This window comes from Sungkyunkwania multivorans, assembly GCF_042675645.1.
GTDB classification, from domain to species: domain Bacteria; phylum Bacteroidota; class Bacteroidia; order Flavobacteriales; family Flavobacteriaceae; genus Sungkyunkwania; species Sungkyunkwania multivorans.
Genome location: NZ_JBHTJH010000001.1, coordinates 228,377 through 274,542, shown reverse-complemented (window position 1 = coordinate 274,542; position 46,166 = coordinate 228,377). Strand labels below are relative to the sequence as shown.

Sequence of the window (46,166 nt, the reverse complement as noted above, 5' to 3'; positions counted from 1 at the left end):
TCTTTCCTTGGTTATTACTAAGGTTCTATACTTAGCTTTTTTTTTAGTTCTGCCACGGATCTGTAGCCCAAATCTTGAGCAGCTACTTCTAGGTAGGATTCCAGTACCATGGCATCCAGATCTTTTTTCAGCAAGAGTTTTTTAAGCTGTTCAATCTCTTTTTGAAGTTGTTTAATGCGTGTTATCTCGTCTTTGGTCTTCACGGTCACTCTGGTGTTCATAAGGTCCTTACGGTTGTACTTCTTGATCCATTCATTGATGGTGGTTGGATTGATACCGTAGGCCTTACCTAATTGGTACTTGTTTAGTTTTCCGGTGGTAAGTTCGTCTAAAATTTTCAGTTTGAAAGGTTCTGAATACCGTCTGATCACTTTGTCGTTTTTATACATAATGTTTGAAATTATGTAGCCTTTATTCAGGACGGGTCAGTATTGCACACAACGTGTTCGTGTATGGTTTGTGCCAGCTATTGGGACAGTTTTGTTACACGAAAATTTATTAAATTAAAAGTAAGAAATTTTTGTGTATGAGTGCTGGCATTAATTATACACGTTGTTGTACGTAGTTTTTTAATTTTCTTTCGTTACAATGGAAAAATCGTAATAGTCATAATCGAATTTACCAATCCAACAACTTAAAATTCCACTTTTGAATTTCAATCCACCTTTCTTTAGTATTTCCATTTGCATTTTAGTTTCATTGTCAATTTCATAACCATCTTTTTTTGCTCTCTCCAATGCAGAATAAGCGTAAATCCTTGTTACAGGATTAACACCAAAAATCAACTTTTTGATAACATCATATTCTTTGTTTTCTAAAAGCTTTTTGAAAAAAGTATTAGCAAAATGAATAAAGTCGTCATCAACGTGATAAGTGTTCAAATTCCACTCAACTTGGTTAAGATTGTAGTAGGCATTTAAAGCATCAATGCTGAATTTGTTATCGTCAATTTCTAAAGTAAAATTCGGATATTTTTTTTGATATTCAGATAGATTTTCGTTGAATAATTTATAGTATTCCATATTTGCTCCGCTACAAGTTAATGGAATTGTAATCTCTTTAAGATAAATATTTTCAAAAACATTATCTTCAACTTCGGTGTACAGTCTTGAATAGATTATTAGGTCATTATAAGTTAGTATTTTTAGGTTAAAACTTGTATAGCCACCGTAAAAATCGTGTGAAATTAATTTTAGCTCATCTAATAATTCTATTGTTTTACTCGACGTATTTCCTTTACCTGATAAAAGTGAAGGATATATAGTTAGATAATCAGTTACAGTAGGTTTCAAGTTGGTAATTGGATTTACCATTTCTCTGTAACGAGTTAAGTCAGTTTCTACCCAATCAAGGTTTGGATTTGGGTTTTTATCTTTCGGTTTACAAGTATGACAATGTTCTAATTCCTCCTTATTTATTTCGTAAACAGTTTGTCCGTAAGACGAATAAAAAAGAAAAAATAATAATGCCGGAACTAAAACTTTCATTGTTTGGTTAAATTACGTACAACGGTCTAGTATAACCGTCAGTTATTAATTGCGGTTATACATTGTTGTACGCAGTTTTTTTAATTCCAAAAGTTCCATTTTGATTTAGTTGCAACTTTTAAAATCAGTTTTCGAGCCTCTTTAGATTCAATCACAGACTTTTTATCATATCCAACAACTTGGGATTTAAAAATTACACTTTCGTCATCAGCATCAACAATCAGTTCACGAAAGATTCGCGTCATTTTTTGTAATTCATCCGAAATATGTTCAATTTCGAGTGGTAAATCCGTAAAGTTATTCCATTCCGATTTCACATTTTTGATTGCGTCGTCTAATTCAGTTCGAGTCTTTTGTAAAATCAATAGTGAATATCTTAAGTCATTATTTTTCTCTAATTCTGCCGATATTTTTTTGCTATCCTCAATACAATAAACAACATCAAAATCTTTTCCGTTTTCGTCTTTCGGAATACTGTTGGTTTTACCTAAATATAAATTATAGTATATGTGTTTCAAGGTCTGGTTAAATTGCGTACAACTTGTATATAAACGCAATGGCGTTTATTTCCTATGTATAAACATACCCCTAAAATACAATTTTTTAAAAGTGCTATCCGTTTTTAACCGTTAAAAACGGATAACGAAGAAGCCCCGTATATACAGCAGTTTCAAACATGATTCATCCGATATTGGCCGATTGATGCCAGAAGTAGATGTGAGATAACCCGTTCCATCTATCCATATCAATCATGTCCATACTTTTTAGTAACTTCCATCACCCAAAACAACATTCCTATGTTTCGCTCTTCTTTCGTCTTACTTCTTGTTGCAACCCTGTTGTCGCTGGCTTGCAAAGACGCCAAAATAGAAAAACCCGCAGAAGTCCCTTTAGAAAAGGTCGTCGATAGCCTTCCCACCACCGATACCTTACAGGTGACGACAGACACTACCCTAAAGAAGATCTCAGTCGTGAAGCCAGTTCCTAAAACCACCATCAAAAAACGACCTAAGGAAAAGCCTGCGGCCTTTCCGAAGATCGTCTATAAGGACCTCGTGGTCGATGATGCAACAGGCAATAAGGCGTTCTTTGTAGAGATCAACGACAAAAAACACCTGATGCGTATCGGGGATGTTATCGGAGAATTGGAGCTCACCGCCGGGGATACCAATCGAATCGCCGTGGTCTTTAAGACCCAACGAAAGATGATCGAACGGCAGCAATAGTTTTTAGCGAAAACAAAGGGTGATTTTCTTTTTCTTTCGTAGCTTCGAAGTACCTAAACCAGTAAATACCTTAGTAGTTGAAACTTGAAGAATTCACTTCCAAGAAAGTAGGCATCGTCCTTTCTGGAGGCGGCATCAAAGGGATGGCGCATATTGGTGTTTTGGAGGCACTCTCCGAACGGGGCATTCTTCCACAGATCGTCTCCGGTGCCAGTGCCGGTGCTTTGATAGGAGCCTTGTACGCCAAGGATATTGCCCCAGAAGAGATGTTGCGCTTCTTTAAGAACACCCCGCTGTTTCGATATAATTTTTTCACCCTGTACAAGCCTGGACTCATAGATACCGAGCGCTATCGCGGCTTTTTTGAAGATTATTTTCCAGAGGACAATTTTTCGGAGCTGCATCGTCAACTCTTTGTGGTCGCTACCAACCTAGAAAAAGGGGAATCGGTGATCTTCGAAGAAGGACCACTGATCAAAGCGCTTTTGGCCTCCGCCGCGTTGCCGCCAGTGTTTAGTCCTGTCGAGATCGACAACCTGCATTACACCGATGGTGGCGTAATGAACAATTTTCCTGTTGAGCCATTGGTGGGCAAGTGCGATCTGATCATTGGCAGCTATGTGACGGCCATGCGCGAGGTGGATAGATCTGGCTTCAGTTCGTCCTTACAACTTACCAATAGGGCCAATTTGTTGTTGATGCATGCCAATTGCCTGCCAAAATTGGATATTCCAGACCTACTGTTCATTCCTGAACACCTGGATAGAATCGGTATTTTGGACAAGAAAGGTATCGAGCAGGCATATATCATGGGCTATGATCATGCGAGCCGCCTATTGGATAAGGAATTGGTTGTATAGAAGATGAATACACCGCCATAACCTTGGGTTTCAACCCTAGGAAACAAAAATTATTGAATAACGGATTGAGTGTTGAATAATATAAACCAACTTTTTCTGAATCTAGGGTTTCAACCCTAGGAGACTCAACTACAGAATACACAAAGTTAAACATTACTTCTTATGCACACTTTTGGCACCTTCGATCACCTTTTGCTTCAGTCCCTCTTTGTAGACAAGGACCTTATCGAGCACACATTTGTCAGAAGTTCCGATGATCTGCGCAGCTAGGATTCCAGCATTCTTGGCGCCATCCAAGGCTACGGTTGCTACGGGAACACCACCTGGCATTTGCAAGATCGAAAGTATAGAATCCCAGCCGTCGATGGAGTTTCTGCTTTTTACAGGGACACCGATAACGGGTAAGGGCGATAGCGAGGCGACCATCCCAGGAAGATGCGCGGCACCTCCGGCTCCAGCAATGATCACGGCAATGCCACGGGTATGCGCATGCTTTCCATAGTCGAAAAGTTTGTCGGGGGTGCGATGCGCCGAAACGATATCCACTTCGACCTCTATGTCAAAGCCCTTCAAAATGTCGATGGCTTCTTGCATAACGGGAAGGTCGCTGGTACTTCCCATGATGATTCCTACTTTCATTGATTCTATCGTTTATTTGTCATTAATTCTATTTACTGATCACTCTTATCGTTCTCTTTACCTTTTCGGCGATCTTTCGTGCTTCATTCACATCTTCATTGACGATGGTCACATGCCCCATCTTTCTAAATGGACGTGTTTGTCGTTTACCATAGATATGCGGGGTCACCCCTGCTAGCTGCATGATCTTTTCGATATCTTCATAGACAACTTCTCCTGTGTGGTCTTCAGCCCCCACAAGATTGACCATAATACCTGCCACTTTACTTTTTGTATCACCCAAGGGCAGTCCCAAGATTGCGCGCAAATGTTGCTCAAATTGCGAGGTGTATGCGGCTTCAATGCTGTAATGACCACTGTTATGAGGCCTTGGTGCGACCTCATTCACCAGAATCTCATCCTCTTGCGTCTGAAACATTTCTACTGCCAACAAACCCACATGTCCGTAGGCCTGTGAGACCTTAAGCGCAACAAACTCAGCTTGTTTCGCAACTTCTTTGGAGATTCTCGCCGGACAGATCACATACTCCACCTGATTGGCTTCGGGATGGAACTCCATTTCTACCACAGGATACGTTCTCATTTCGCCAGATACGCTTCTCGCGACAATCACTGCCAATTCGTTCTTGAACGGGATCATCTCTTCGGCAATACACTCCACATTGGGAAGTGTTTCCAGGTCTGCATAAGTACGCACAATTTTTACACCTTGTCCGTCATATCCAAATTGGGTACTTTTCCAAACGAATGGAAAAGAGATCGTTTCGTGTTTGAGGGCCGTCTCAATTTCATGGGTATAGGCAAATCTCGAAAAAGGCGCTGTTGGAATGTTATGGTCGATATAAAAAAGTTTTTGCTTTGCCTTGTTTTGAATGGTATAAAGATTTTTGGCTGAAGGATAGACATTGACACCTTCCTCCTCCAACTTTTCCAATGCCTCTACATTAACGTTCTCTATTTCGATGGTGAGCAGGTCTACTTTCTTGCCAAAGTTATAGACTGTTTCAAAGTCCATGAGGTCACCTTGCTCAAAATCATTGCAGGCAATTTTGCAGGGAGCATCCTCATTTGGGTCCAGTACGCGTGTTTTGATATCAAACTTTCGGGTCTCTGAAAGTAGCATTTTGCCGAGCTGCCCTCCGCCTAAGATACCGAGGGTGAAGTTCGAGGAAAAATAATTTGTCATGTGTGGCAAAGCTGTGTTGTCGTTCGTTGTTACAAGACAAAAATACGTTTAAATCGTAAAATACAAATCAAATCCGACCGGCTAAAATTTGCTCAGAATGCTTGTTGGTCGTTTAGATACTTTGGGATTCTTATTTTTTTGACATATTTCGGGCAATTACAAAAATTAAAACCCATGAAAATGGTATCTTTGCAGTTTTCTTAGGGATATTTTTGTTTGGAGTACTTTACATCAAAGGTATTTCGATCTATACGAAAAAAGCTCTAAGAACATCCAGTAATTAGTTTCGAAAGTGATAAAACTACACGACAAATACTTTTCACCATTTATTTCTGAGACCGAGATACAGACGGCCGTTCAAAGGATGGCTCATGAGATATCGGAAGATTTCAAAGATTCCGTACCGGTATTTGTCGGCGTATTGAATGGGGCCTTTATGTTCGCATCAGATCTGATCAGGGCATACCCTTACGAATGCGAGGTGAGCTTCGTGAAATTGAGCTCATACCACGGTTTGTCGTCTACAGGGATCGTAGAGACCTTGCTCGACGTCTCCATCGATCTCGAAGGGCGAAGTGTCGTTATTCTTGAGGATATCGCCGATACTGGAAAGACGATAGAAACCTTGGTGGGGATGTTCTCGGAGATGAATGTGAAGCAATTTAAAATTGCGGCCATGTTCTACAAGAAAGAGGCCTATGAGGGAGAATATAATATCGATTATGTGGGAATGGAAATCCCTGATAAGTTTATCATAGGGTACGGATTGGATTATAATGAATTAGGTAGGAATCTACCAAAAGTATATCAACTTAAAGAGAACAACATGACAAATTTGGTGTTATTTGGCCCTCCAGGTGCAGGAAAAGGAACACAGGCAGAATTTTTAAAGGATCGATACCATTTGGTTCATATTTCTACCGGTGTTGTCTTTAGAGAAAACATTAAGAATGCGACCGACCTTGGAAAACTTGCCAAAACCTATATAGACAATGGTGACTTGGTGCCAGACGAGGTAACTATCAACATGTTGAAGGCCGAAGTTGAAAAGAATAGTGATGCCAAAGGATTTATATTTGATGGCTTTCCACGTACCGAAGCACAGGCCGAGGCGTTGGACACTTTTCTTAGCGAAATGAATGAAGGCATCAATGCCTGTATCGCACTTGAGGTGGATACCGACCTATTGGTACAACGCTTGCTAGAGCGAGGCAAAACAAGCGGTAGAAGCGATGACCAGGATGAAGAAAAGATCCGCAATCGTTTTGATGAATACAATGAAAAGACGGCCATCCTTAAGGATTACTATGCCAAGCAAGGGAAGTTCTATGCCGTAGATGGCGTTGGAGATATCACAGAGATCACAGAGCGTTTAAGCAAGGTGATCGACGAATTGTCGACCACGGTTGGCGGATAGCATATAATTTTATAACAAGCCCAGCTGATCTTCTTACATCTGGGATGACCTAGAAAGATGACCGAAGGAAATTTTGTCGATTACGTAAAGCTATATGTCAGCTCTGGAAACGGTGGTGCTGGTTCGGTGCATCTGCATCGCGAGAAGTATATTACCAAAGGCGGTCCGGATGGCGGTGATGGCGGTAGAGGAGGGCATGTGATCATCAGGGGAAACAAGAACCTTTGGACACTTTACACCTACAAATTCAAAAGACATTTTAGAGCCACGCATGGCGGCCATGGTAGCAAGCAGCGAAGCACTGGTGCCGATGGTGAGGACGTATATATGGACGTTCCCTTAGGAACCGTGGTGAGAGATAAAGAAACGAATGAGATCCTCTTTGAGATCACCAAAGATGGGGAAGAGCGTATCATTGCCGAAGGAGGCATGGGAGGACGCGGTAATTGGCATTTTAAATCCTCAACCAATCAAACGCCAAGATATGCCCAACCTGGTATCGAGGGTGTAGAGAAGGAGATCATTCTTGAGTTAAAGGTACTGGCAGATGTGGGTCTTGTTGGATTCCCAAATGCTGGAAAATCAACCCTACTTTCGGTAATTACAGCTGCCAAACCCAAGATCGCGGATTACGAATTCACAACGTTAAAGCCCAATCTTGGGATAGTAAAGTATAGGGACTACCAAACCTTTGTCGTAGCCGATATCCCTGGAATTATCGAAGGTGCCTCGGAAGGAAAAGGTCTAGGACATTACTTTTTACGTCATATAGAACGGAACGCTACATTGCTCTTTTTGATTCCAGCAGACAGTCCGGATATTTCCAAGGAGTATGATGTTTTGCTCAATGAGTTGCGTAAGTATAATCCAGAGATGTTGGATAAAGACCGCTTGATCGCTATCTCTAAATCAGATATGCTGGACGAGGAATTGAAAGCAGAAATGCGAATAGAGCTTGACAAAGACCTCGACGTTCCTTATTTATTTATCTCTTCGGTTGCCCAGCAAGGTTTGCAAGAATTGAAAGATCGACTCTGGAAGATGTTAAACACCTAGACCTCGCATCGTGCTTTTCATGGTTTTATTGTACATTTAATAAAAACAATGATCATGAAACGTAAGCACACCCCATACATATTCCTGTTCCTACTTATGGTTTCCTGTGCGGGAATAAAAGTAAATTACGACTACGACCGCGAGGCGGATTTCTCTCAATACAAGACCTATAACTATTTTGACGATATGGATACGGGCATGAGCCCCTTGGACACGAAGCGGCTCATCGATGTATTGAACACGGCTATGCAATCTAAAGGTTTTGTCTTATCAGAAGAGCCTGACTTCTTGATCGACATTCAAAGTGGCATGGAGGAATCGGCGAACAACAGTTCGGTTGGGGTAGGTATGGGAGGCACTGGAAGGAGCGTTGGAGGAGGTGTTTCGGTCGGAATTCCATTAGGATCTCGTCTAGTACGTGAGATACAGTTCGACTTCGTTGATGCTTCAAGTAAGTCACTATTCTGGCAAGCTGTAAGCAGCAATTCGTATAACGAAAATGCCTCTCCCGAGAAGAGAGAAGCGAATTTTAAGAACTTAGTTGTAAAGGTATTGGAACGTTATCCTCCAAGTCGTTGATCTTTACGATGGACGTTTAACACCGTTATTTTCTAAAAACTATAATTGATTCCCAGTACGATGTATCTATCGAACAAATTGTTGGAAAATACACTAGTGGAGAACTCCGTGGTAGATATTTGCTTGAAAGACCTCTTGTTGAGAAGATTTCTTGCGAGCACGAAATATTCGACCTTCTTTTCAAAACGATTGAATGAAAGATCTACAAACAGCTGATTGCTGTTAATGGAACTTCCTTTTGGCAAAAGCAGTTCGTTATCGATTTTACAAAGCATCTTTTCAGAGAATTTAAAGATAGTCTCAAGCCCCGCAGTGATAGTATTATTGGTAATAGCAGGGATATTGTCTTGCTTGTTCTCTACATAGGTGATGCCAAAGCTACTCTTGTAATTGAAGAATCCCTTGAATGCGCTGTTGAGGTCTATGTTAAAATTATAGATGGAAGAGAATACCTCGGTCGTTGCGCCATTGTTGATCGAATTGAAAAATCGATTAAAATTTGCATTGGCGTTCAGGCTCACTTTGTTATTGATGAAATCCATGAAAAAAGCACTTGAGGCCGAAATATTGATGTCTTTTTTTGTCAAGGGATTTTGAAAGTAGGTGATGATACTTACATCCTCGTTGATATCTTGTCTTGCTAAAAAAGCATTGCGCTCCTCTGAATAGGTGGCTAGCAAGGAGAAATTTGATTGCTTGAGGAGGTCATAGGTAGCGAAACTGGCAGAGCCTCTCCATGATCTCCGGAAATCCAGTGAGGGCTCACTCTTAATTATCGTTCGGCTGTCTATCAACAGGGGATTTGAAAGCAAGTAATAGTTACTGCTCGTCTCGTTCTTGTTGCCAAGGCTCAATGACATTACGCTTTGATCACTCACTTTCAACTTGAGTTTCACACTAGAATTGATAAATAGGTCGTTTTGTTCTTGAAGTGCTCCGTATTGGGTATTTCCCAGAGAGCGGTCCGAATGTCCGACTTCCAATCTACCCGAGATCCGAACCTTTTTCCGTTTTCGGTAGTTGAGCTCACCAATGGCACTCGAGGAGATATTGGTATAGTAAAGATCATTAAATTCGTTGCCAGCGAATACATCAAAATCCTCCTTGTCGCGTCGATGATGCAACCCAAGTTGAAAATCAAAACTTCCAATCTTTCTTAAATAAGAAATATTACCACCTGCGATAGATCTTTGGGTTTTAATGGCTTCTTCATCGAACAGCTGTCCGTTGGAGATAATTGGCTCTTGACCGACCAAGGAAAGTTCTTGTTTATGCTCATCATTGGAATGATAGGCGGTAAACTCCAATAAAGATTTGGAAGAGAGTTTGTTGGTGTATCTCAAAAACTGTTGATAGTAGAGCTTTGAGCGCCCGATCTCCGTTTGAAATGACATTGATCCATTTTGAATGTTCTCTTGGGTGAAAGAATTTGTATTACGGACAATGCGACCGGTGTATTGAATTTGAGAAGAATTTGATAGTTCGTATTCGATACTGTTAGATATGGCCAAATTGAAAGGCTTTGATCTGTTACTTGTTTCGTTCGACGTGCGAATACGTTCTCCATTGGCATTAAAGTCATTTGCCGAGACGAAAGAGAATCTTTGACTGTCGCCAAAGAGAGCGATATTATTTTTCAAGAGTAACTTATCCGATATTCTAAAGAGATTGTTGTAGGTCCCAAATTTTAGGTTGTTGACATAGCTCCTTTCGAAGACATTACCTTGTGTCACACTACTTTCTCTGAACATATCTGTGCTATAATTCTCAATCTCTTCCTGGTTTTCGTTGCGATATGTTTCTTGGTTGAAAGAGGTTTGATTCATCGAAATATTATTGGCATTGAATACGCCAAATCCTTTGATATTGCTAGAGAGGTTGATACTGTTAACATTCACTAGATGGTTGTCCCTCCCAAAACCGGCGCTACCTTCTCCCGATAGTTTAAACTTGTTCTTTTTGAATTTTAGGTTGAGCACCACGTTGTCAGATCTTGTAAGTCCTTTTTTAAGTTTGTTTTCCTGATAGTCCTCGATCGCTTCGACCTTTTCCACCATATCAGATGAGATGTTGCGCGCCCCAACAGAATATCCTTTTCCAAATAGGTCGTCTCCATCTAGCAGTATGGTCTCAATAGGTTTACCTTTAAATTGGATCAACCCTGTACGTTCATCGACGTTGATTCCTGGCATGTTCTTAAGCACATTGATTATTTTTCGGTCATCTGCCCTTTTGAACTTTGACACATCATAGATGATCGTATCATTTTTTATATTAATGGCGATACGTTCAGAAATAACCACCACTTCGTCGAGATGTTGTTCCTTAATGGCAAGTACGAAGTCGTTCTTATAAACAGAAATATCACTACTAAGGGAGATCGATTTCGAAGCTGTATCATAGCCAAGTCCTTGACATTTAAGTTTCAGGTCTTGGCTATTGAGGCCACCTACATTCATTAGGTACTCGCCCTTTGCGTTAGGCATTGTATATTCAATGACTTCATTGGTGTTGGCATTGAGCAGCAATACATAGCAATCATTAACGATCTTATGACTAGAATCTGTAATGGTACCGCTAAATTGTTGAGCAAGCAATGCCTTTGAAAACAGAAGGAGGCAAACTCCAAGGAAATAGCGATTTAATAGCGAGTTGTAATTGGAAACCATAGCTGCATTATAGACCAATGTCCTCGACAAGATTCAAAGTGATGTTGTATTCGACATCGGGATCGGTATCGGCCATCATGTTTTTCTGAATACGGTCGATCACTTTTCGGTAATTCTGGCAATAGTCTTCCCACGCCATAAGTGCATCTTCCTTGTATTTGAATATCGGTGTGGTCACATGAGACGTCTTCTCTATCTTCACTGCCTCGATGTTGAGCACGCCGTCGCTGGAGACAACTTCGAGAATCAATCCAGGGAGGCCATCAAATTTCCAGGGTCCATTGATGATTGGAATATCTTCGGTGAACCAAGCAGTGTATGCCCTACCTCTAAATGACGTGGTCGCTTTTCTGCAATTGAAATCCTTTATTTTCTTTGACTCGTTGGTGATTTTCCATTTTTGCATAGGAAGCTGGTCCTCAATAAATACGATCTTGTTTACAATTGGCTGATTGTAGACAACCCTTTTTTTCGAATAGTCCTTTTCTACAAAGGGAATAACACCTTCATTGGCAACCATAACATCATTTCCAAGACTTTCGATGAATTCGCTCTTTAATTGGAAATAGGTACTTTTTTGATTGGCATATGCCAACTTGTAAATGGCTTCCGTAGTGTGCGCATCAAAGGTGGTAATGTGATTATATTCGATCTCGTACTGCTGAGAAAATCCACAGTAGGTAAATAGCCCTAAAAGAAGTATGCTGATACTATTTTTCATGATTAAATGCTTTTTGAGAGACTAGGTGCGAAGAATAAGTTCACACCTAGTTCTCATTACTAAAAAGGTAAATTAGGAATGTTATTGAGCGTCCATTAAAATGGCCATTGCATTTTCCGCAGCTCGTCTACAAGCGCGTTCTCTGGCGGTTTCGCAGCTGGTAAGGAAGTTTCCGGCAGTTCCAGAAACACCAATAGACCCACCAAAACCATCAGGTACGTTTATCGTACAGGTTACTCTGCAAACAGGCTCCTCTTTTGTTTCGCTGCTACCAACGCCTGTACTTACGGTAGCTAGTGAGAAAAATGATAAAATAAGTGCTTTGAACATCTTGTTTGATTTAGTCGTTAATGATTAATTTACTGGATTCCCATTGCTTCATCTACCTTCTTGCACGCTCTTGTCATAGCGTTTGCGTCGTTAGATAAGAAAGAACCTGCGCATGCGGTGATAGACACGGAACTACCATCAGATAAATAGGTGGTCTTTGTACAACATTGTCTACCAAAGTCCTCTTCCGTATTCTTCTCAACAGAAGTGGCTGAGGTCAAAGTGATTGATAGCCCTAGGGCCAGTCCATAAAACAAAACTTTTTTCATTTTTTTGAGTTTTATTAGTGATGCTTACTTTCAGATTTTGAGTCGCTGTTTCAGCTTTTCCGACCTTGAGAATTATGGCCATCCGTATCGAAAGAAGACAATCGTCGGTATATTGCTTTATAGATGATCGGTCTTCATGTCAACTAGCGTTTGGCCAATGCTCATTACTTCTCGTAGGTCAACCTGGATAGTCGATTGCTAAAATGCTGGAAAATTATCCGCTAAGATGACCTCGTTGAAATAAAGATGCCACTGCGGGCACTTTAACTTCTTGGTGCTATTGAATTGTCGTATTACCAGGTAATTGTGGCATGTTTGGGTGGTCTGTACATGACTTCCATCCGATGATGTTTCCATTTTCATCGTAGATGGGCTCGGGATTTACTCCTCCCATAATTGCTTCTTCATTCTTCAAGGCGGTCGATCTAAAATTTTCAATTTTTTTTACACTCATGATATTATTCTTTGACTTGTAATACCTACTCTATTGGAGCCTTTTCGGTTTCCGGCTATTTGTCGGCCAACAAAATTTTTTCTGAAATCTCTCAGAGGCTGATTGACTATTTTGTAATACCTCGGCAGTTCAGCGTAGCGCTATGATTTGATTGATTTCTGAAGACAAAGAAAGATGGAAAAACAGACCGTAACAAGTAGTTATGACGGCCATTCATGAATGACGACCTATGATTCATGAATGGCGACTTAAAAAAACAGAAGTCGTTCATGAATAATGGTCGCTTATTTAAAGAGGTATGTCGTGCTTATTTCACACTGATGCGTATGCCTTCACTGTGGCTGGTAAACTCTGGCGCGTACATACTTTGTATGGTGGTGATGCCGTTGCTAAAGTTACCGGCATTATTCACGCGTAGATCATATTCAAAGACGTACACTCCCTTCGGCAAGTAATCAAAGAAAAAGTTGGTCGCCGCATCTTTGGTGCTTTGGTAATAGCCAAGACCATCTTGCCATTTATACAGGCTGATCACATCGATGGGCTCTAGGCCAGCAGCACGCATATCCTTCATGTGCACAAACTCCATATCGCGGTCGCTACGCAATTCGATACGAACCCTAATGAGGTCGCCAACGTTAAGCATAGTTTTCTCATCGATGGCCGTGATCTGCTCACCTTTGTCCGTATTCTTTTTCAAGAACAATTGCTTCTTCAATTTTAACGGAGTCTCGGCAAAGCTGATCTTGTCCAGGTCTTCAAAATATTGCCAATACAAAGCACCCCAAGCGATTCCTTTTCCCTTTTTTCTCAAGCTTACTTGGGCCATTTCTGGTTGGATCTCACCTTTGCTCCAAGAGGTTTTATAGTATCCGGTACCAGCCTCGATCTTTACATTGTCCAATTTTGAAGGTGAAATTTCTTGATTTCCCATCAACACTTCCACCTCATCGATTACAGAAAGCCAGTCGCTACCTTGAAGGAGCAGCGCATAGACCGCTTCGGTGGTGGCCTTGGTCGTCTTCCATTGATTGGTCTGCTTATTCTTTAGCAACCAAACTTTTAGATTGTCAATGGTTTGGGTGTCATTTTCTATTTCGCCAAAGACCTCGATCATCAGTGCCTGTGTTTCAATAGGTGCTTGATACCAATACCAGCTACTAGTGTTGCTTTTCCAGTACATGCCTAATTCTTCATTGGTGATACTGGTTTCTTTAAGAGACTTTAAAATTTTCTTGGAAGTTTCTCCTTCTTCCATACGATACAGGACCAAGGCGATCATTCCTTTGCTATACAAGTTTCGATCTAACCAATACTTCTTGGCCTGTCCTTTGTAATAGGTCATCACCTCTTTGGTCTTCTTTGAAGCGTTCACATCGGGAAAGAAACTGCGCATATACAAATAATGCAATTGGGTATAGCTGAGGTGATCTTTATCAAGGTCTTTCGCATAGCGTTTCATTCGTTCGTATTCTTCCACAAACTCCCTGTCTAGATAGGGTATGGCCTTTTCGATCGTGCGTAGCATTTCAGCGTCTTTGGATACGCCAAGTTTTTCGAGGTGTCCATAGCCTGTTGCTATATGTTGCGTGATCCATCGGTTGGGTCTTCCTCCTTTGAACCATGACCATGCCCCGTTGTCCATCTGTACTTGCTTTAGTTTTCGCAAAGAAGATTGCAGTTCGTTATTCATCGTATTAAGGTCAAACAGCAATGCAATGCGCTTCTTCTGTTGGGTTTCTGACTGTGCATCTCGTAACCAAGGTGTTTCTTGTATCAGCATGGATTTTAACTCCTCATTCTTTTCAAGATTGCTGATCAACGCATCGGCATCTTGCCATTGGTCAAATACCGCTCTAATTCGTGGGTTGCTATTCGCAATATGGCTGGCCAAAGCATTGGCATAATAACGTGCAAAAGTTTGCTCTGCACACTCATAGGGATACTCCATCAGATAGGGGAGTGCCTGTACGGCGTACCAAGCTGGATTGGAGGTCATCTCCAAGGTCAGTTGATGATTGACGAGGGTCGATGAGCTGTTGTTCTTTAGTTTATCTAAAGTAAAGGTCTTCGTCTGTTCACTTCGTACCCACATGGGCAATGTCTCGGTGACCAACATGCGATTGGTAAGTACTGGTAGCATGTTTTGCTCGCCATCGCTAAAATCGCCAGCTTTTGCAATAACCTTGTATTGCACGGCCTGTAACCCTTTCGGAATGGTCAAGGTCCAGGATACACTGGTATTACCTTTAGGACCGATGCTAAATTGAAGTAGGCTCTCGTCCCCTCCGTCCATCGATTGATGGACACCACCCCTTGACATAGGAGGATTTTTGCTGCTCCCCAAAAGCTGGGATGTTATATCGTCTCCAGTAGCGGCATCTGTCAATTCTAAAACAGCTTCGCCTGAAAGCGCTTTGTCAGAAATATTGGCGATCTTACTGCTGAACACAATGACGTCTCCTTCTCGGAAGAATCGTGGTGGATTAGGCAGTACCATCAGCTCTTTTTGTGTTACGGTGGTGAGTGTTTGTGTGGTGGAATTTAGCGCTTTCGTATGGGCCAAAAGTTGCAATTTCCATCTTGTCAATGCCTCAGGTGTGGTAAAATTAAAGGAGACATTGCCATCTTTGTCTGTTTGCAGCTGAGGAAAGAAGAAAGCAGTCTCTTGCAGGTTTTTGCGAATGGCCACTTCTTCAAAAGACACCTCCTTTTCGCTTTTAGGGCTTTGCTCACCATCAGTGATCTGCACACCAGCTGTTTTACCTTCGAGACCTCCCAACTGATCTGCCACAGGTGCAGCGGCTGCAAATGCTTGTTTTCTCCTAGATCTTTTGTTGCCAGTTACGATAACAACTTCATCAAGTTCAGCCTCTGTATCGTATAAAACATCACTATAATAACCAAAGCTAAATCCGAACCAATTCAGTTGATCATAATGTTGTATAGGATAAGATATGGTCCTATCACCATAATAGAGTTGTTGAAAGCTGACGGTGCCAAAACTACGATCGGCATTTCTCCCTTGTCCTGAGTAGTAATAAGGGCGCTGATTTGGGTTGAAGTACCAATAATGTCCTCTAAATTGATCCAAGGAAGCATCGTACATACTTGCTAAGAGTTCAGCCGCCACCGCATCTCCTTTTGGACCTTTAATATTGAATTTCCAAGTTTCCTCTTGCCCAGGCTGCAGCTTGTCTCTAAAGGTCAATGTCTCGATTTGAAGCTGTGTTTCTGGATAGGGAACCACGATATCTACTTTCCCTTGGGCATGACCATTGAAGGCCGCATAGCTATAAAAAATACTGAAACCGCCGAGGTCCTCTTTAGCAATGGGAAGTGTAAGGTCTTTTTTCTCATTATTTAAATGAATAATATAGGTCTTTAGGGTCTTTTGATTCTTTCTGAGGTCGAGTGTGACCCAAAGGTCTTTTGCTGCCGTAGCAACGGTTACCACGGCCTTTTCACCCACGCTGTAGGAATTTTTGTCCGTTGTGATGGCGAACAGTTGGTTGTCGGCCAATTCATTGTCTTTTGAACTAAAAATAGTGATCTGTTGAACGTCCTTCACATCTTGCCCATAACGGTCTTTGCTGTGCAGTTCTACCAAATATTGCCCCGACTCCCATTTTTTTATTCGTCCTAGATCGATCTGGGTCTCTTTATTGGTATTGAAATTTTCTTCGAACACTTTTTCGCCTTTCTCCCAGTTTTTAGGGTCATCCTCATTTTTGTAGGCCTCATGCGGAAATTTGTCCTTAAAGGTAGCCTTTGGAATATCCTGATAATCAGGAGCTGGCCATGGACGATTGCGAAGGACATTTTCGGGTGCCTTCAATTTATAGATCTCAATCACACCTTTAGCTCCTACAAATTGGCCGTTCAAATTTTGGGTGTTCACTGCAACCGTATTGTCTTTACTTTCTTTGTTTAATGAGGAGGGAGCGGCTATAGTTGCGATCAAGCTATGATAGCCAACCCTTACAATAGTGGTAGCACTGCGTGTCTCACCATTGATATCAGTAATTTCAGCGGTCACCTCATATTCAAAGATGGGTCGATTTTCCTTTTTTATCGAAGTATCTGGTTGTGCCTTAAAAGTGATCTTAAAAGCTCCTTCACTATTGGTGGTGGTTTCACCATTGGTGATCTCTTGTGGTTCGCTAGAAAACCATGGGCGATACCAATAATACCATCGTGGATATTGTACTTTACGCTTTACGCGGTACACCACTTTCGCATCGGTAATATTGCTTCCGGCATAGGCAAGTGCGTTGCCCGTGACTTCGACACTGTCGTTGATCTTATAGCTTTTTGTGATTGGTTCAAACTTGGACTCAAATTTTGGGCGCTTGTATTCTTCTACCGAAAAAGACACTTGATTCCACTGAATTCTACCCGTCAGTTTACTATAAAATTTACTCGCTTTTCCTTGATTTGCACTGATAGAGAAATTTCCTGTGAGGGTATTCTTTGGAAGGATAAACTTGCCCGAGAACGAGCCAAATTCGTTAGTTATCACGGAGAGTTTCCCAATCTCTTCGCGATTCACATTCTTTAATGTTACCTCCACTGATTCATCGGCAACCACCGTAGATGTCTCCTTATCTCTTTGGATCAAAATTCCTTTGAAATAAACAGCTTGTCCAGGGCGATAGATACTTCTGTCTGTAAATAGAAAGGTCTTTGCAGTTAGTTGGTCATCATTATTTCTATAGCTTCCGCCGTAGTGATAGTAGTCACCAAAAAATGCCTTTTCTTTTCCTTTGGTAGCCTCTACGACAATGTTCTGGTGATAATCTTTTCCTTCAAATATGAACTCGCCTTCATTGTCCGTATTCGCACGTTTTGTCCTGATCTTGTCACGGTAGTCCTTAGTATATTCGATTACGATTGCGGCGTCTTCAACCGGTTTCCCATTATTTCTGTCGATCAATTGAAAGACCGTCTTCTCATTGGATGTCTTTTGCGTCAATGCCATATCGGTCACTTGAACTAAAGCATGGGACAGATAATTTTTTCCATTTTTGGCGACCACTATATAGCTGTCATTAGGCAATGCAGGGAATATCACCTCGGTAGTATGCGACTGCAGATCCCCTTCATTTCTAAGGGCAATGTCGAATTGCTTGTACACTTTGAGCGTTGAGATAAATTTCTCTTTTGCTTCCCTTTGATAGAGTCTATTGAACTTCTTTATCTTGTTGCGATCAATGGAGTGAATGACCAATGTTGCTTTTTCATAATTGCGATAATTTATGAGCAATCTAGAAGGTTGGCCAACCGGGATATAGTTTTCGGCTAGGATACTCATCGATCTTTGATCGAGATGACTCAAAAGTGCCTTAGCTTTTTTTGCTGCCAAGCTTTGAGGGAATTTTTCAACGATCATTTGGCATAGCTCTTTGGCCTCTTTTCGTTCCCATCGGTGTTCTTCGCCTCTAGCAGCATTGTATTTGTTGGCAAATTCATCCAGAATTTTGGCACGTTCAAAGTCATATAATGCGCCAATTTTCTTATCTGATACCGAATTGCGTTCAGCTATCAACGTTTTAAGCACGAGGTAGGGATCGATAGCAGCAGTGGCCTTGCTTCTCACATAATGGAGCCTGTTGATGTTGACATCTGCAAAAGCGGTTTGGTCTTTATCATTTTGATGAAAGCGGATCAGTTTCTGATATATTAAAAGTGCTTTTAGTTGGAGCGAGCTTTTATCCTTGGAGGAGATCTCTATCGTAGAAAAAGCACTTCCCTTGCTGAGATATTTGGGATTGTCGACCTCAAATTTGTATGCGGGTTTGGTAATACTGGTCTCGTCCCTTGTGTAAAACTCTAAGGCATTGTGTGCAAGGAAATCGAAGAGTGTTGGTCGATAGCGCTTAGAATCCTCATGCGTATATAATATATCGTTATAGGTCGCAAGATCTTCAAGTTGAAGCTGAAGCCCATTGTCTAACGAATGTTGAAAATGTAGGTCGATCTCATCAAATAGGGTTTGCAGGTCCCAGGTTCTAAAATCCTCCTCGTCTACCTTCTGTTCAGTATTGGTTCGATCATAAAATCGCCAGCGATTTTGATTGAAATATTGCCAATAGGTATTGGCTAAGATACTTTCTAAAATATTCTTTGTCGGGAAAGCTCGTTCTTTGATCTCATGCTTTAATTGCGATACGACCTTTAACTGTGCATCTTCTTCGAGGACCATCATGTATTTCGACTTGTATAACAAGCTTTTGATCAACTGCGGACTGTTCTTTTCCTTTTGTGCTTTTGTATAGATAGTTTCAACCGTAGCTAAAGCCGATTTTGGCAAGCCTTCAGCCTCGTGTTTTTCCACGTCTTTCCAGAGTGAAGGATAGTCTTTTTGTTGCGCTTGACTAAAAGTGGCAAAGAAGATGGTCATAGTGATGGCGATCGTTTTCATGTTGATGGTATTTTCCCCTAAGAAAGATACAATCAAAATCTTAGCCAAACTAGAATGAGGGAAGGGTATTTTTGGGTTAGGCAAGTGCCACAATTCACAGATTTCAAAAATATGACGATTCTAACCTAAAACTCGAAGTAATCAGCTACCTTGACGAGCTGTTGTAATGGGACAACCCTATTAAAGAGAAAAGATATAATTATCAATAAATGCAATATTTGGATGGTGCTGCAGTTTACAAATGAGGATTTTGTTATTTTTGATGACTTAAAAATTGGTATGAAAAATCTCATATATCTTCTTTTTTGCTTTTCTACTTTCGGCTTTTCTCAAATTGCGGGTAATGAGCAGATCCAAGGTTTGATCGATAACAAGAAACTTTCAGAGGCCGAATCATTGGCCAAGACTCGTGTTGCTTCTAGTGGCAATGATTACGACGCCATTGAAAAGCTTGGAGATATCGCAGGACACCGAAAGCAATGGGATGAAGCGATAAAATACTATAAGCAGCTTGTAGATGAGGTGCCCCAGAACGCAAATTATCATTATAAATATGGAGGTGCGTTGGGAATGAAGGCCTTAACATCTAGTAAGTTGAAAGCGCTTGGTCTGGTGGGTGACATCAAGAAATCGTTCCTCAGCGCAGCATCTTTAGATGCAAACCATATCGATGCACGATGGGCCTTGGTAGAACTTTATATGCAACTGCCAGGAATTATCGGGGGAAGCAAGAAAAAGTCGCTCAAATATGCCGATGAGTTAGAAAACCTTTCCAAAGTGGATGGGTATCTGGCCAAAGGTTATATCTATGAGTATGATAAAGAGCCTGAACTTGCTGAGAAATACTACAAACTAGCCGTCGCTGAGGGAAAATCGGTCAATTGCTATACAAAATTGTCAGAATTGTATACGAATATCACCAAAGAACCGATAAAGGCAATCGAAACGATCGAGGAGGCGCAAAAGCTACATCAACGCAATACCTTGCACTATCAAATCGGCAAGGTGTGTGCTATCTATAACATCGAGTTAGATAAAGGAGAACGCTGTTTACAAACGTTCATAGAAAACCACACCGTCAAGGATGGGGTGCCTATCGAATGGGCCTATTATCGCTTGGCACAGATATACCGATATAAAGGTGATAAAGACAATGCTTCCGATTGGATCGAGAAGGCATTGGCCAAGCGTTCTAACTTTAAGCAAGCCCTAGAGGAGAAAGCGTTGATCAGGGCATTGTGATCTTTCATACAAATTGAATTCGCAATTCTCGGCACACTGCTTATCTTTACGATTTCAATTTAAGGACATGCGAATACATTTCATAGCCATTGGTGGGAGTGCCATGCACAATCTTGCCTTAGCACTTCATCATAAAGGATACACCATCTCTGGAAGCGACGATACCATCTTTGAACCTTCTAGATCCAGATTGGAAAAAGCGGGGCTCTTGCCTCAAAGTTTTGGCTGGTTCCCGGAGCGAATTACAGAAGATCTGGATGCCATCATTTTGGGGATGCATGCCAAGCCAGACAATCCCGAATTGTTGAGAGCGCAAGCGTTGGGGCTTGTCATTTATTCTTACCCTGAATTTCTTTACGAACAGTCAAAAGACAAAACGCGAGTGGTCATTGGTGGTAGCCATGGGAAGACCACGATCACTTCGATGATCCTTCATGTGCTGAACTATCATGGAAAAGAAGTAGATTATATGGTAGGCGCCCAATTGGAAGGTTTTGAAACGATGGTACATTTGACCGAAGAGAATGATTTTATCGTGTTGGAAGGGGATGAATATCTGTCATCTCCGATCGATAGAAGACCTAAATTTCATTTGTATAGACCAAATATCGCCTTGCTGAGCGGAATTTCTTGGGATCATATCAATGTGTTTCCGACCTATGAAAACTATGTGGAGCAGTTCGAGATTTTTGTAGATAGTATCACCACCGGTGGAAGCATTACTTACAACATAGAAGATCCCGAGGTAAAGCGGGTGGTGGAGGCTTCAGAGAACCCCATACGAAAACTTCCCTATGAAACACCGGCCTATGAGGTTGTCGATGGTGAAACGATGCTAGAAACTCCCGATGGTCCTATGCCGATCGAAGTATTTGGAAAACATAATTTGAACAATCTCGCGGGTGCCAAATGGATCTGCCAGCACATGGGGATTGACGAGGATGATTTCTATGAGGCGATCGCTACCTTTAAAGGCGCTTCCAAGCGTTTGGAAAAGATCGCTGAGGGAAGTACGGGCGTAGCTTATAAGGATTTTGCACACTCCCCTAGCAAGGTGGCGGCGACGACCCAAGCGGTTAAGGAACAATATGAAGATCGCAGATTGCTCGCTTGTTTAGAGTTACATACGTATAGCAGTTTGAATGCCGAATTCTTAAAGGAGTACAAAGGGACCTTGGATGCAGCCGATACGGCGGTGGTCTTCTTTTCGCCACATGCAGTAAAGATCAAACAGCTAGATGAGGTCTCCGAACAGCAGATCGCTGAGGCCTTTCAACGAGAAGATCTTGTCATTTACACCGACCCGGCCAAATTCAAAGAATATCTTTTTGGTCAAGATCTAGACAACACTGCATTGTTGTTGATGAGTTCTGGGAATTACGGTGGACTGGACTTTGAAGAGGTGGTTACCTTGATCAATTAGGATTGCTTTCCGCCTAACAGAGGAATTAACGATATCTTATTTCTCAAACTTGATGAAGACAAGCCCTAAATCATTTCTTCACCAGATGATGCTTCATGATCTCATCTACAAAATCCTTGATACTTTGTTGGTTGTTTTTGATCAGCGCCATCTTGGCCAGTTGTTGGTCGCGCTTCAGTTTGTCTTGCGAAAACTTGAACTTCCCTTCCCAGGCGGTGATGGCTATTTCAAAACCGATGATATAGTCCAGTGCGGCTTCCATTCGAGGATTGTCGGGCGTTAGTACATATTTTGGGTCATCCCCCTCCAAAAAGGCGGTCATGCGTATGATGGTGTCTCGTACATCATTCCTATCCTCGATGCGAGTCACTTTTCCTTTGATGTGCACATTGATATAGTTCCATGTGGGTAATTGGGTGGTGCTATACACACTAGGGGAAATATAGGTGTCGGGGCCATAGAAAATGGCCGTACAGCCGATCCCATCCTTCAATAGTTCAACCTGCGGGTTATATTTATCGATATGGGCGACCAATTTGCCGTAGGTACTGCCATCATCCTCGTAGATCAAAGGGATGTGCGTCGCAAATATTTCACTGTCCTTGGCAGAGATGAGCGTACCAAAAGGATAGGCTTTCATAACCCTAATGGCATTAGGGTAGTTTTGCTCTTGGTGATGTTTTGGAGGGTAGTTCAATGGTTGATGAAGTGTTGAAAGTTGAAAGTTGAAAGTTGAAAGTTGAAAGTTGAAAAAGCGATGTTGTGAAATTACAAAATTCGGAGCAAGGTCCAATTACAAATTTTGTCGAATGACCGGCCCTTCAACGGGATTGGGCTCCTCTGTCGATATCAAACACCAAACTGTCGCAAATGATGGTCTAGGTGCCGATAAAATATTTCGTAACGGCCATTGCTGTAAAATCCGTGCCGCAAGCTACGGATTTTCAGAAATGACCACCCCTTCAACGGGATTGGGCTCCTCTGTCGATATCAAACACCAAACTGTCGCAAATGATGGTCCAGATGCTTGTAATGCATCTTTCCCCATTGTTCTTTGGAGAAGTTACCAAAAGCTGGGTGCTTTGGTAATGGCGGACCATCTTTCCTGGCATGCAGCTCATCCATTAGATCGTTCAATCTGGTAGCTTCCGTCTCAAACTCTCTTTCATCCGTTATTGCAAAACCAGGTGCCGTAGGTAAATTGGCTTTCCATAGTTTGTCACTATACATCGATGTCTTAAATCCTCTAAACAGCACGCGCATTGCCAAGTTTGGCCTTTTTAGGTCCGATTTCTCTAAAGGTACCTCCAAGGCCTTCTGGCAATGATACATCATCTGTGCAACATTCATCTTCCCCCATTTTGGTTGCGTTTCGGGAGTAAGCTTGGCGACACGAACTTTAAGTTCATTATAAGATTCTGGTTCAAAGATGGATTTCATAGAATATTGGTTTTTGATTGCAATCTGAAAATTACGACTTTTTTTGACGTGAACTTCATCGGGAAATCATAGAATATGGTCTTTGTGCGCATGCTTTAAGTTGTTGATTGTTAATTAATAAGATGCTTTTTATTATTTTTATTCATATGCGAGAAAAACCAACTTCCTTCAGTATTAAAAATTGGTCCGAAGACGATCGTCCGCGTGAAAAACTACTGCAAAAAGGGCGTAATGTCCTCAGTGATGCCGAACTCATTGCAATTCTCATTGGGAGTGGTAGCAGGGATGAGAGCGCGGTCGCTTTAAGTCAACGCATTCTGGCATCTGTTGAGAACAATCTCTCAGAGTTGGGAAAGCTCAGCGTTAAGCAATTGATGCAGTTCAAGGGCATCGGAGAGGCCAAAGCTATTACCATCGCGGCGGCTTTGGAGTTGGGAAGACGTCGAAGGGCAGAGGAGGCCTTGGAACGAAAAAAGATCACCTCCAGCACTTCTGCCTATGAATTATTACAACCCATTATCGGAGATCTGCCACACGAAGAATTCTGGATCGTCTATTTGAACAATGCAAACAAGGTGATACAGATGATGCAATTGAGCAAAGGCGGTATTACGGGAACCTTAGTGGATGTGCGGTTGGCACTAAAGTATGCGCTAGAACTTGGCGCAATAGCGATCATTCTGGCACATAATCATCCCTCGGGGAGCCTAAAGCCCAGCCTTTCCGATAAGCAACTGACACAGAAACTCAGGTTGGGAGCAGAAAGTTTGGATATAAAGGTGTTAGACCATTTGATAGTGGCCGAAAAAGGCTATTTTAGCTTTGCAGATGAAAATTTGCTCTAAAAATGCTACTAGTTTATACGCACAAAATAACTCCAAGATTTTCCTATATCTTCAAGCAGCTGTTTGAGCGTGTGCTGTGCGTCGATGTTGGTTTTACCACGGTTATCGAGGAATTCATTGCGCATTCAGGACCAAAGATGACCTATACCAAGCAACCTTTGGGGAATGAACTGTACGTGCGTAGCCATGATCTATTATATCAGCAAGGGATTACCGATCTTACCATCAACGTACAGGATTGGGAGGGGATTCCTTGTTTTTTCAGTGCTGGAGAGCAAAGCAGTCTTCCCTACGATATTTTTAGCGCCAGTTTTTATCTTTTGAGTAGGTACGAAGAATATCTACCACATGTAAAAGATGAGCATCAACGTTTTCCTGTAACCGAAAGTCTTGCCTACAAACATGAGTTTATAGAGATTCCTCTGGTAGATGTTTGGGCACAGCGATTTAAGAAACTGCTGATACAGAAATTTCCAGAAATGGAATTCGGAGAACGAACGTTCGAGTTCATGCCCATCATCGATGTTCCAAGCGCCTTTGCCTACAAAAAGAAAGGTCTTTTAAGGTCACTCGGCGGAACATTTCAGGATCTGTTTCGATTCAAGTTTCAGAAGGTATGGTATCGCTATAAGGTATTGTTTGGAATAGAACGTGATCCATTTGATAACTTTACACGATTCATTGCACTCAATCAAACCTTTAACATCAAGGCGCTTTATTTCTTTTTGGTTGGAGACTTCTCCACCTATGATCATAACATCTCTGCAAACAAACCTAAATTCAGGTCGTTGATCAAGTCTGTCTCCGACTATAGTGAGGTGTCTCTAATGATCTCCTATGAGGCAGCGACCCAATTGGAACTGCTAAAGACCGAACGCAAGCGCTTATCAGAGATCGTACACCGACCGATCCAAAAGGCAAGACTTCATTACAACCGACTCAAAATACCAGAGAGCTACCGCAATATGGTCGACGCAGAGATCACAGAAGATTACTCCATGATGTATCCGCATACATTTGGATTTAGGGCCAGCACCTGTACCCCCTTTCTCTTTTACGATATCGGTGCAGAGATCCAACTACCTATAAAGATATTCCCTGTTTGCCTAGAGGATAAGACATTTGCGCTTATGAAAGATCTAGATCTCGTTAGAGAGCAGTTCATCTATATGGGTGAAATGGTAGAAAAGCTCCACGGTACCTTCAGCCCTGTATTTCATAACTATACCATTGGGCCCCTGGAAGAATGGATGGGGTGGAGGAATATTTATAAAGAGGTCATAAAAAGATTTTCGGCATGAGAGATTTTGTAACTGATATTTTCTTTGACCTCGACCATACCCTATGGGATTTTGAGAAGAATTCCGCCTTGACCTTTAAAAAGATCTTAGAACAGCATCGGATCGCTGTAGAATTGTCTGCGTTTTTAGAGGTTTACATTCCAACAAATCATGCCTATTGGAAGTTATATCGCGAAGAACGGGTGACCAAACAGGAGCTTCGATATGGGCGACTGAGAAACACATTCGATTGTTTGAAGGTACAGGTGGAAGAGGAAATGATACATACGCTTTCTGAAGAATATATAGCCAACCTCACTACATACAATCACTTGTTTGATGATGTGCACGAGGTGCTGACCTATCTTAATGAAAGCTATCGACTTCATATCATCACCAATGGCTTTCAAGAGGTACAACAGGGCAAATTGCATAGATCTGGTATCGCCAAGTTCTTCGATCAAGTAATCGATTCGGAGATGGTTGGCGTTAAAAAGCCAAATCCAAGGATATTTCAATTTGCCTTGGCAAAAGCAACGACCCACCCAGATACATCATTGATGATCGGTGATAGCCTAGAGGCCGATGTTCTGGGGGCACAATCCGTGGGAATGCATGCAATCCATTTTAATTCGCACAACGAGGATCGGCATAAGCATTGCACGATCATCAATAGGCTTGCAGAATTGAAAGACCATCTGTAAGACGTGCACATCATACAGTTGAAATTTGCTATTCTTCTTATAAACTACTGAATGAAAAAAATAGGAGCCTTTAATGTATGATATGCATAGGCGGGTTGATGACAATGTTTTATCATCGCAGATCATCCGATTTCTTCCGACCGATCAGGTATCTTAACTACCGATGTTTTTTGCAAAAAAATATGGGTTTGGGTATGTCGATGCACTTAGGTAACTTTAACTGCTATTTGATAGCAGATAATCTTTTAGAATATCGAAATTTGGCGAAGGCCAATGCCGCAATCGTCCAAGTATGTTTTAACTTTATGATCCCCGCAGGGAAAAACCTTTTTGACCATGTTCAGACAAACCGTAGTATCTTTTCTTCTTCTATTCGTTGTAGCACAAATTTCAGCCCAAGAACTAAACAGTTACAAGTATGTGATCATTCCTCAGAAATTTGATTTTTTAAGTGAGGCCGACCAGTACCGACTGAATTCGTTGACGCGGTTTTTGTTCAAAAATGAGGGTTTTGAGGTCCTATATGATACCGAAACACTTCCAACAGAACTGGCGGATGATCAATGTTCGGGACTTCGAGCAAATGTACTTAAGGAAAAAGGCATGTTCACTACAAAACTTACTATCGTGCTAAAGGATTGTAAGAACGACGTGATTTATACCTCACCACAAGGAACAAGTAGGGAGAAGGCGTATAGAGAAGCCTATAATGAGGCGTTGAAAGAGGCATTTGAAGGCGTTAGTTCGTTAAATTACACTTATGATCCTACATCGGTCACCGTAAGAAAAACGAAGAAGGTAACACCCCAGCCCATTGATGAAGTGAAAGCAGTTGTAAAGGAAGCAACCAGTGATAAAACTGACAGCCCCGCAGCTGTAAAGAATTTGATAGATGTTGAAGATACGCATAAGGATGTACTTTATGGCCAACTGATGACCAACGGGTATCAGGTAGTCGATGCTACACCCAAAGTAGTGATGAAGCTGTTGTTTTCGGGTAAAAAAGATGTTTTCATTGTCGAAGATCGAAATGCCATTGTATTCAAGCAAGAGGGTGTATGGGTGCTTTCGGAATATGACGGAAATACCACAAGTAATAAGGTCATCAACTTAAAACTCTGATCAGTACCCGTATTTGTCTTTCCATCGATTCTTTAAAAAATCGCGAAGTGCCTTTTCGCGCTGGTTATTTCCCGGTTCATAAAGCTTATTGCCTCTAATCTCTTCAGGTAAGAACTCGTGTGCGACAAAATTGTGCTCATAGTTGTGCGCATAGGCGTAGTCTTCACCATAACCAAGGTCCTTCATTAATTTTGTGGGTGCATTTCGTATCGATAAGGGAACGGGAAGGTCACCGGTTTGTCTCACTAGTCGCTGTGCTTCGTTAATAGCCATATAGCTCGCGTTGCTTTTTGCTGAAGTCGCTAGATATACGGCACATTGACTTAAAATAATGCGTGCTTCGGGATAACCGATGGTCGTTACCGCCTGAAAGGTATTATTTGCAATGACGAGGGCGGTAGGGTTTGCCATGCCGATATCCTCCGATGCCAAAATTAGTAGGCGACGAGCGATGAATTTTACATCCTCACCACCTTCGATCATTCTTGCTAACCAATAAACCGCGGCGTTGGGGTCACTGCCCCTGATCGATTTTATAAATGCAGAGATGATATCGTAGTGTTGTTCACCAGTTTTATCATATAGCACCGTGTTTTTTTGGACTTTACTAAGCACCAGGTCGTTGGTGATCGCAATATCGTCAGATGTTTCAGAATTGACCACCAACTCAAAGATGTTCAATAATTTTCTCCCATCACCACCCGAAAGTCGAAGCAGGGCCTCGGTTTCCTTGAGTTCAATGTTCTTTTTGCTTAGTTCTTCATCTTCTTTGATCGCTCGATGTAAGAGTTTTTCGAGATCTGATCTCCCAAAAGGATTCAACACATAGACCTGACAACGGGACAATAGAGCCGGAATCACCTCAAAACTCGGATTTTCCGTAGTTGCACCAATAAGCGTTACCCATCCTTTTTCTACAGCAGCCAGGAGCGAGTCTTGCTGTGATTTACTGAATCGATGGATCTCATCAATAAATAGTATTGGATTCTTTGTGGTGAAGAGTCCGCTGCTCTGCTTGGCTTTTTCTATGACCTCTCTTACATCTTTAACTCCCGAACTGATCGCGCTCAAAGTGTAGAAGGGTCGCTCTGTCGCCGAAGCGATGATATTTGCCAAAGTGGTTTTTCCAGTACCAGGAGGGCCCCAAAAGATCAGCGAGGGGATGATGCCTTTTTCTATTTGTGCAGTGAGCGAACCCGATTCGCCAACCAAATGATCTTGACTTATATAATCTGCCAATGTCTTTGGTCGAATGCGCTCTGCTAAAGGTTGATTATTCATAGTATAAAAATACTGCTTTTGTGTATTTTATTTTTAGCTTAGATATAAACATATACTGTCAAAATAGCACAGTTGGTCGCCTTGGCTAAGTTTTTGAGTGCTGATTTGTAAATTTATAGGAAATGAAAAGCCAAGATTTTAAATTCACATCAGGAGTTGTAGGTTATCCTATGCTCTTTGGGCTTTTGATATGGTACGTATTTTGGATCGATAAAGAATTTGGTCTTGGTTTAAAGAGTTTCGGTATTCGCCCGTTGGAGTTGGAAGGACTCATCGGAATTGTGATGAGCCCCTTTTTGCATGGTGATGTGGGTCATCTTTGGAACAACACGATTCCTTTAATGGTACTTTCGGCAGCACTTTTCTACTTCTATCGCACTATCAGTTGGAAAGTGCTAGGTTACGGTATCCTACTCTCCGGTTTTTTCACTTGGCTGATCGGTGGATATGGCAATCATATCGGAGCGAGTGGACTGATCTATGTATTGGCCAGTTTTATATTTTTTAAAGGAATATTGGCCAAAAACTATCGGCTGATCGCGCTTTCAATGTTGGTCGTATTCTTATACGGAAGCATGATATGGTATATTTTTCCTGTGAAACCTGGTATGTCTTGGGAAGGTCATTTATCGGGAGCAGTGACAGGTCTTTTGTTCGCTGTGCTTTACAGAAGGGCGATCATTCAACCGAAACAATATGTGTGGGAGGATGAAAATTATGATGAGGACAATGACCCTTTTATGCAACATTTCGATGAAGAGGGAAACTTTGTTTCTGAGAGTGAGCAGAAACGAATGGAAGAATTGGAAGAAATAGAACGCATTCAAGAACAATGGCGTCAAAATCAAGACCACACGCTATAAGGATAGCATTAGATTCGGCAAACCAATAGCGATTGGAAGATAAAGATAAAAGAAAAGGCCACCCGATTAGGATGGCCTTTTTTATTATTGTGATCGCAACGTGTATTATTCTCTAGCGACGATGTTTCCATCCCGGTCTAATACCGTGTAAAGACCATTCTGAACGCGAATGGTTGCCACGACCTCTTCACCTAGACCTGTACCTCCTCCAGGACCAGCACTTTCGCCATGGGTGGAATCGTACAAATTAGGATACTCTAAGGTAGTGCTAAAGCCTCCAGGCTTAAATATTTGAACTGTGATTGGAATATCGAAAGGTGGAGTTACGAAATTCGCACCACCATTATCCCAAAGATCCGCAACAACTGTGTAGACCCCATCTGCCAAAACCGTGGTAACTTCAAGACCAGGGTCTGTTGGATTGAAGAGAAATTCAGGGCAGTTTCCAGTAAAGGTAAACACCGAGAAATCACTCAAAAAGATATCCATGTCCATACTACAAGGATCAAAGGTCGCGTCGGTAGATTCCCATTCTAGTCCAAGTCCTAATTCGTCACCTACAAAATTTTGCACGTTCACCGTGATCGTTTCGTCGATAACAGCCTCCAGCAACGAAGTCGCTGTAAGTCTAAATTTGAAAGTCTCGGTTCCTTCGGGTACCGCATCGATCAAGGTTTCTATATCTATTTGGAAGTTTTTGGTATATGGAGCTATGGTGGCAACATATCCAGTTCCTCCTAAATATCCAAATTGAAACCACCCCGCCTCGAACCAAGTGGGATAAGGTACGTTGATGTCCTCTAAAGGAATTCGCTCGTATCCGTTACCAGAGTCTGGAGAGCCGATAGGCTGGGTGACAATCGCAGGATTTCCTTGCGCATCTAACAAGTCGATTCTGATGTCCACTTTTTGATTTACGGCATACTCCATCTCAAGATTGAAACTTGCGGTTTCTCCTTCTGTCACCGTTACGACCCTATTTTCAATGCTAATGGTGGGTTTGCCTCGCCTTGCGATAGAGTCATCCTCTTGGCATGATGCAAGCAATAGACACAGAACCGCACCTCCCAATAGTGACTTTTTAATATTATCTATAAATATTTTCATTGTTGAATAAGATTTTATTGTTTGGTATAAACGATGTTGTACGTTGCTACTGGGTCACTAAATAACGGTGTTATGGTCACGGTCATTGTAAGATTTCCAGCATCATCTACGGTTCCTGAACCTTCTACCTGATTGCTAAAGAAGTTTCCTAAATTTTGAGATTCAATAGTGATCATGTCACAGTTCTCTTCAAAGACGAAACCATTTCTTGGCGCTCCAAAGGTAGTTAGGTCATTAGAACCTTGCGGGCCAAATTGTCCTGTAGAGCCTGAAAGGTAAAGTCCTTCTCCAATCTGCGAAATGACTTCGTTGGTATAATTCCAAGTAGCACCTGTTTCAATTCTTTCAACACTTACGTTGAAGGTTCCTCCAACATCTGAGAAACAGATACCTCCTAAGATGATGGTAGCTGTCTGTTGGGTTTCAGAAATAACACCATTACTAGAGTTCACCAATCTGATAACGATCGTTTTAGGTGCCAATGGCTCGATATTCTCTGTATAAATATTGAAATCGATAGTTGCGAAATCCCGGCTTGCAGGAATGCTTACGACTCTGCTTGTCGATACAAAATCAAAATCGACACCTTCTACAGCGGTGCTAGAAGCATCCACCTCGAAAGTAAGATCGATCTGTGGCGTATTGGCAAATACTTGACCTGCCAAGAGATCAACAGGCAGACTAAAAGAACCAACCTGACCGTCGGTGAGAAAATTGGTCTCTGCCGTGGTATTTTTAAAACCAGCGACATATTCGCCGGTAGCGAAGCCTTTTTCCAGTTCAGAGGGCTCGTCATCTACAAGACAGGAAACCGCTACTAGCGAACTTATAAAGGCAATGAATAAGAATTTTATGTTTTTCATCTGTTCTTTTTTTTAGTTTACATCCCAGAAAATGCTGGTGTTAAATGCTGAAGCCGTTGTTTGTCCAAAAGCGCTCACATTAGCAGTATTTCCAGAATACTCCGAAGTTGGATATAGAATACGTTTTGGTTGTGTTGGTTCGCTTGCCAATTCTGGAAGTGGCATATTGCTTGGATATCCAGTTCGATTGAACTCTATCCAAGTCTCTAGACCATTAGTACCACCAAGGTCGATCCATTTTTGTGTGATGATCGCTTCGATCTTGTCGGTCGATCCGTCCCAGCCAATGCCGGCCACGTTATCCGAATTCGTCAAATATGTAGTGACACCTGAAGCTCCAAGACGGTCAAAGGAGGCTCTGATGCCATCTTGAAACAAGGTCTTGGCATCTCCGCTGGTCAGATAGCCTCTTTGTACGGCTTCTGCCTGCAAGAACAAAGACTCAGAGGCTGTCATGATATAACCATCTTGGTCAGGAGAACTCAAAAGGCCAAGGCCTAAACGCGAAGGCTGTCCTGGACCTCCTTGCGTATTGCCTTGGATGGCTGTTTGCCCTCCTCTGATCGTATAAAGTCGCGATAAGCGTCCATCCACTACACCATTGGAAGTACCATCTAAAAACTCTACCAAAAAGGTGGTAGGTCCTACCGTTACATTGCTAACTGTAGCGCTGGCCTGATTTCCAAACTGCCCTGGATCGTAACCAAAAGTCTCAGCAAATGGATTCATACGTGTGCTTTCATCGCTATAGCCAGGATTGATAGTAACATCTTCTCCAAGGTCAAGGAAGATAGCATCTGGGCCGTTTAGATTGGCAAACTCCTCTTGGATATACGTTTGGGTCGCTCCATCGGTTTCTGCAAGTTCCATCAAACGAACTAGCAGTCTTAACTTCACGGTATAACCAAACTTTTTCCAACCAGTCATATCTCCATTTAGCATTACATCATTGCCGCCCATATCGATAGCGGTTGCGGTATCGGTATTGTTGATCAGGTCAATGGCCTCATCCACTTCGTCCACCAACAGTCTGTAGATATCTTCTTGGTCATCATAGCTTGGGAAGAGATTGTCTCCTCTTAGATGCGATTCTGTATAAGGGATATCGCCATAGATGTCAACTAGATATTGAAAGTAAAAGGCTCTAAGGATCTTAGCGGCGGCCTTAAAATAGTCATAGTTACCAGCGCCACTAAAATTAGAAATATTGGTAAGGTTACTAGCTCTCACGAACATTCTATCCCAAATTTCATCATAGAAGTCTGGGGTGATCTGATAGGAGAATTCAGTAAAAAAAGGTGCTTGAATTTGTTGGGCATTACCGGACCAAGTGGCGATCATGGTATTTCCCAACTGATTCATTCGTGTCATAAAAACTTGGCTCGGTCTGGTTTGAGCCCCTGGCATTACCACCTCAGGAGACAGATCGTCTATGATGGTTCCGTTAGGGTCCTCGTTGACCAATACATTCTCACAGGATATAGTAGTGAAACATATTAAACCAGTTACTGTAGCTATTCTTAATAATTTATTGAGAGTTTTCATCGCTATTGATTTAATAGTCATTACTTAAAAAGTTAAATTAACATTCATTGCGTAAAATCTGGTTGGAGGCGTTGCTCCAAAATTTCCGATTCCAGTTCCAAATTCAGGATCGTTATATCCTCGATTTTCCTTAGGTAAAACGATCAACAAGTTTCTTCCACTAATACCAAAGGAAATTGCTTGAAATACAGTTTTATCAAGGAATTTGCTTGGGATAGAATATCCGATAGATACCTCCCTTAGCTTAAAGGCAGTCGCATCCACGATAAAGTTTTCATCTACACCCAGAAAATCTGGACTCTGAATAAACGACTGATACTCGGCATACTCCGAAGGACCTCCATAAGATGGACCTGTAAGTAGGGTAGTATTCGTAACACCGCTTCCTGCTACTGTAGAGTTAGGGAAGATAAAATGCCCACGACCGTTTTCGGCAGTTACAAAACTTCTTCCTTGACCAGTAAGGTTGTTATAGATGTTAGAATAGAATGAGTGTCCCGTTCTATAATCGGCAGTTGCACTAAAAGTGAAGCCCTTATACGAGAATTGCGTTGCAAAGTTTAAGATATAATCTGGATTTACTTGTCCAAGAACTTTGATTCCCGAACCTACTCTTGGAGAGCCATCCGCATCAAGGACTACACGTCCTTGGTCGTCACGCTCATAAAAGGTACCTTGAATCAATGGAAATTCTTGGCCTTCGATAGCATAGATTCCCGGAACACCTCCTCGAGTTAGTAAGGAGCTGGATTGGTCTGTTACTTTATTTACAGTGGTTTGCGCGGTACTATAGCCAAGATTGATATTCCAGTTGAAATTTTCATTTCTTAGGGGTGTTAAGCCTAGGTCCACTTCGAATGCCTTCGTTTCAGTTTCACCAACATTCAAGATTGCTGTATTAACACCTGTTGAACTAGACACGCTAGTGCCAAGTATCTGGTTGTCGTTGGTATAGAAGGATGCGGAACCATCTAGCGTGATTCTTGGATAGCCGTTCAAGTTAAGAAGCTCTAAGTTAAGATTAGCTTCAATAGTTGTAACAAATTCAGGCTCTAGAGTCGCGGAAGAGGTCGTCGCAGGAGCTACAAAAGAGTTAAGTCCGGTAATAGAATATGGAAAACCATTTGCCTGTATTCCAACATCAAAAAGATCATGAGGGTCAAGTGCACCTAAGTTACCTACTTGTACGTAGGAACCTGAAAGCTTTGCCTTATGCAAGAATTTACCTTTCATCTCAGGGAAAGCCTTGGTTGGAATAAAAGAAACACCCGCAGAAGGATAGAAAATGCCGATATCCCCTGTACTACCTGTAGAAGATGATTGAAGTAACGAATTCCACTCATTCCTTGCGGTCAAATTAAGAAACAGAAAGTCCTTATAGCTCAAATCCACATTGGCGAAAATCGAATTAGACCTTTGTGCCGTTCGCCTGTCTTGAATATTGATACCACTAGAAATATTACTAGAAACATATAATCCTGGAACAGTGAGCTGCGACCCAAAGGTATTTTGAACGAATGATCTTGCTTCGGTAAAGTTAAAACCGATTAAAGATTTTAATTCGATATTGTCGGTCAATGTATAGTTGAAGTTATTGATGAGATCGATATAGTATCGCTCACTTCTAGCAGTTTGAATTTCAAGATTCGATTGGATGTTTCTACCATCTCCCGTAATAGTGAAAGGAGCTGTATAGGCATTTAGGTAATCGATGAAGTCAGAATCAGAATTTACGACATTACCTCGTAATACCGAAGATATATTGTCGCTGAATTGATAGGATATTTCTCCCGATAGATCGGTTATAGTTCTTCTGAGATTGAATCTCGAGTTATTCAATACCCAATATGGACTATCACCAAAAGCCGTCCAGTGGTCGCCATTGTCTCCAGAACTAAAATCCTCGATGACAATATCGCTAGGAACTTGTAATAATTGCTGATATACGTTTCTCTCATCTACTTGATCTGAGTCGTTGTCATATGCAGATACCGTATTTTGTTTCTCTTTCGTAAATCTGGCGATACCACTTACTGCTAATTTTCCAAATGTTTTCCCACCATTTAAAGTGAAGAAATCTTTTACGTACTTATCACCAGGAAGAACCCCTTCGGTATCTCTCTTGTTTCCAGAAAGCGTAAAATAACCTTCATTATCCCCACCGGATACGGTGATCGTATTTTGAGTGGTGATACCTGTATTGAAAAATGGGTCGATGTTATCTTCGATAAATTCGTAAGTATACGTTCTAAAATCGTTAAAGGTTGGGAATGGCAATCCTACCGGTTGTGTAGAACCGTCATACTCTGGCCCCCAAGAACCTTGATCAAAAGCATCGATCTCTCCCCAATATCCTTTACCATATCGATCTTGTAATTCTGGTAAGAAGGCGATATCCTCGAACGTCACCGATGAGGTGATACCTACAGTGACCTTTCCTCTTGCATTGTTTCCCTTTTTGGTATTTACAATGATTACACCGTTACCACCTCGAGAACCGTAAAGCGCAGCTCCGTTAGGGCCTTTAAGTACGTTTACCGATTCGATGACCTCTGGGTCAAGGTTGGCAAATACGGTTGCCGTGGAAATCACATTGTCAATTACGATCAATGCTTCATTATCTCCTGTCAAAGATTTAGTACCCCTCAATAAGATCTGTGTGTTTGGTGTAACTCCAGCTCCCGTGGTGTTGATCTGTAGACCAGAGACCTTACCGGCTAATGCCTGCACAGCATCTGGGTTGTTCGCAGCGGTGATCTCGTCCGATTTAAGACTTTCATAGGCCGTAGTGATCTCATCGGGTTTTCTTTTGATACCGACAGCGGTCACGATCACCTCTTCTAGTTGGTTGTCGGGTGCAAGTGATACGTTAATAGCGTTGTTAGATCCTACAGGTATAGCTTGTGTCGCATATCCTACATAGCTAAACTCCAACGTTTGGCCTTGGTTTACTTGGATGGCGTAGTTTCCATCAAAATCTGTGGTTGTACCCGTTGACGTCCCTTGTATTATAACATTGGCCCCAGGTAACGGAACTCCGCTCTCATCAGAAACAGTACCCGTCACGGTCTTTTCTTGTGCAAGCGCTAGTTGCGTCATAAACACTATCAATAGTGTTAAAATTCTACGGAAAGTTTTTTTCATGTTGCGGTTATTTTATAAAATTTTAACCAAAAGTCTTGAAAGTGTGTTAATTTTCCAAGTTTTTATATGTTAATGTTATAAATCTTATGAAATATTAATTGGATTTATACGTTACATGCGAATTTCTCAGCTTGGACAAGGGTTTTTTGCTCAAAAATCTACGGGAAATAGGTAGGCAAATAAATGATGGTGTTATTGCGAAATGTGTTTCACTGCCACTTGCCCATCATTTCTTCCACAGAGAAGTAGATATTTTTCGAGTATTTGGTGTTTGATGATGGAAGACGATTTCAAGTTACCTTGTATATGTAGATGTGATCCTGATGTCAACCCTGTTTCGTAGCCATCGATGCCATTGGCATACAATACCAAACCAGCGCCTGCATCCAAACGAGGAGTTTCAACCTCGGTGTTGTAGATATTACCGACGAGAATCACATCTTCGAAACCATCCTTGTTAAGGTCAAAGAAGGAAGCATCCATCAAAGGAAAGGTTTGGGCAATTTCGGGGAGTGGTAGCATCTTGAAACGCTGCCCTGCATCGTTGAGCAGCACCATAGACCTAAATTCATTCACCTCCGCCTTGTAGGCCGTATCGATGCCCTTTCCGTATACGTCAACTAGGGAGGCATTGGCAAATTCGCTATAGCTCTGAAATTTTTCGGCGATAAATGGCATCTGTTGCGATGAGCACTCTCTACCCCGTACAGGCACATAGTCGTCCTTGTATTTTTTACTTAGGACGATATCTGGAGTGCCGTTGTTGTCAAAGTCATTGGCAAATACCTTCAGCGGTTTTTCAAACGAAGCTTTGAATTTGATATTGAGTCCAACATTGCCTACCACATAATCTTTGAATCCGTCGTTATTCAGATCGGTCTCTTTTACAGTAAACCACCATCCTTTAGTATCCTTCAGGCCCAGTTCGCCAGATACGTCTTTAAATGTCCCCCGCTCATTTCTAAGAAGGGCGACATGCGACCATTCTCCAACAGCGATCAGATCTTCCCAGCCATCATTATTAAAGTCTGTAGCGATCACCTTGTTAATGATGCCAATATCCTTAAGTGAAGGCGCGATATTCTCTGTTACGTCCTTTAGCGTACCGTTAACGTTCTCATAGATGATGGAAGGTGCATATCTGGGATAATTCTTCGTTATTATTCTGTTGCCGATCACCAGATCTTTGTCACCATCCTTATCATAGTCTATGGCAGCGATCGATTTCCCGAAATAGGGGGAAAGGTGTTCTGAATCATCTGCCTTTTGTAAGGTGCCATCGATATTTAGGTACAGTCGGTCTTTTAACCTAGCATCTCCTTCATCAAATTCGTTGCCACCACTAACGACATAGAGATCGATATCGCCATCGTTATCGATGTCTACAAACAGCGCCTCCATGTCTTCACATGGTGCGTCTGTCTCTAGTGCTTTTGATCTCACTCTTTCAAATCCTTTACTATTCTGAATGAACAGAGCGCCAGCTTGACCAGCCGCTCCTCCGATAAAGAGGTCTTCCTTCCCATCCCCATTAAGATCTCCTTTGGTGATAAATGGTCCCAGCGTAGATTGTTTGTAAGGTAAAAGTATTTCAGATTCGAAGTCGGAATACTCATTTTCTGTATGCACAAATTCAAGTCCCAAGGTCTTTGGCTCAACATGTTTAAGGTCGGAGATGTCTTCTCTTTTAATAAAGGCTGTCGTCGCGTCTGTTTCGTTAAAGGTGATCGATCGATTTGCAGCAACATCATATTTTTCCTCATACAGACCAGAAGGCCAAACCACTCTAACAGTGTCAATGGTCTTGGTTGAAGCGAGTCCGAAATGAGCATTATTTTCCAATGCTGATAAATAGCCGCGCACTCTTTTGGTTTCGACAAGTTGTTGCTTGCCATCGTAATGTAAACTTACTTTTGCAAAGCATTCAGAGAGTTTGGCATTCAGGTTTACTGTCAAATAGTTTCCAAGATGCTTTTCGTTAGAAAGATTCTTATATAAAAATGCAGGTTCATCCATATTGTTCACCACGATCTCCAAGTCACCATCGTTATCGAGATCACCTACGGTGGCACCGTTTGAGAACGATGGATCGTACAGGCCCCACGCTTTGGTGGCGTTCTCAAAGTGTAGACCGTTGCCGCCTTCGAATAAGATATTCGATAATTTTTCTGAGGGAAGCGCGTCATAAAGCTGTTTCTTTATCCGTAAAGGCACCTTTCCTCCATAACGTTTCTGTTCCTCCTTTATCTTTAATTTAGAATCGTTGTCCAGAGCATAGCGTCGGTAACCATTGGTGACATAGATATCCTTGTCCTCATCATTGTTCAGATCAACGAGGAGACCGGCCCAACTCCAATCTGTTTTGGACAGGCCACTCAATTGTGAGATATTATGAAATTTGTTGTTTCCTACATTTAACTGTAATGAGTTGAACATATACTGATGCGGGAAATTGATCGTTTTGGTCAATAGGTCAAATTGGGTGACATTCATCGAGGCCATGAGTGTTTTTGATCGCACGTGGTCGGAAGAGGCCATATCAAGGACAAAAATATCTTGAAGTCCGTCGTTATTCGCATCTGCCATATCTACACCCATACCATAAAAGGAAACCTGATTGGTCAATTCTTTTACGCGATCGGTAAAGCTTCCGTCTTTGTTGTTGATATAGATGGCGTCTGGAATAAAATAATCATTGGCAATGTAGATGTCCAACCAGCCATCATCGTCGATATCACTTACAATGGCTCCAAGCCCAAATGCTGGCTGCATCAAATTTGTGTTTTGAGTAACATCCACAAATTTTCCATTTTCATTCTTGTAGAGATGTGCGCAGCTATAATATAGGAGTTCTGGGTCACTCAGTACTTTTTTATAGAAGGGGATAGGCCCAAGACCATATAGTTCATTTTCATTGGAGACCAGACAATCCAGATCTCCGTCCTTGTCATAATCAAAAAAAACAGCTTGTGTGCTGATGCCTTGATCGGCTAATCCTAGCGTCTCGGCATGTTCTTTAAAGGTGTTGTCCTTTTGGTTGATAAATAGGAGATTCTTCCGGGCCTGTCTGTTTTTTGGTCCTCCTTGGGACACATAAATATCCAGCCAACCGTCATTGTTAACATCGGCAAAAGTCACGCCATTTGCCCATTGTTTTCCTTTGTTGATACCAGCCTTTTTTGAAATGTCCTCAAACTTGAGGTTGCCTTTGTTCAGATAAAGTTTGTTTGGAGTTTGATTGCCACAGAAGAAAAGGTCGAGCAGGCCATCGTTATTGATGTCTGCCATTCCAACGCCGGCACCGTTATAGAAATAATCATAGTCAAAAAGGTTTTCCTTGGTCGCTACGTCATGAGTGATCGTATTGGCGAAATCAATTCCACTTGTTGAAGATGGTATCTTTTCGAAGACGACTTCTGAATTTTCCTCTTTTGCAATGGACTTTTTTTCGTGCATACAACTAAGGGAAATATACAATGCCGATATGCACAAAAGAAGTTTTCTCATTGGTCTAAAAAGGATGAAATTTATTGGATTGAAAGATATAAATTTTTAATCGATAATCAAGATTTAAAGCTTACTGTCGTCAGGCAAATTATTGCGAGAATCGCACGTGCCATTTGGTTATTTTAGCGGATAAAGGTACTTGATATCAATATGTTTTTTCGATGAATGCCGTGTGCACTTACTGCGGAAGTGTTTATTGTTTGCGTTGCCTTACTGTTTCATAAAGAATGGCGCCGCAGGCCACCGATACATTCAAAGACGCTATCTCTCCCAGAATTGGTAGTTTCCCATGATGGTCTACGATCTTTAGTACTGAAGGATTAATTCCTTTACCTTCTGAGCCCATGACAATAGCTGTTGCCGATTTGAGGTCTAGATCATAGATGTCCTTTGAGGCCTTTTCTGTTGCGGCCACTACTTGGATATCGGCAGATTGAAGATGATAAATAGCATCTTTGATATGGTCGACTTTGCAGATAGGAATTTTGAATATCGCGCCAGCCGAGGTTTTGATCGTGTCTGCATTGATGGGTGCTCCACCTTTCTTTTGAATAATGATGCCGTTCACACCAGTACATTCGGCGGTTCTAATGATAGCACCAAAGTTTCGGACATCGGACAATTGATCCAAAAGCAAGAACAGCGGAGGTCGATCGGTATTTAAAGCGTTAGTGATAAGATCGTCGATATCCACAAAGGCGATCGGGGCGATATACGCGATGGCTCCTTGATGGTTGCGCTTGGACAAACGGTCCAATTTTTGTTGTGGAACATAAGAAAGGTTGATGTTGTTATTTTGGCTTAGTTGCTCTAGTCTCTTGAACAGATCACCCTTTAGGCCACGTTGAAGAAAGATCTTGTCGATGTTCTCTCCAGATTCTATAGCTTCGATAATGGCTCGTAGGCCATAGATGTTGGTCAATTCAGTCATTCTGATGGATTGTGTTTTGCAAAAATACAATTAATAAAAAAGCAGGTTCCAAATTTAGAACCTGCTTTTTATGATGATCAAGCATCTAATTATTCACAAACTGCTAGTGGAATTGGGCCGACTCTAGGGTTAGGACCATCCTCGGCGGCCGTAAAGCCATTTGGTGCTATGATCTGATAGCTGTGTTCTTCTTCAAAATTACCATCAACATAAGAGACAACAAGATCTGTTGCTCCATCTGGCACTGTGAATTTTGCCTCACCTGCACTGCCAGCTAACAACGTATATGGAGTTGCTGGAAGAGCACCATCTATAGAAACGGTGATCTCTGCGCCATCCCATCCATCACCAAAGCTGTCAAAGAATTTGATCGTGTATTCACCTGAAACGGGTGCGGTAGCATTCAAGAGATTACAGTCGAGCACATTGATGCGAACATAATATTCAGATCCATCGCTATCGGTAGTAATGATTCTTCCATCGGCTGTCACAAGCTCGTACCTCAAATTGAATTCATCATTCAATCCAAGGTCAGTGAACGTTAAGCCATTATACAGGCTCATCAATGTGTACTCGAGATTCAAGGTTCTTGCACCATCAACTAATGGTAAACTAGAGATCGTATATGAATCGAAGAGCGCTTCATCTTGTGAAAGGTCAGTTCCCGTATCGTCAATAGAACGATCAACGAACTCTCGATAGATATTAAGCGTCTGCAGCTGGGCGCCATCCTCGTCATCGTCGATACTGATATCCACGTGGTACGAACCATTGGTTGCCGTTGGATTGATGTTGATACCTGTGGCGTCGGCAACTGTTATTCCTTCAGCTCTAACGTTGGAGATAGAAAAATCAACGCCATCGTCTATAGTCAGCGTATATTGGAATGGAGAACTAAAGAAAGATCCTCCACTCACATTACCCGAAGCGGTAGAAGCATCAAAAGACCGACCATCCGTTAGGAACAATTCTAGGTCAAGGGCGATCTGGTCACCAGGCAACACTTGTGTTAGGTTGACTCCCATAGCTGTGAGCGCCTCTTGCATGGTATATGAATAGGAAGTTCTAAGTAATCCCAAATCACCACCAGGAGCAAAGGCATCTCTTTGAATGGTCCCGAAAGGTGTATTCAATACCGATTCTCTATCAGTTTCATTATCTTCATCTAAGAAGTTATTATCGATAAAGCTGACAGTCAACTCTACTCGATCTAGCAGGGCACCGCCCTCTTTGTCTTGTTCCTCTAATTCAAGGTCCAAGGAGTTTTGGACTCTGAACATATCGAAGGCACCATCCTGGTCGATCGTTCTGAGAACAGCTCCAAATGTTGTGTTTGCGGTCACGGTATCCACCGTTTTGTCATCTGCACTACACGCAAGTAGCAAGACACCGGCACACGTTATGGCAAACAAATGTTTTATGCTTTTCATATCATTGATAATTTTAATCATTTTTATAATTAATTTGCCTCTGGAGCAGTAGGGTTGTTATCCCAGAACACGGTCTGTGTCTGATCTCCTTTTTGACTAATGCTCGAATTTGTGTTTACCACATTTGATGGATAGAACATCGACCTGATAAATGTGCCAGGGTCTGGCTCTAGATTTGGCTGTAATGTTCTTGGATACCCTGTTCTTCTATAGAAGTTATAGCAATCCACACCCATGCCAAATTGTGCAATTAAGTACTGTTCACCAAGAATGTCCCACTTGTCTTCCATCGCCGTTGCGTCGTTAAAAGCATCGATGATCGATTGTACGTAGGTATCTACATCTGTCATGGATGGGGCAAAAGAGAAATCAGCTCCAGAGTCCAATGAGCCAAAACTCATTGCCTTTGCTATCGATTTTCTCATCCCTGCTTCAAGCGCGATGGCTGCTCCTGCTGGATCATTTTCGACCATTTCCTTTTCTGCTACCATGAAATCTACCAAGGTAGCTGTAACGATAGGAGTGATACCGGCACCGGCACCTCCTTGTCCAGGGCCAATACCTTGGAAGCTGTCATCATCGAAACGGCCACCATAAGGATAAACACCATAAGTCGTTCTCAAGAAACCGTCTGGTGGTACACCATCGGTATCACCGTGGTCACGGCCCCAATATCCATTTCTAAGATAGCAAAAAGTAAAGCCACCGTCGATATAATGTTGTGGAGGGGCTTCTAAAGAGCAGTTTAAAACCTCTTCGTTTGGTGCAATATCAGCTCCAGGAACGGCATCGGTCTGTCTGTAATAATAGTATCTGATTCGTGGGTCATCTGTAGTGTCCATGAAATTCATCAACCAGTTGGACATATAATCACCAGCACCTGCTGCTTGATAATTTAACCCGTATCTCGGATGTCTTGTATCTGGATTGGTTACGCTCGTAGCTCCCCATTTATATTCAAAGTCTTCACCAGTTGTCGTGATGTAGTCACCAGCATCGACAATCGTTTGAAAACTGGACAAAGCGGAACCGTCCACAAGCCTTCTCTGAAGGTATAGCTTCATTTTAAGGGTGTTTGCCGCTGTAACCCATGCGTCATAATCATTGTCGTAAAACAAGTCGTACGCCGGATCGGAAGAAGCGGAAGCTTCAAAATTGGCAATTGCAGCATCCAATAGCGTAAGTGCAGCATCATATACTGAGGCACCTCCATCTACATTAGGATTAAGGTTTGCAGTTCCTTGTAATGCTTCATCATATGGGATATCTCCAAAGAAGTCCACTAAAGAACTGATCACATACGCTTCAATGAACTGGGCAATACCTATATGATGAACCTGGTCGGCGGCTTCTGCCAACGGGGTCATGGTGCGAATATCTTTTAAGATTCCAGTATATGCATTGGTCCATTCGTCGTTGAAATCACTTCCTTGGTAAGCGCTTAAATATTGACGCCCGTTTAAGTTATCTACCCGTGTCAACTCGAGTCCTATATTGGACAGGCCATCTCCGTTGGTGTTACCACCAGAGACGAAGTTGTCATTAGGGTCAAAATTCGCATCCCCATCGAGATGCCTTACAAAATCTTCTTGGATAGAGTTGAGGAAAAAGTCAACATCCGCCTGAGAGTCTACAAGGGCATTGGGATTTTCTGTTAGATCAAGTTCTAAGCTCTCACAAGCAGTAAAACCTACGAATCCTGCGAGAAGACTAAAAACTATATGTTTTTTCATTTTTTTCATTTGATAATTTTTTTAACTTTTAGAATGTTGCCTTTACACTTAGCCCATATCTTCTTGCGCTAGGTCCGTTTAGGAAATCAAATCCAAATCCGTTTCCTACCCCTAGACCAGAGGTGTTAGGGTCAAAATTAGCTCCATCCGGAGTATTGATAGCATCAAACCAAAGATTGTTGCCCGTTATCGTAAAGCTTAGGGAACCAAATGGAGTTCTATCCAAAACCTTTTTAGGCAAGGAATAGCTCAAAGAAAGTTCTTGTAGCCTAATGGTTGTGGCGTCATATACTTGAAGCTCACTTGGCCCAAACAAAATATTACTGAAGTAATACGTTGAGTTGTTGATCTGAACATTGTTAGGGTCTCCATTCTGCAATACTCCTGGCAGAATGAATGTATTCTCTCTGTCAATGGTTTCGGTGATCAAACCTCTACCAAGGAGTGTTGAGATCGTACTGGAATAGATATCGCCACCACTGGTGTAGTTAAGAAGGAAACCAAGCGTGAAATTCTTATACGAGATACTATTCTGCAAGTTCATTACCCAATCAGGATTTGGATCACCTATAACGCCATCTTCGGGATCTTGGATATAATTTCCATCTGCCCCGACTACAAAGTTACCATTGTCGTCTCTTTGGATCTTGCTTCCGAAGAATACACCCAGAGGTTCGCCTTCGATAGCTGCATTACCAAGATTCGTAAATCCTGAATAAACTACTAGATCCGTATCTAAACCTAGATCTTCTACAGTGGTTTCGTAAGCGGTGAAATTTACATTGGTATTCCAGTTGAAATCACCCTCTTCTGCTCCTCTGAACCAGTCGACTCCGAGGTCAAGTTCTATACCATCACTTTGTATTTCACCGATGTTCGTCGCCACTACGGTATTGCCTGTAGCAGGGTCTAATGGACGATCGATGATGAGGTCTTCCGTTATTCTCTTGTAAACAGACAGGTCAAGGTTGACGCGGTTGTTCAAAAATCTAGATTCCAAACCTAGCTCGATCTCATTAAGACGCTCCGGCTTCAGATCCGGATTTGCCAAACGTGTACCTGTTGTATTCGAAACGATATTCACGCCTGTTTCATCTTGATTGTCCTGAGTGTTCAACACCAACGTTCCCACCGTTGGATAAGCGCTCCCTGCATCGAAGTTTGCAGATGTACCATAACCTAATCTAAGTTTTAAATAGTTTAGTCCATTTTCACTTTTCAGTCCTTCAAAGGCCGAGGTGGGAATGAACGATAAACTAGCACTAGGATAGAATAGACTGCGATTTGCTTTTGCAAAGTTAGATACCCAGTCGTTTCTACCTGCCAAGTTCAAGTACACCATATTTTTATAGTCAAAATCTGCTTGTCCGTATACACCGACAAGATTCCTCTGACTGAAAAATTGACGTTCATTCTGGTTTAAGAAATTAAAATGTCTCAGGACTCCAAAAACTTGCTGTCCATCACTTAAAGTACCATTTTGGTCAAAGATCTCGCGTCTTGAGGTTCCCCCAGCGGTGAAAGCGAATCCGATATCTTCGGTCAGATCATAGTCGCCAGCAAGGACCAAGTTGTGATCCCAAATGGTGTTGGTATTATTCCAAGTCTCATAAATACCACTTGCCAATCGAATGTCTCCACTGTTACTATTGATACCTCCCTTGTTTTGGAAGTTGGTGTTGTTTTCACTATAAACATCAATACCAGCTCTATAGGATAAATTCAAATTATCATTGAAGCTATAAGTCAAAGAAGCAGTACCAAATACCCTGTTGGTTTGTTGGATGCTACCAGAGTTGTTCAACGTCCATAGCGGATGCTGAATACTATTGTTTTGACGGTAATAGACACTACCTCCTGTTAGAGGATTTTGGAAAGGCAAACCTTGAATGTCAATACTTCTCGGAGTAAACCATAGGTCTCCAAAGATGGAGGAACCTGCACCTGTAGCACCGTTACCTTGGCTTAAGGCAACTGGTGGCGAGGTAAATTTGGTCCTTGCAAAGTTAAGAACACCACTAACAGTAAATTTGTTAGAAAGTTCCGCTCTACCTCCAACGCCTAAGTTGTTTCTTTTCACAGAGTTGCCCGGTGTAAATCCTTGGTCTTCCAAATAGCCATAATTTGCATTATAGCTTACCTTACCATTGTCGGATGCTCCTCGTACATTGATCGAGGTGTTAATTACGGTCCCTGTTCTAAAGAATTTTTCAACACTGTCGTAAGGTCTCCATTCGTAAAGCGCACCTTGAAATTCTGGGAATGCCGCAGGGATACCTGTCGCAGAAGCCGCAGTACTATATGGATGTCTTAAGAATCCTGGGGTCCCGGAAAGCGTACCATTAATGGCATTACTTTGCCCCCACCCAGAAGCACCACCTTCACTGAA

General features: G+C 41.9%; 35 protein-coding genes (1 of these 35 cut by a window edge). 12 read left to right on the top strand and 23 right to left on the bottom strand.

What is annotated here, in order from left to right; all coding sequences use genetic code 11:
* Positions 1–17: 17 nt before the first annotated feature.
* From ACFQ1M_RS01280 to ACFQ1M_RS01270, 3 genes are all read right to left on the bottom strand, one after another.
* Complete coding sequence (locus ACFQ1M_RS01280) at positions 18–389, bottom strand: transposase (RefSeq protein WP_386402678.1); 372 nt, start codon at positions 387–389, stop codon at positions 18–20.
* A 180-nt stretch (positions 390–569) separates the two neighbouring features.
* Positions 570–1,487 carry a hypothetical protein gene (locus ACFQ1M_RS01275; RefSeq protein WP_386402675.1) on the bottom strand — a complete coding sequence of 306 codons (918 nt, stop codon included), beginning with the start codon at positions 1,485–1,487 and terminating at the stop codon, positions 570–572.
* Between the two features lie 80 nt (positions 1,488–1,567).
* Positions 1,568–2,005 carry a hypothetical protein gene (locus ACFQ1M_RS01270; protein WP_386402673.1) on the bottom strand — a complete coding sequence of 146 codons (438 nt, stop codon included), beginning with the start codon at positions 2,003–2,005 and terminating at the stop codon, positions 1,568–1,570.
* A 279-nt stretch (positions 2,006–2,284) separates the two neighbouring features.
* Between ACFQ1M_RS01270 and ACFQ1M_RS01265 the strand changes: the two genes are divergently transcribed.
* Complete coding sequence (locus tag ACFQ1M_RS01265) at positions 2,285–2,713, top strand: hypothetical protein (RefSeq protein WP_386402670.1); 429 nt, start codon at positions 2,285–2,287, stop codon at positions 2,711–2,713.
* Positions 2,714–2,790: 77 nt separating this feature from the next.
* A complete protein-coding gene (locus tag ACFQ1M_RS01260; RefSeq protein ID WP_386402667.1) occupies positions 2,791–3,573 on the top strand; it encodes a patatin-like phospholipase family protein in 783 nt (260 codons plus the stop codon).
* A 153-nt stretch (positions 3,574–3,726) separates the two neighbouring features.
* On the opposite strand, the gene purE is transcribed toward ACFQ1M_RS01260, so the two are convergent.
* Positions 3,727–4,212, bottom strand: coding sequence for a 5-(carboxyamino)imidazole ribonucleotide mutase (gene purE, locus ACFQ1M_RS01255; RefSeq protein ID WP_386402665.1), 486 nt, complete (start codon positions 4,210–4,212; stop codon positions 3,727–3,729).
* A 28-nt stretch (positions 4,213–4,240) separates the two neighbouring features.
* Entirely contained in the window at positions 4,241–5,398 is a 1,158-nt protein-coding gene (locus ACFQ1M_RS01250) for a 5-(carboxyamino)imidazole ribonucleotide synthase (protein WP_386402662.1), read from the bottom strand.
* Positions 5,399–5,690: 292 nt separating this feature from the next.
* On the opposite strand from ACFQ1M_RS01250, the gene ACFQ1M_RS01245 reads away from it, so the two are divergent.
* Genes ACFQ1M_RS01245 through ACFQ1M_RS01235 form a run of 3 tightly spaced genes read left to right on the top strand, consistent with a single transcriptional unit; the run spans position 5,691 to position 8,450 of the window.
* Positions 5,691–6,815: an adenylate kinase gene (locus ACFQ1M_RS01245; protein WP_386402659.1), complete on the top strand. Its 1,125-nt coding sequence runs from the start codon at positions 5,691–5,693 to the stop codon at positions 6,813–6,815.
* A gap of 57 nt (positions 6,816–6,872) precedes the next feature.
* The gene (gene obgE / locus ACFQ1M_RS01240; protein ID WP_386402656.1) at positions 6,873–7,871 is read left to right on the top strand and encodes a GTPase ObgE; all 999 of its coding nucleotides are present in this window, start codon (positions 6,873–6,875) and stop codon (positions 7,869–7,871) included.
* A gap of 54 nt (positions 7,872–7,925) precedes the next feature.
* Positions 7,926–8,450: a DUF4136 domain-containing protein gene (locus ACFQ1M_RS01235; RefSeq protein WP_386402653.1), complete on the top strand. Its 525-nt coding sequence runs from the start codon at positions 7,926–7,928 to the stop codon at positions 8,448–8,450.
* Between the two features lie 32 nt (positions 8,451–8,482).
* Here the strand turns inward: ACFQ1M_RS01235 and ACFQ1M_RS01230 are convergent, their stop codons facing one another.
* From ACFQ1M_RS01230 to ACFQ1M_RS01205, 6 genes are all read right to left on the bottom strand, one after another.
* Positions 8,483–11,149 carry a hypothetical protein gene (locus ACFQ1M_RS01230; RefSeq protein WP_386402650.1) on the bottom strand — a complete coding sequence of 889 codons (2,667 nt, stop codon included), beginning with the start codon at positions 11,147–11,149 and terminating at the stop codon, positions 8,483–8,485.
* Positions 11,127–11,840 carry a GLPGLI family protein gene (locus ACFQ1M_RS01225; protein ID WP_386402647.1) on the bottom strand — a complete coding sequence of 238 codons (714 nt, stop codon included), beginning with the start codon at positions 11,838–11,840 and terminating at the stop codon, positions 11,127–11,129. The genes ACFQ1M_RS01230 and ACFQ1M_RS01225 overlap by 23 nt, the downstream gene beginning before the upstream one ends.
* 81 nt (positions 11,841–11,921) lie before the next feature.
* Complete coding sequence (locus tag ACFQ1M_RS01220; RefSeq protein ID WP_386402644.1) at positions 11,922–12,170, bottom strand: hypothetical protein; 249 nt, start codon at positions 12,168–12,170, stop codon at positions 11,922–11,924.
* A 29-nt stretch (positions 12,171–12,199) separates the two neighbouring features.
* Positions 12,200–12,439: a hypothetical protein gene (locus ACFQ1M_RS01215; protein ID WP_386402641.1), complete on the bottom strand. Its 240-nt coding sequence runs from the start codon at positions 12,437–12,439 to the stop codon at positions 12,200–12,202.
* Between the two features lie 277 nt (positions 12,440–12,716).
* Positions 12,717–12,893: a hypothetical protein gene (locus tag ACFQ1M_RS01210; RefSeq protein ID WP_386402638.1), complete on the bottom strand. Its 177-nt coding sequence runs from the start codon at positions 12,891–12,893 to the stop codon at positions 12,717–12,719.
* 307 nt (positions 12,894–13,200) lie between these two features.
* Positions 13,201–19,317: an alpha-2-macroglobulin family protein gene (locus ACFQ1M_RS01205; protein WP_386402635.1), complete on the bottom strand. Its 6,117-nt coding sequence runs from the start codon at positions 19,315–19,317 to the stop codon at positions 13,201–13,203.
* 279 nt (positions 19,318–19,596) lie between these two features.
* On the opposite strand from ACFQ1M_RS01205, the gene ACFQ1M_RS01200 reads away from it, so the two are divergent.
* On the top strand, positions 19,597–20,559 hold the full coding sequence (locus tag ACFQ1M_RS01200) for a tetratricopeptide repeat protein (RefSeq protein ID WP_386402632.1): 963 nt from the start codon (positions 19,597–19,599) through the stop codon (positions 20,557–20,559).
* 67 nt (positions 20,560–20,626) lie between these two features.
* Positions 20,627–21,982, top strand: a complete 1,356-nt coding sequence (locus tag ACFQ1M_RS01195; protein ID WP_386402629.1) for a UDP-N-acetylmuramate--L-alanine ligase — start codon at positions 20,627–20,629, stop codon at positions 21,980–21,982.
* A gap of 70 nt (positions 21,983–22,052) precedes the next feature.
* On the opposite strand, the gene ACFQ1M_RS01190 is transcribed toward ACFQ1M_RS01195, so the two are convergent.
* Complete coding sequence (locus tag ACFQ1M_RS01190; protein ID WP_386402626.1) at positions 22,053–22,679, bottom strand: FMN-binding negative transcriptional regulator; 627 nt, start codon at positions 22,677–22,679, stop codon at positions 22,053–22,055.
* Positions 22,680–22,972: 293 nt separating this feature from the next.
* Positions 22,973–23,422, bottom strand: a complete 450-nt coding sequence (locus ACFQ1M_RS01185) for a DUF1569 domain-containing protein (protein WP_386402623.1) — start codon at positions 23,420–23,422, stop codon at positions 22,973–22,975.
* A 146-nt stretch (positions 23,423–23,568) separates the two neighbouring features.
* Between ACFQ1M_RS01185 and radC the strand changes: the two genes are divergently transcribed.
* The 4 genes from radC (at position 23,569) to ACFQ1M_RS01165 (ending at position 27,373) form a co-directional block, all read left to right on the top strand.
* Positions 23,569–24,267: a RadC family protein gene (radC, locus tag ACFQ1M_RS01180; protein ID WP_386402621.1), complete on the top strand. Its 699-nt coding sequence runs from the start codon at positions 23,569–23,571 to the stop codon at positions 24,265–24,267.
* 2 nt (positions 24,268–24,269) lie between these two features.
* Positions 24,270–25,568, top strand: a complete 1,299-nt coding sequence (locus ACFQ1M_RS01175; RefSeq protein WP_386402619.1) for a polysaccharide deacetylase family protein — start codon at positions 24,270–24,272, stop codon at positions 25,566–25,568.
* Entirely contained in the window at positions 25,565–26,251 is a 687-nt protein-coding gene (locus ACFQ1M_RS01170; protein ID WP_386402617.1) for a YjjG family noncanonical pyrimidine nucleotidase, read from the top strand. Before ACFQ1M_RS01175 ends, ACFQ1M_RS01170 begins: the two co-directional genes overlap by 4 nt.
* Positions 26,252–26,587: 336 nt before the next feature.
* Entirely contained in the window at positions 26,588–27,373 is a 786-nt protein-coding gene (locus ACFQ1M_RS01165; protein WP_386402615.1) for a hypothetical protein, read from the top strand.
* Here the strand turns inward: ACFQ1M_RS01165 and ACFQ1M_RS01160 are convergent, their stop codons facing one another.
* On the bottom strand, positions 27,374–28,654 hold the full coding sequence (locus tag ACFQ1M_RS01160) for a replication-associated recombination protein A (protein ID WP_386402613.1): 1,281 nt from the start codon (positions 28,652–28,654) through the stop codon (positions 27,374–27,376).
* A 122-nt stretch (positions 28,655–28,776) separates the two neighbouring features.
* Between ACFQ1M_RS01160 and ACFQ1M_RS01155 the strand changes: the two genes are divergently transcribed.
* The gene (locus tag ACFQ1M_RS01155; protein WP_386402611.1) at positions 28,777–29,517 is read left to right on the top strand and encodes a rhomboid family intramembrane serine protease; all 741 of its coding nucleotides are present in this window, start codon (positions 28,777–28,779) and stop codon (positions 29,515–29,517) included.
* A 105-nt stretch (positions 29,518–29,622) separates the two neighbouring features.
* On the opposite strand, the gene ACFQ1M_RS01150 is transcribed toward ACFQ1M_RS01155, so the two are convergent.
* The 9 genes from ACFQ1M_RS01150 to ACFQ1M_RS01110 all read right to left on the bottom strand — a co-directional run.
* On the bottom strand, positions 29,623–30,624 hold the full coding sequence (locus ACFQ1M_RS01150) for a hypothetical protein (protein WP_386402609.1): 1,002 nt from the start codon (positions 30,622–30,624) through the stop codon (positions 29,623–29,625).
* Between the two features lie 14 nt (positions 30,625–30,638).
* Positions 30,639–31,487 (bottom strand): hypothetical protein, encoded by an 849-nt coding sequence (locus ACFQ1M_RS01145; protein WP_386402607.1) that lies wholly within the window; start codon positions 31,485–31,487, stop codon positions 30,639–30,641.
* Positions 31,488–31,499: 12 nt separating this feature from the next.
* Positions 31,500–33,032 (bottom strand): SusD/RagB family nutrient-binding outer membrane lipoprotein, encoded by a 1,533-nt coding sequence (locus tag ACFQ1M_RS01140; protein WP_386402605.1) that lies wholly within the window; start codon positions 33,030–33,032, stop codon positions 31,500–31,502.
* Positions 33,033–33,056: 24 nt separating this feature from the next.
* Positions 33,057–36,176 (bottom strand): SusC/RagA family TonB-linked outer membrane protein, encoded by a 3,120-nt coding sequence (locus tag ACFQ1M_RS01135; RefSeq protein ID WP_386402603.1) that lies wholly within the window; start codon positions 36,174–36,176, stop codon positions 33,057–33,059.
* A gap of 192 nt (positions 36,177–36,368) precedes the next feature.
* Positions 36,369–39,683, bottom strand: coding sequence for a VCBS repeat-containing protein (locus tag ACFQ1M_RS01130; RefSeq protein ID WP_386402602.1), 3,315 nt, complete (start codon positions 39,681–39,683; stop codon positions 36,369–36,371).
* A 193-nt stretch (positions 39,684–39,876) separates the two neighbouring features.
* On the bottom strand, positions 39,877–40,614 hold the full coding sequence (gene rlmB / locus ACFQ1M_RS01125) for a 23S rRNA (guanosine(2251)-2'-O)-methyltransferase RlmB (protein ID WP_386402600.1): 738 nt from the start codon (positions 40,612–40,614) through the stop codon (positions 39,877–39,879).
* Positions 40,615–40,703: 89 nt separating this feature from the next.
* Positions 40,704–42,044: a hypothetical protein gene (locus ACFQ1M_RS01120; RefSeq protein ID WP_386402598.1), complete on the bottom strand. Its 1,341-nt coding sequence runs from the start codon at positions 42,042–42,044 to the stop codon at positions 40,704–40,706.
* 29 nt (positions 42,045–42,073) lie between these two features.
* The gene (locus tag ACFQ1M_RS01115) at positions 42,074–43,777 is read right to left on the bottom strand and encodes a SusD/RagB family nutrient-binding outer membrane lipoprotein (protein ID WP_386402596.1); all 1,704 of its coding nucleotides are present in this window, start codon (positions 43,775–43,777) and stop codon (positions 42,074–42,076) included.
* A gap of 28 nt (positions 43,778–43,805) precedes the next feature.
* On the bottom strand, positions 43,806–46,166 hold the 3' portion of the coding sequence (locus ACFQ1M_RS01110; protein ID WP_386402594.1) for a SusC/RagA family TonB-linked outer membrane protein. 888 nt of this gene lie beyond the right edge of the window; the window shows 2,361 of its 3,249 coding nt (coding positions 889–3,249); its start codon lies beyond the right edge, outside the window; its stop codon occupies positions 43,806–43,808.

What these genes read in the sequence shown, in the direction of transcription:
- ACFQ1M_RS01120 (WP_386402598.1), bottom strand. Translation starts at nt 42,044, where the DNA reads ATGAAAAGCATAAAACATTTGTTTGCCATAACGTGTGCCGGTGTCTTG.
- rlmB (WP_386402600.1), bottom strand. Translation starts at nt 40,614, where the DNA reads ATGACTGAATTGACCAACATCTATGGCCTACGAGCCATTATCGAAGCT.
- ACFQ1M_RS01175 (WP_386402619.1), top strand. Translation starts at nt 24,270, where the DNA reads ATGCTACTAGTTTATACGCACAAAATAACTCCAAGATTTTCCTATATC.
- radC (WP_386402621.1), top strand. Translation starts at nt 23,569, where the DNA reads ATGCGAGAAAAACCAACTTCCTTCAGTATTAAAAATTGGTCCGAAGAC.
- ACFQ1M_RS01130 (WP_386402602.1), bottom strand. Translation starts at nt 39,683, where the DNA reads ATGAGAAAACTTCTTTTGTGCATATCGGCATTGTATATTTCCCTTAGT.
- obgE (WP_386402656.1), top strand. Translation starts at nt 6,873, where the DNA reads ATGACCGAAGGAAATTTTGTCGATTACGTAAAGCTATATGTCAGCTCT.
- purE (WP_386402665.1), bottom strand. Translation starts at nt 4,212, where the DNA reads ATGAAAGTAGGAATCATCATGGGAAGTACCAGCGACCTTCCCGTTATG.
- ACFQ1M_RS01145 (WP_386402607.1), bottom strand. Translation starts at nt 31,487, where the DNA reads ATGAAAAACATAAAATTCTTATTCATTGCCTTTATAAGTTCGCTAGTA.
- ACFQ1M_RS01150 (WP_386402609.1), bottom strand. Translation starts at nt 30,624, where the DNA reads ATGAAAATATTTATAGATAATATTAAAAAGTCACTATTGGGAGGTGCG.
- ACFQ1M_RS01250 (WP_386402662.1), bottom strand. Translation starts at nt 5,398, where the DNA reads ATGACAAATTATTTTTCCTCGAACTTCACCCTCGGTATCTTAGGCGGA.
- ACFQ1M_RS01225 (WP_386402647.1), bottom strand. Translation starts at nt 11,840, where the DNA reads ATGAAAAATAGTATCAGCATACTTCTTTTAGGGCTATTTACCTACTGT.
- ACFQ1M_RS01235 (WP_386402653.1), top strand. Translation starts at nt 7,926, where the DNA reads ATGAAACGTAAGCACACCCCATACATATTCCTGTTCCTACTTATGGTT.
- ACFQ1M_RS01275 (WP_386402675.1), bottom strand. Translation starts at nt 1,487, where the DNA reads ATGAAAGTTTTAGTTCCGGCATTATTATTTTTTCTTTTTTATTCGTCT.
- ACFQ1M_RS01205 (WP_386402635.1), bottom strand. Translation starts at nt 19,317, where the DNA reads ATGAAAACGATCGCCATCACTATGACCATCTTCTTTGCCACTTTTAGT.
- ACFQ1M_RS01210 (WP_386402638.1), bottom strand. Translation starts at nt 12,893, where the DNA reads ATGAGTGTAAAAAAAATTGAAAATTTTAGATCGACCGCCTTGAAGAAT.
- ACFQ1M_RS01140 (WP_386402605.1), bottom strand. Translation starts at nt 33,032, where the DNA reads ATGAAAACTCTCAATAAATTATTAAGAATAGCTACAGTAACTGGTTTA.
- ACFQ1M_RS01215 (WP_386402641.1), bottom strand. Translation starts at nt 12,439, where the DNA reads ATGAAAAAAGTTTTGTTTTATGGACTGGCCCTAGGGCTATCAATCACT.
- ACFQ1M_RS01160 (WP_386402613.1), bottom strand. Translation starts at nt 28,654, where the DNA reads ATGAATAATCAACCTTTAGCAGAGCGCATTCGACCAAAGACATTGGCA.
- ACFQ1M_RS01170 (WP_386402617.1), top strand. Translation starts at nt 25,565, where the DNA reads ATGAGAGATTTTGTAACTGATATTTTCTTTGACCTCGACCATACCCTA.
- ACFQ1M_RS01135 (WP_386402603.1), bottom strand. Translation starts at nt 36,176, where the DNA reads ATGAAAAAAACTTTCCGTAGAATTTTAACACTATTGATAGTGTTTATG.
- ACFQ1M_RS01165 (WP_386402615.1), top strand. Translation starts at nt 26,588, where the DNA reads ATGTTCAGACAAACCGTAGTATCTTTTCTTCTTCTATTCGTTGTAGCA.
- ACFQ1M_RS01265 (WP_386402670.1), top strand. Translation starts at nt 2,285, where the DNA reads ATGTTTCGCTCTTCTTTCGTCTTACTTCTTGTTGCAACCCTGTTGTCG.
- ACFQ1M_RS01155 (WP_386402611.1), top strand. Translation starts at nt 28,777, where the DNA reads ATGAAAAGCCAAGATTTTAAATTCACATCAGGAGTTGTAGGTTATCCT.
- ACFQ1M_RS01195 (WP_386402629.1), top strand. Translation starts at nt 20,627, where the DNA reads ATGCGAATACATTTCATAGCCATTGGTGGGAGTGCCATGCACAATCTT.
- ACFQ1M_RS01185 (WP_386402623.1), bottom strand. Translation starts at nt 23,422, where the DNA reads ATGAAATCCATCTTTGAACCAGAATCTTATAATGAACTTAAAGTTCGT.
- ACFQ1M_RS01200 (WP_386402632.1), top strand. Translation starts at nt 19,597, where the DNA reads ATGAAAAATCTCATATATCTTCTTTTTTGCTTTTCTACTTTCGGCTTT.
- ACFQ1M_RS01280 (WP_386402678.1), bottom strand. Translation starts at nt 389, where the DNA reads ATGTATAAAAACGACAAAGTGATCAGACGGTATTCAGAACCTTTCAAA.
- ACFQ1M_RS01115 (WP_386402596.1), bottom strand. Translation starts at nt 43,777, where the DNA reads ATGAAAAAACATATAGTTTTTAGTCTTCTCGCAGGATTCGTAGGTTTT.
- ACFQ1M_RS01220 (WP_386402644.1), bottom strand. Translation starts at nt 12,170, where the DNA reads ATGTTCAAAGCACTTATTTTATCATTTTTCTCACTAGCTACCGTAAGT.